This is a genomic window from Ligilactobacillus sp. LYQ135, assembly GCF_053711055.1.
Window position 1 is genome coordinate 1 of the sequence record NZ_JBSJYT010000002.1, and the last position, 57,671, is coordinate 57,671.

Consider the following 57,671-nt stretch of genomic DNA (forward strand, 5'->3'; position numbering starts at 1 on the left):
TGAAAAGAGAGATGTTTTATGGTTATGAAAGCCAATATAAAAATACTGATGAATTAATTCGAGCAATCCATCAGTACATTTATTACTATAATAATGAAAGAATTAAGGTAAAATTAAAAGGGCTAAGTCCTGTTCAGTACAGAACTCAATCCCTAACTGCTTAATTTAATAAAGTGTCCAACTTTTGGGGTTCACTTCATATTGTAGCTTCTTTATTTTTATATTATAAATATGTTTCTAAGTTCTTCTTATTAATTTCTTCTGGAACCATACTTCCACCCGTTGCCCAGGTTAAATGAGTAATGTTATCTTGAATTTGATCTAATCCATTTGCGTTCATATATTCTTGCGCGTATGGATCTTCAAATAATTTAACTGCACCTTCAAAACTAGCACATGAAGATGGTTCAATGGTAATACCTTCAGATGAATGCAATTCGCGTAAATAATCAAATAACGCCGCATCATCAACAGTAAAAATTCCATCTAACATTGGCTTCATGTAATCACCAGAAAATACAGAAGGACTTGGACATGCAAGTCCGTCAGCTTCAGTTTTACCATCAAGACCAATATCTTGAACAGAGACATCATTGTTTAATCCTGTAATCATTCCTAATGGAATACTTGGACAATGTGTTGGTTGAATTAAGAAAACATGAGCTGCTTCTCCAAATACTGCTTTCATTCCAAAGGCAGTTCCGCCTGAAGACCCCCCAACACCAGCAGGACTATATACAAAAATTGGATGATCCTTATCAATTGTGATCCCTAATTCATCAAATTGTTTTTTTACACGTAATGCTGAAGTTGCATAACCTAAGAATAAAATGGTTGATTTAACATCATCTACAAAATAACTCTTTGGGTCAGCATCTGATTCTGCACGTCCTTTTTTCAAAGCAATATTGAAGTCAGTATCATATTCTTTTACTTGAGCACCTTTTTGGCGAAGTAATTCCTTCTTCCATTCTTTTGCATCATAACTCATATGAACAATTGCTTGAAAACCTAAAGCTGCTGCTGTAATTCCAATAGAAATTCCAAGATTCCCAGTTGAACCAACTTGAACTTTATATTGTGAAAATAATTTTTTAGCTTCTGGAGTAGCTAATTTTGTATAATCATCTTCCTTAGAAGAAAGCAAACCTTCTTCTAATGCAATCTCTTCAGCATGCTTTAAAACTTCATAAATACCACCGCGTGCTTTGATTGAGCCAGCAACTGGAAGGTCTGAATCCATCTTCATATATAGTTGCCCGTGAAATTCATGATTTTTTTCAATTTCTGCTTGCATCTTATCTAATTTTTCAAGTTTAGATTCGATAACTCCATTTGTTTTAGCTGTTTCTGGAAAAATTTTAGCAATTAATGGTGCATAACGTCTTAAATCAGCCTCAGCTGCTTCAACATCTTTCAAACCAAACTCTTCATGCTCCCAAATTTGATCTTCAGAAACACGATCAGGATTAACCCAAAATGTTGGTTTTTGATCTTTAATTTGCACTAATGAGGGGTGTTGCTTAATATAGTTATCAACGTTGATTTTCATATTTTCACCTTTCCATATTGAGAGTTACAACAAAGTGATTATCTTGTAAATACATAATTTACATCTTTACATATCATACCATAAAAGCTACTTTTTGACCTATAAACTTTTTAGTTTATAAAATCATTCACTTCGCACTATACTTTATCATATAAATCATTTTAAAGAAGTGAATTTACATGAATGATACTGCTCATTTAGAAGATTTTACGAATGCCAGTTATCGCCATTGTAACTACATTAATAGTTTCAGATATTAAAGTTCCAACAAATGCAACCTTGAATTCCTTAATGTACTCTAGTAAATATCTATAGCTTTATCTTAATTTCAATGTATTGGATTAACCATAGCAAAATTTTTCGGCATTCTTCAAATGTAAAAATCAACTCAAAAATTTTATGGGTTAATAGTTTATTTTTACTATTAATTACTTTTATTCCTTTTGCAATTTCATGGTTAGCACGTCATATTATAATAAATCGAATTCCCGAGTTATTTTATGCTTCTTTAATGCTTTGCATTGATTTATCCTTTTATTTACTTTTGCATGAAAATTTACTCCCAAATCCTCAAATTTAAAATTTGCCTAAAGTTAAAGTTTTCCTACTTAAGCTTCACATTAATTAATTTATTTATTAACATTCTAGCCATTATTGTGGGTTATTCTTACCAATTAAGTACTATTTTCATTAGTTTATGTGCTGTTATAATTTGGATAATGCCAGATAAATCGATCTATGATACTATGGTTAATAAATAATTATAAGGAGTTTAGCATGCATCAGATTTTAGCTGGAATATTCGCAATTTTAGTTTTATTACAAATATTATTTTTCTTATATCACTTTATGGGAAAATTTTTCAAATTTGGTAATACATATTTTTATATTACTTTCTATGATAAATTTAAACCCAAACAAATTGCTAAATATTCAATTCTCATTGATTTAGTTTTACTTGGGGCCTGTTTTCTTATTTAAGAAAATCCCATTGAATTAGTTTTAACTTAATTCAATGGGATTTTTTATTTTATTTGGTCTATTTTTTTAATAATCCATGGTTTTTGTGCTATTTGTTGTGGCACTTTTTTTAACTTCACTGTGTTATCAATATAAATTCGTTTTATTCCATAATATTTTGCCATCCACGTATTTTCCCATAAACCACTTGGATCATGATCATCTCCACCTTCTAAATAAGCAGTTTGATTATATGCACTGTATTCTGACAAATCACGATTCATTCCTGGTACAAATGCATCCTGTTGTCCTTTTCTTTTGTCTTCTTTAATAATCATTTCAGCTGTATAAAAACGCTCAAAATTAGCTAATAATCTTGGGTAAATATCATTATATCTTTGAAATGCGACTATACTAATTAAACATGTAATAACCAGTCCAATTCCCCAATTAATTTTGGCTAATTTTATTAACTGTTTACATCCAATTAAACTAGCAGCAATTAAAAAAATTACACTTCCAAAAAATGTTCGTGGTGGTACTTGTGGTGATAAAATTAACGCTCCAATACTAGTTAACGCTGCCAGTATAAAAATACTCATACTAATTAAACTATCTTTTACACCACCTTTTTTCTTTAAATTTACTATTAAAATTAAAATAGTAATTAAACAAAGTATAAATAATATTCCATCATATGCTATAAATTGACTTATAATTTTCTTGATTTGAAAAGCTTCACCTTCTTGTGAGGCCGCCTGTCCTCCATTATGAGTTATTAATAAAGCAAAACCTATTAATAAAGTAAAAACACTTGGATATATATACTTTTTGATTTCATTTTTATCAGTAAGCCAATAATATGCATAAGCAATCAATAAAAATACTGGAGCGATGTTTTCGTTAGTTGCACCTACTAAGAAACCTAAAGTCATCATATAAATAGTAAATAAAGTTTCATTTTGAGGGACATATTGCCACCTTAATGGCCATAAAAATAACAAATATAAAACTGACATCCATAAATAATTAAAACTACCAGATAACCATAAAGCAGCTCTTCCAAAATCCGGAAGAAAGTAAAACATTGCACAGTAAGTTGCCAATAAAAACATTGGATTTAGATCACGTAGTTTTCGATAAACTAATAAATTAATTTGAATACCGATCAAAATAAAAACACATGTATTAGCAATATTAAATACACTTTTTGGAAACTGCATAAAGATTTGTACCAGTGTATGTGCGACAAATCTTCCATTCCATATCTCTGTATGTGTTTTAATTGAGCGAATTAAATCAAATACGTTATTGATATGTTCTAGTTGTGTAGTTGGCCAGGAGCCTTTATATACAAAATGGTAAATAAAATCATCACCTGTATAACCCGTAATCTGATTTAATTTATAAAAACATGTCACGACAATCATAATTACGACGCCAATAAATACCCATGATATAAAATTCACTATCCTTTTTATATATTTAATTTTATTGTTCATCATTTCCTACCCATTTTTTTACTACATCATTCCACGTTTCTTTATCAACCATAGTTCGTGGTAGTGGTTGCGTTAAGTCTTGATCTTGAGTAATAATTCCATTATCTAATGAAAATGTATACATTCCTTGTTTTGCTAAATATTTTTGTTCTTTTGCAGTTCCTTCGCCATAAGGATAAGCAAAGTATGGTGTTTTATGCCCCGTATGCTTTTGGATGATTTGTTGTGATTTTTTGTAATCCTTAACAAACTCATTGTAATTATTCGCATACTTCAATGCTGGTTTATTATTAATCAAATAATGCATTTTATTGGTATGAACTCCAATAGTAACATTTGAATTTTTTAAAACTTGATGAAGTTCATCCCATGTTGCTAACTTAGTTCCATTATCATATCTTCCAGTATTTTGAGTTACAATAAAAATTGTATATGGAATATCACCTAACTTTTTAAATAGTGGATCAACATTATCGACAATTGTTCGATCAACATCATCAAACGTAAAAACAACATATTTATGCTTCATTGGTTTACCCTTCTTCACCAACTGAATTGCTTTTTCCATTGAAATAATTTTTACATTATTCTTTTTTAAATATAGAATTTGTTTTTCTAATGTTTGCTTTGATGCTGTGTATTCATGAAGTTGCTCATTATTTGATAAATTCAATGTTAATCGTGCTGACAATGTTTTATTTGATTCTGAAACACGGTGATAACATAAAACCAAAATTCCATCCTTATTTAATTCATTTTTCGATAATTTTCCATTACTAATTTCTTTTTGAACATTTGCTTGTTTTATTTTGGCATCATGTTCAGAAATACCAATAAATACCACAATTGAAATGCATACAACCACAAAAATGAAATGCCACGAACGTTTAAAAAAATTACTAATTTTCTTCATTGTGCTTATTAACATCCTTTATTTCACTTGAAATTCGTTTTAAATATCGCATTTTAAACCACAAATAACGTCCTAATGCTATTACCATTACAATAATAATTGAAACTACTAGTAGCTTAAACATTTTTGCAAATACTTCATAGTTACAATTAGTTAGGACATAAAGATTAACTTGCCACTCAGCAAATTCTTGCTGGAGAAAATCAATAAAAAGTACAATAATAAATATTTGCAATAAATTTCCGGCAATTAAACCAAAGAAAATTAACCATTTTTTCAACTTATCAGTTAAATGCATTAACTTTCCCCCCGATCAGATGCACCCCATGCAGCATATCTTACCGCATCAAAAAGATGATAAAAAGCTGAGAAAACAACAATAATATTACTTAACCAATATGCATAAAAGAAAACTGGTAAATATAACCAGTAATTTGTGTACTGAATATAATCATTTCCTTGATTAACATATTTAGAGTATCCATAAAACATTAATGTAACTAAATAATAAACTACTAAAGCTCCTAGACTTATCCGTAAATTTTTAATAAAAAAGTACTCAAAAAAAACTTTAAATGTTGCAAAAGAAACTGCAAAAACCCATAAATAACTACAACACATATCTAAAGCTAATAAGCGTTGTCCTAATGTTAAAACTGGAATTTTGCTAAAATGATTTCTCAGTACTTCTAAACCGCCACGTCCCCAACGAATTCTTTGGCGAATAAATCCTCGAATAGTTCCTGGAACATAAATTTTACATAATGCCCGTGGCTGATAAGTACAATAATATCCATGATCATACATTCTCCAAGTTGCATCAATATCTTCCGTCATCGCTTCAGTACTCCAACCATTAATTTTATCTAATGCACTTTTTCTAAAAAGTGTAAGTACTCCTGAAACGGTTAAAATATGACCAAGAAAAAAAGACTGAGCTCGTTTTATCATGTCGATATTCATAATATACTCCAAAAATTGTAATTTACCCATTATCGTTGAAACATTTTTTACAATTGGGCGTCCTGTAACAGCCGCAATTTTTTTGTCTGCTGAAATTGCCGAAACTAAATAACTTACTGCATCTTTTTCAAACTCAGTATCTGCATCCACACACAAAATGTATTCCGCCTGGCTTTCTTTTAAAGCACGATTAAGAGCCATTGCTTTTCCCATATTTTCTGGCTGTGCTTTAACGACTATATTAGAATATTTTTTAACCAATTGGTGCATTACTTCTAAAGTGTTATCAGTACTTTTATCATCAATTAAAATAATCCGATAATTCTTATAAGTAATTTTTTCTAAAGACTCAATTGAAGATGACAACATCGTTTCTTCATTGTAACAAGACATAAAAATTTCTACTAATGGGCCATCATCTTCTTTTTTAGAACGATATTTTACAAATTGTCGTTCACTCAAATTAAAAAAAATTGAGCCAATTATCCAGACAAATGACATAATAACTGGATAGTATAGTTCAAAATTCCCAAGCATTAACTCTGATCCCTTCTACTTACTTATTTATCCAATTAAGTATCTTATAACATTAAAAGTTAGAGTGCAACGTCAATTAATAACATGAATTATAAATTTATCATTAATAATGAATACAAAATAATCTATATGTAATTTAGACGTTATATCAAAAACGAACTATTATCATATTTTTTCAATAGCCTTAATTTTTAAAACGCTTACTTCGAATATTTAAATTCCCATTATAATTGCATTAATTCCGCAAAAAAAAGAATTGTGGTGAACCACAATTCTTTTTTATTGAAATATAACTAAATTAACTTATCTTTTTATTTTAATTTGCCCTTATTTTCTAATACTTCATTCTGTAAATTTGGATCAAATTTTTGTGCACGCAACATTTTAATCTCGTACCCATACGGTGCATATTTATGCTTCTTATCAGGCCCAATAAAAGGTGTTTCTAAAATTTTAGGAATATCCTTTAATTCATCAAAATGAGCAATCTTATCAAGAGCATCAAATCCAATTGTTCCAAATCCAATATTAGCATGCCGGTCCTTATGACTTCCACGAGGATTTTTAGAATCATTTAAATGAATTACCTTTAATCGATCTAATCCAATAATATGATCAAATTCATTTAAAACTCCTTCAAAATCATCTTTAATATCATAACCAGCATCGTTAGTATGACAAGTATCAAAAGTTACGGAAAGTTTATCATTAAGTTTTACTTTATCGATGATTTCAGCAATTTGTTCAAACGTCCTACCTACCTCAGTTCCTTTTCCTGCCATTGTCTCAATTGCAATTTGAATCGTTTGATCAGCAGTCAAAACCTCGTTTAATCCCTTAGCAATATTTTCAATTGCGGCTTTAGGACCTGCTCCTACATGTGCACCCGGATGAAGAGTCATTTGATGTGAACCTAATGCTTCAGCACGTTTAATTTCATCATGTAAAAATTCCACTGCAAAATTAAATTTTTCAGGAGCTTTGGTATTTCCTAAATTAATAATATAAGGAGCATGTACTACAATATGAGATAAATCATGTTCCTTCATATATTCTTTTCCAGCTGGAATATTCATTTCACTGATTGGCTTCCGTTTAGTATTTTGCGGTGCTCCAGTATAAATCATAAACGTATTTTCCTTAAAACTGGCTGCTTCTTGAGCTGAACCAAGCAACATTTTTTTCCCACTCATACTTACATGTGATCCCATTAACATATTACTATTTCCCTTTCATTTTTCATTTAAATCATCTTTAATTTGAGTTGTACTAATTTCAGGCGTCCGTGGTAAATACACAACGTCAACACCTTCTTTTTTTAAGTAATCAAATTTCCCCTTCCAATCATCGCCAATCACAAAGGTATCGATGTCAAACTTATGCATATCTTCTTTCTTTTGATCCCAACTGCTTTCTGGAATAACTAAATCAACATATCGAATTGCCTCTAGTAACTCCTTGCGCTTATCATAATCAAAATAGGACTTTTTATGTTTTTGTTCCCAATTAAATTCATCAGTTGACAATCCTACGATTAGGTAATCTCCATATTCCTTAGCACGCCGTAACAAATTAACATGTCCATAGTGCAACAAATCGAATGTTCCATATGTAATTACTCTCTTAATTTTAATCAGCTCCTATAAAAATTATAAACCATCAATCTTGAATTACCATTATTTTGCAATCAGTTGTTTGGCTTCTTTAATTGCTGTTTTAATCATCATTCCGTTTCTTAGCTTTTCCCCTAATTGATGTGCATTTTTTTGTAATTGTAAAAATTCATCTTGCGAAATTTCGTTAAGAATCTCATCTAAATTGTTCAAGTCATCAACCGCAATTCCCACTTGATGATTAACAACAAATTTACTGATTGCGGCTTTTTTCCAAACAATTACTGGCATTCCTGAACTTAAATAAAGAGAAGTTTTGTGTGGAGCATTATAATGTTGGTAATCTGCATAAATTCCACCATCTCCATTTAAAGAAGATCCATCCCAAACTAATCCAAAATTGCCTTTTATATGTTTAGGTAATTCTTCAGCTTGATATAAGCCCTCATAAGTTACATTTTGAGGATAGTGTTCAGCTGGATCCATGCCAAATAAATAAGCATGACTTTTAGTCAAACTCAATTGTGTTAAAAACGAAGATTTTTCTAAATTGCCAGCAAAACAAATTGAATGATCATACTGTTGATTTTCAATCATTGGTTGAGGGTTATAATAATCAAACACACCTAATATCACCATTTTAGTTGTAATTCCAGCTTCTTGCATCTTTTGCTTCATGGCTTCACTATGTACAATTAAACAATCAACTGAGTTAAAAATTTCAACTTCGTTTTTAAAAAATTTTTGATCTCCCTTATATTTACGAATTGCTTCATAATCATGAATTACAAAAATTAAATTAGCATTTGTTTGTTTGCGGACTGCTTTAATAATCGATTTAGTTAAAAAAACCGAGTACATCGGATATTGAAAAACAATATTATCGATATTTTTATTTTTAAATAATTTAGGCAATTTAAAAAAACGATACATTAATTTCGGAAATCTTTTAATTGGTAAATCTAGATCTAAAATTTTCCAGCCAGCATCACCTAAAAATTTATTAATATCAGCTTTAGCTTTAGGGCCTGCATGTTTATATCCCTTATAAATATCTGACGTTAACACATAATTACTCATTAAAAATTACCATCCCATCATTCCACTTTACTTTTAAATTTTTGAAATAATTTATTTTGAAAAAGTTTATTAAATATTGGATGGTGTAACATCCAATAATAAATCTTTTTTATCATAGAAGGATTTAACTTCCCTAAGTTACCTTCAATTTCACTTTGAATATCTTGCATTACAGTTTTAGTTAATTTAACTGATTCAAATTTAATTGATTTATAAGGAATTGTTGCTCGTTTAAATCTTTCATAATAATTTCCAGTTAAATTTTTGATGATTTCCTTTGATTTTTGATATTCCGCTAAACTTAATTTCTTTTTTGAACTTTCCTGTAATTTAGCAGCATCAGTTGCAACTGATTGTTTTTTTAACCAAATAATTTGGGGAATATTTTTAAAATTTTCATACAAAACTTTATCCTCACCCCAATAAGCAATTACAAAATGACCACTTGCAATTGCTTCAACAATTGAATAGCCAAAAGATTCAAAATTAGAAGTTGATAGATAAATATAATCATTTGGTAAAGTTTGATTAATTGATATCATTTTGGTTAATTGATGATCATTAATAAATTTTTGGTAAAGTAATTCATCTTTCCCCGTTCCATTAATATATAAGTGATATCCTGTTTGCTTTTGCTTCTTTAAATATTCAAATAATTGCAAACTATACATGATATCTTTTTGCTTTTCAAAAAAGCGACTATGAATTACAAAATTAGTGGTTAATTTTGTTGTTTTTGGAAAATTCCATTTTATATGCCGTGTACTTACAGGCTGGACGTATATTCGGGTATAATCATATTTTTTTTCGAAATTTTCTTTAATTGAATTCGTTGCAACTCTAACACATGATAAATACTTTAATCCATTTAAGTTACCTAATAATTGCAACGGAGTGTGAATTTCACCAATAATTAAAGCCTTTGGATAATAAAAACGAAGCAGTTTTGCTAACGGAAATAAATCTTCACGAGTAATAAAAATTACATCCAATTTATTTTCAGGTTGTTTACTAAAAAATCCTTTGATCAACTTAAAATGAACACTACTTAACTGAGGATACTTAGTACATACTTTTTTTATATCATGTAAATAAAATGGCACATAGTTATAGTATGTAATTTCACATCCCCGTTCACTAAAAATATTTAATAAATTTAAGTTACTTTGAACGGTACCGCCAATAGCAAATAAATTATATCCAATGATTCCAACCTTCATTAAAACTGACTCTCCCATTTTGATTGCCCATATAATTTTTTTAGTTCTCGTGTTGAAGTGGCCACAGTATAACCATGGGTAATTAATTCATCCATTGCATTTTGGCTTTCTTCTATTCGATTATATTTTTCTTGACTTAACCGATGGAAAGCATCTGCCCAAACTTGAGGATCACTAATTGATAAAATCATTGAGTCACCAATTGTAGATAGTTCAGCAGATTGAGAATCTGCCATTACTGCGGTTGCACCATTAGCGATACTGTGTATCAAAGACAAAGACAATCCATCAGCAAGTGAAGGATAGGCAAAAACATTAAAAATATTTTGCACTTCTTCTGAATTTTCAAGAAATCCTGTAAAAATAACTTTATTTTCCAAATGTAAATCATATGCCCGTTGACGCACATCTTCAATTAAGGGACCATCTCCAATTAAAACTAACTTCGTATTTGGGTATATTTTTTGAAACAAGTTAAAACTTTCAACCAAAAAAATTTGGTTTTTGCTAGGAATAAACCGTCCAATATTCCCAATTACAAAATCACTTTCTTCAATATTATATCTTTTTCGATAGTAAATATTTTGTTCCTCATGAAAGCGTTGCTTACGAACTGGAATGCCGCTTTTTAAAATTTTAAAATGTGCTTTTTTTTGTATTCTTTTAAAGTAAAAGAAATTAGCAGTTTCCTTAGAAACAGCAATATAATCTGTAGCATACTTTTCAATTGTTTTCATCCCGATACGCTGTAATTCCATTTGCACAAAATTAAATACCCTCGAATATCCTGAATATGCATGTGTAATTATTCTTTGAAATCCCACTTTATGAGCTAATGTAATCGGAGCAGGATCACATGCATTACTTAAATAAAAATGAATTGTTTCGCTACTCAGATGACATTCTTCATAAGCCGTCTTTAATTTCCGATTAAATTCTCTTCTTTTTTTTAAAAAATTTCGATTATTAACATCTGAAATATAAAACGGAATTTCATAGTAGTTTCCAAACCGTTTTAATTCTCTTGCAGGTCGATAGCTTGCAATATTAATGATATTAAATTGATATCCATCTGCTAAAAGTGCTCGATAATTTGTTTTAAAATATGTAGTTAAGCCATTATCTTCGCTAAAAAAGCCAAAAACTGTAATTCTTTGCCGCATTATTGGCACCCCTTTTACTCAAAATATTTACGTTCATTTTCAATTACTCTTTGAGTTGAACTCCCATCATTACAAGTATTCCACTTCTTATTAAATTCTGTAAAGTCTGTTTGAGTTATTGGTGACTTTAAATGATTAATTAATTCTACTGTAGTATTTACTAATTTTCCTGGGATCCACTCTTCAAAATCGGACTGGATTCCCACTTCCTTTTGATATTCTTTTAAATCATAGCAAAAAAAGAGCATTTGCTTAGCATTCTTTAATAATGAGTAATCAAAAATAATTGATGAATAATCCGTTACTAATCGATCTGTAACCAATAATAAATCATTTGTCTTAAAATCATTAATCCACACTACATTCGTATTTTTGATTTCCTCTTTTAATTTCAATTCCTGTTCTTTTAAATGAGGATGCAATTTAATAATGATTCTTTGATCTTCACTTAGATAATCAAATAATTTATTAAAATTAGTAGGTAAATTTAAAATTGGTTTGCCGTTCTTGTCCTCACGATAAGTTGGCGCATATAGTATAACTTCTTTTTTCATTAATTCAGGATATTTTTGATAAATATCTTTTCGTGTATTTAAACGCCAACTTTGATCAAAAAGTTCATCCGTACGCGGATAACCAATTACATTCATTTTTGTAAGAGGTTCATGATAACTATTTGCAAATACTGTTGCCATTTTATTCGATCCCACAATATACTCATCGAATTGATTGTAAACTTTTTGAAAACGTTTTTTATCTGCTTTTGAACGCTGTTGTGTTCGTGGCTCTTCCCATCCAAATGTTTTAATTGCTCCATTTGCATGCCAGATTTGTACAATGTGAGTTTTATCATGGTCAAAATTGCAGCCAGCTAAAAATGCATAGTAATTATCACAAATTAACAACTTACTTTCCATGATTTTTTTTAAATGATTAAGTAAAAATGACAAACCATCTGCAAAAAAAGTAACCTTTACTCCCTTATCAGCTAACTTATCTGCACTTTTTTTATAGCTATTTAAACTCAATACTTCAAATGAAATATTCTTTTTTTTCAAAACATCATTTAATTTCAAAATAAATTCTTCATTGCCACTAAAACTCATTAAATAAATTACTTTTCGTGGATTTCTATTTTTATATATGGTTGAAAAAAGTTTTACTAATCCAATATAAATTTCTTTCATTATGAATTTCTCCGTTTAAGGTTCTGGTTCGTAAAAATGACCAATAGTATGAACGTTTTCTGAAATACTTACAAATGCATCTGGATCAGATTCATTTAACGCTGCATGTAATTCAGGAATTTCATAGCGGGTAATTACTGTAAACAAAATGGATTTGGCATCATGTTTATATGCTCCTTCTGCCCCATGTACGATGGTAATTCCACGACGCATGTGAGTTTGAATGCAATCAACCACACTATTAGGTTTAGTAGTAATTACCATTACAAGCATTTTTTGCTGCCGAGTATAAATAGCATCCATTACCTGTGCATTAATAAATAATCCAATTGCTGAATAAAAAGCATATGGCCATCCATAAACAAGACCTGCAGCTAAAATAATAAAAGCATTAAATATCATATTAACAGTTCCTACTGACTTACCTGTCATTTTTCGTACTGTTAAACTGATAATATCTAATCCTCCGGTTGAAATTCCACTTTTTAAGGCATATCCAGTACCATAACCATTTAAAATTGCCCCAAAAATTGCACATATCATTGGATCTTTTGTAAGAACAGTTGGATGTAGTAATTTAATCATCACACTAGAACTTACAACTGCAATAATTGTAAAAATAGTAAATCGATGTCCAATTTGTTTCCAAGCTAAAAAAATTAAAGGCACATTTAGCAAAAAAATTAGTGAAGCAGTTGATAATGGCAATCCTGTATGTTTAAGTAACGAATTTAATAACTGAGCTAAACCAGTAATTCCTGATGAATAAATATGGCCAGGATCCCAGAAAAAATTCATTGCAACTGATACTAATAATCCATAAATAAACGCTGCTGATGCCCGTGAAAGATAGACATGTTTCTTCCACATTTTTTGTAACTCATTCATCGTAACTTAACCACTTTTCCTATAATTTATTTCATTATACTATACAATTGCTTATTATTTTATCAAGGATTAACTATTTATAAAAGGCTTAAGCCTATAAAAAATTAGTATTATACCTCTTTACTCCTATTTTTAAAATAAGATGTAATAAAGGACAATAAAAAAGACTGCACCTTATATTGCAGTCTTACGTTACAGTTATTTAATTATTCTTCTTCATCAGACTCTTCAACTTCAATATGCAAATCTTCAAGTTGTTTTTCAGCAACAACTGTAGGTGCATGAGTTAATGGTTCTGTTGCTTTAGAATTCTTAGGGAAGGCAATTACTTCACGAATATTTTCTTTCTTAGCAAGAAGCATTGCAAAACGATCTAATCCAAGTGCTAAGCCCCCATGTGGTGGAAAACCATAGTCTAAAGCATCCATAAACCAACCAAATTGTTCTTTGGCCTTTTCTTCTGTGAATCCTAAAGCTTTAAGCATGTCTTCTTGAATTTCACGTTGATGAATCCGGATTGATCCTCCTCCTAATTCATATCCATTTAAGACAATATCGTAACTTTGCGCATGACATTTATGTGGATCAGTTTTCAATAATTCCAAATCTTCTTCATTTGGCATTGTAAATGGATGGTGGGCCGCAATATATTGTTGGAATTCTTCACTGTATTCAAACAGTGGCCAATCAACAACCCATACAAAAGCAAATTCATTTTCATTAATCATGTCTTGCTCTTTAGCAATTTCTTTACGTAAATATCCTAAGGAATCTGCTACTACTTTTCTTGTTGATGCCACAAATAATATTAAGTCGCCTTCTTTGGCTTTTGCAGCTTCTATAATTTGATCTTCACGTTCTTTAAAGAATTTAGCAATTGGGCCTACTAAACCATCAGCTGTAACTTTTAACCATGCTAAGCCCTTTGCACCAAATCGTTTAATATATTCTTGTTTTGCATCAATTTGTTTTCTTGAATACTTATCTGCACCACCAGGAACAGTAATTGCTTTAACTTGACCACCATTTTCCAATGTGCCATCAAAGACTTTAAATCCAGCTCCTTTAACTGCTTGGGCCATGTCCTTTAATTCCATTCCAAACCGAATATCTGGCTTGTCAGATCCAAACCGATCCATTGCTTCATCCCAAGAAATACGTTGAATTGGAGTTTTAATTTCAATTCCTAAAGTATCTTGCATAACTGCTTTTAACAATCCTTCAGTCATTTCAATAATTTCATCTTGACTCATAAAGGATGTTTCTAAATCAATTTGAGTAAATTCAGGTTGACGATCTCCTCGTAAATCTTCATCTCTAAAACAACGCGCAATTTGATAATATCGATCAAAACCAGCCCCCATTAAAAGTTGTTTAAAAAGTTGTGGAGATTGTGGCAAGGCATAAAAATGTCCGGGATATACCCTTGAAGGAACTAAGTAGTCACGTGCACCTTCTGGAGTTGACCGTGTTAAATATGGTGTTTCAATATTCATAAAGTGATTTTCATCTAAATAGCGATGAACTGTTTGGGTAATTCGATTACGAATCATTAAAGCACGTTGCATTTCTGGTCGCCGCAAATCTAAATAACGATATTTTAAGCGCATTTCATCAGTTGCATTAGTGTTGTCCACAATTTCAAATGGTGTCAATTTTGCCTTATTTAAAATACGAATATCACTTACTTCAATTTCAACTTTTCCAGTTTTCATATTGGGATTAATCGCGTTTTCATCACGGGCAACTACTTTTCCAACCACTTCAATCACATATTCGCTTCTTAATGAATTAGCGATTTCAAGTGCTTCTGCTCCGAATTCTTGACTAAACACAAGTTGAACAATGCCTTCACGATCACGTAAATCAATAAAAATTAAATTTCCCAAATTCCGTCGCTTTTGTACCCAACCTTTTAAAACGACCTCTTGTCCTAAATATTTTTCATCAACTAATCCTGCATAAGTTGTTCTTCTCACAATTATTCCTCCGCATTAAATAATGTTCTTGAAGTGAGTCATAATTTCATCTAGATCAACTGAATTTTCCTCACCACTTTGCATGTTTTTCAAATTAGCAGTATTTTCTACAATTTCACGTTCACCTATTGTAATCGTATAACGTGCGCCTAATTTGCTAGCAGTTTTAAACTGTCCCTTAGGTTTACGATCAAGATAATCACGATCAGCTGTATATCCTTGGTGACGTAAAGCTTGAACAATTTCTAACGTTTTTACATTAGTTTCAGATCCAATTCCTACAACATAAACATCTAAATAATCATCTAATGACAATTTATCATTTTCTGCATCTAAGACTAATAGTAATCGTTCAACACCTAAGCCAAAACCAACTCCGGAAGTTTGTGGACCACCTAATTGTTCCACTAATCCATTATATCTTCCACCAGCACATACCGTTGTCCATTTACCACCAAATGCCTTGGAGTCACTCATAATTTCAAAAATAGTATGATTATAGTAATCTAATCCTCGCACCATATTAGCATCAATTTCATAATCAATTCCTAAACTTTCAAGTAATGCTTGAACTGTTTCAAAATGTTTTTTAGATTCATCGGTTAAAAAGTCTAAAATTGATGGTGCATTTGCCACTATTTTTTGATCATTTTCATCTTTACTATCTAACACTCGAAGTGGATTTTTATGAAGTCGTTCTTTTGAATCTTCGGAAAGTTGATCTTCAAATGGCTCTAAGTAATCAATTAAAGCTTTACGATAATCTTGACGAGTTTTTAAATCTCCTAACGTATTAATGACTAATTTTAAACTATTAATGTTAACACTTTTCAATAGATCCATTGCCATTGCAATCACTTCTACATCTAAAGCTGGACTATCACTTCCAAATGCTTCTACTCCAATTTGATGAAATTCACGTAATCTTCCAGATTGAGGACGTTCATAGCGAAACATTGGTCCCATATAATATACTTTATATGGCTTTTGATATTCAGGCCCATATAATTTATTTTCAACAAAAGAACGCACTATACCTGCTGTTCCTTCAGGCCGTAAAGTAATATGACGATCTCCTTTATCATAAAAATCATACATTTCCTTTGTAACAATATCAGAAGTATCACCTGAAGTTCGTGAAAATACTTCAAAATTTTCAAAAATTGGCGTGCGCATTTCGTGATACCGATATTTTTTAAATAAATCTCGTGCTTTTGCTTCAATATATTGCCACTTAGCTGAGTCATCAGCTAGTATATCTGCAGTTCCCTTTGGTTTTTGATATTTCAAAAAAACTCATTCCTTCCACTATATTCGTTAAATACTAAAAAAAGCCCTGTTGAATAACTCAACAAGGGGCGCACATGTGCACGCGGTACCACCTTAATTTATCGCTTTAGAATAACGCTCATCACGGTACAATCGTACACCTCCAAAGTGTCTTCACCAGAAAGAAAATACAAATTCACACCTACCCATTTGCTCTCTGAAATCTCTTAGCTGGTTACTCGTCTTTTTCACCGGTTTTATTTAACTAGCTAAATTCTACAAAGGATCTCTTTTTTAGTCAAGTATTCATCATTAATATTCTTTCGTTCTAAATTATAAAAAATTTAATATCTGTAAATTAACTTGCAGATATTTAAAAATTTTTGCTATGATGAAAGTAATATTTATGTTGGAGAGATATTATGTCAGAAAGCGAAAACGAAAATCAATTAGCAGGTCTTTGGGTTGTTATTTTAATCATTATTAGTATTTTAGGATATCGTACTGTTATATATTTTCAACAAGTACCAATTCAAACAAGTGACGCTGCGTTGTATGAAAAGCCTGAAATCAATTCAAAAAAAGAAAGTTCTTTAGCAAAAGGTAGTCGCGTTAAAGTTTTAAAGCATAAATACAATTGGATATATGTTAAAACTGATAAAGGTAAGACTGGTTGGACAGGCACATGGATGATTAGTCCTAATTATGATTATCCTATCAAAAGTTTATCACAAGCAACAATTGTAATTGATGCTGGACATGGTGGAGATGATTCTGGTGCATTGTCACGAGATGGACAAGATGAAAAGAAATATACATTAAAATATTCTAAACAACTTGCAGAAAAGTTACGTCAAAAAGGGGCACGTGTATATATGACTCGGACAAATGATAAAACTGTAAGTTTAAGTAAGCGACCTGAGTTAGCTGAAAAGGTGCATGCCGATGCATTTATTAGTTTTCACTTTGATTCTTCTCCGCAAGACAATACCGCTAGCGGATTTACAACATATTATTATCATAAGAATAATGGCTCATTACGACTAGCAAAAGATGTTAATAGCCAATTAGATTCTGTTGGAATTGATAATCGCGGCGTTGCTTATGGTAACTTCCTTGTTTTACGCGATAATGATCGTCCTGCAATCTTATTAGAAAGTGGCTATATTAACTCCGATCGTGATTTTAGTATGATTTCTGATAAAAATTATCAAAATAAAGTAACCAGTGATGTTGCTAAAGGTTTGGAACTTTATTTTGATGGTAAAAATGAAAATGCCACCGTAGTTAGCGAATCAAATTAAAAAGATGTAATCAATTCGTCAAACAAGACGAATTGATTACATCTTTTTATTATTTAATCCAATTTAAAATTTCACTAATCTGATGAATTCGGTGCTCACAATTAACCGGAGCAACAATCATATCATCTAAATCAAATAAAATTCCCGCCATTTTCGCATTATGTGCAGCTTCAATATCTAAGACACGATCTCCTACCATCACACAATTATCAACATTAAGCTGATATTTCTTCACTAAATAATTTAATGAAGCTGGATTAGGTTTACGCGGAAATTTATTTTCAGCAGTAACTGCATCGGTAAAATATTTTTTTAAATCAAATTCTTCAAGCATTTTTAAGGAACTTTGATTCCGATGTGTCATTAAAAAATTTTTCCCATTGTTTTCAACAACTTTTGCAAGTACTTCTTTAACACCAACAAACGGATGCATTTGTTCTTCTTGCTTCTTTTCAATTTGATCATATGCTTTTCTTAATTGTGAAACATCCTTTAAATTATTCTTTTCACCATAAAATTTAAATGTTTCACCTAAAGAAGTTTGGCGCATATGGTGGTAAACTTCTTCTTCATCCAAGTCAATCTTTTGATTTTTAAAAGCTAATACAAATGACTTTACCATTCCTGGGTACGTATCAAATAAAGTCCCATCAAAATCCCAAAAAAATTCTTGATACAATTTCTTCACTCTTTTCACATTATTTTTGATCGGTATCATAGATAATTGTTATCGGTCCATCATTTACTAAATTTACTTGCATATCTGCACCAAATTGGCCAGTCTCAACTTCAAAACCATATGATTTTAGCTGCGCATTAAATTTATCATAATTTTGTTTAGCCAAATTTGGATTTTGAGCTTGAATAAAACTTGGTCGATTTCCTTTTCTGGTTGATGCATATAACGTAAATTGTGAAACTGATAAAATTTGTCCATTTACCTCTTTAATTGACAAATTAATTTTACCATCTTCATCTTCAAAAAGCCTAGCATTTGCAATTTTGCGGGCGACATAATCAATTTGCTCCTGTCCATCGCCTTCCTTAAAGCCCACTAGTAGTAAATATCCTTTATTAATTTTTCCAATGGATTTTTGACCAACTGTAACTTCTGCAGACTTTACTCTTTGTAATACAATTTTCATGCGTTTTCTCCTTTAATGAATTGGACGTTCAACTAAATATACATCAGGAACTTTTTTAATATTATCAATTAAACGTTGCAAATGTACCTTATTTCTAATTCCTACAACTAAACTAACTGTAGTCATTTGGTTATGATCAACATTTCCATTAACAGCCTTTAATGTTTTAGTGGTATTATTAACAGCTTGTAAAATATCACTTAAAAGTCCACTGCGATTATATCCCTGAATTTTTAATTCTGCATCATAAAGTTTTTGATCATTGGATAAAATATTCCATGAAACGTCGATTAACCGTTGACCTTGCTGCCGTTGTTCACTAACATTAGGACAATCAATTCGATGAATCGAAACACCCCGTCCCTTAGTTATATAGCCAACAATTTGATCACCTGGAATTGGATTACAGCAACGACTTAAATGAACCATCATATTATCAATTCCAGCAATTAAAACATTACTTTGTTTATCTTTGCTCTCATCATTTTTATTAATGTTTTCAATTGTCTTATGCTCTTCTAACAATTGCTTTTCTTGTTTTTTACGTTCTTCATCTGCTTTTTTATCTCGGATATCCTTAGTTAATAGGTTTACAACTCCTGCAGGTTGAATATTACCAAAGCCTAATGCAACATAAAGTTCTTCTTCAGATGGAAGTTGTTTCTTATCAAGTACACGTTTAATATTTTTTTCAGTTAAAACCTTGCGTGGATTATATCCACTTTCAATTAAGGCACTATCTAAAATTTCTCGACCTTTATCAATATTTTCAAGACGATCGCGTTGTTTGAAGAATTTTTTAATTTTATTTCGTGCACGACTTGTATGCACTAATTTTATCCAATCACTGCTTGGTCCTGCCGAGTTAGCTGAAGTTAAAATATCTACAATATCACCATTTTTAATTTGGTAATCTAAAGGAACGATTTTGCCATTAACTTTTGCTCCAGTAGTATGATTTCCTACTTCTGTATGAATTGCATATGCCATATCCAAAGGACCTGCTCCTTTAGGAAGTTCAGTCACATCGCCTTTAGGTGTAAATGCATAAACGCGATCACTAAATAAATCTCCTTTAACGCTTTCCATAAAATCAGTTGCATTTGAAGCTTCATCTTGCAATTCAATGATTTCTTTAAATAAATTCAGGCGATCTCCTGTATCCGTAGCTTTAACAGGATTAGTTTTCCCTTCTTTATATGCCCAATGAGCAGCAATCCCATATTCTGCTACACGATGCATTTCTTCAGTTCGAATTTGAACTTCAAATGGTTTTCCTTTAGGACCGATCACTGTAGTATGCAAAGATTGATACATATTAGCTTTAGGCATTGCAATATAGTCTTTAAACCTTCCCGGCATTGGTTTCCATTTAGTATGAATTGCTCCTAAAACTGCATAACAATCCTTAATTGACTTTACGACTACACGGACTGCTAGTAAATCGTAAATTTGACTAAATTGTTTATGTTGATCACGCATTTTACGATAGATCGAATAAATATGTTTGGGTCTTCCATATATTTCACATTCAATGTGTAAATCTTTAATGGCATCTTTAATGTCTTCAATTGCTTCATTGATACAGTTTATTCGTTCTGTACGTTTAGAGTCCATCAAATGAACAATGCGATAATATTGTTGTGGATTTAAATAACGTAAAGAAATATCTTCTAATTCCCATTTAATTGTACTGATTCCTAACCGATCTGCTAAGGGTGCATAAATTTCAAGCGTTTCATTTGCAATTCGCCGTTGTTTATCTGGACGTAAATGTCCTAAAGTGCGCATATTATGCAATCGATCTGCTAATTTAACGATAATAACTCGCAAATCTTTGGCCATTGCTAATAATAATTTACGATGATTTTCTGCAAGTTGATCTTGATGCGATTTATACCGAATTTTTCCTAATTTGGTAACTCCATCAACGATCACCTCAACATCATGCCCAAATAATTCTTCAATATCACCTAATGTTACATTTGTATCTTCAACTACATCATGTAAAAAACCGGCCGCCACAGTCGCTGGATCCATTTTTAAATCAGCCAAAATTCCCGCAACTTGAATTGGATGAATAATATAGGGTTCACCTGACTTACGATATTGTTCACCATGAACATAAGTAGCAAATTCACATGCCTTTTTTACTAATTTTACATGTTCATCATTCATATACTGACTACAAATTTCAATTACATCATCTGCAGACCAAATTGTTTCTTTTTCCATGTAATCACCTCAATTATTAATAAATTTTTGATGATATCTTTAAAAAAAGAAGATGTGACCAGAATTTTAAACTGTCATACCTTCTTTAAAAATTAATTTTTAAATATTCCATATGTGAGTAAACTAGCAGCTAAAAAGAAAAAGGCTACTACACTTAATACACTCATAAAAAACATCTTTGCTGTTAATAAAAACATTAATGGGAAAATTAATAGTACCCACCAAACATCATCTCGTTTTCCAGCAATAAATCCCTGAACAATTGCCAAAATCATATCAAATCCAAAAATTATAAATCCAATTTTTGTTACATCACTTGCATTAAATACTTGAAATAAATATGGAATTCCAAATGTAAAGATAAGAGCTACTACTACATATTTAAAAAAATTTGTTTTGTTTTTTAATTTGATCATATAAACCAACCTTCATAAAATCTTTATTAATATCTTACTCTAATTCAAAGGCAAATGAAAGTGCCGCCAACAAATACAACGGAGCTGTTTCAGCTCGGAGTATTCGTGGTCCTAATCCAACTGTTTCGAATCCATATTGTCTTAATTCATCAATCTCCGTTAAATCAATTCCACCTTCAGGACCAAAAAGTGCAATCATTTGCCCATCTAAATTTTCCTTCAAATTATCAAATTCTTGATTTAAGGCTGTTTTTTCACCTTTTTTTGCTGATTCTTCATAAGCTACTATCTTACTTTGATAATTTTGCGCCAACTCACCAATATTTTTAATTGAGGTTTGCCAACTAACTTTAGGAATATGTGTACGATGTGACTGTTCGGCCGCATTTTTAGCAATTGTTTGTAATCTTGTGATTTTTTTATTAACTTTTTTTTCATTCCAGCGTGCAACTGAATATTTACTATTAAAAAAGATAAATTGATCTGCACCTAACTGAGTTCCTTTTTTTACAATTTCTTCCGCTTTGTCTCCTTTAGAAACTCCACAAACAATTGTAACTTTAACTGGTAATTCGACAGATTGTATAAGCTCATCTTGAATCATAAAATATCCTTCTTTTTTCTTTAATTCAGAAATTTCACAAAGAAAAACTTTCTCTTTTTTAGTAACTAATTCAAATTGACTACCTTCTTTCATCCGCAAAACATTGATTGCATGATGAAAAATCCCTTCTGGTAAAAGTAACTTTTTATTTTTTTGCTGAATTTCAAATTCTTCGTTTGTAAAAAAGCGTTGCATTAAATTTCATCCTTCGATAAATGGGCAATAATTGAAAACCAATCTTTTTGTTGTAAAATCTCGTCAATTACAAAGCCATTTTCTTGTAATTTTGTTATAATTTCATTCTTTTTATCCTTAATAATTCCGGAGGTAATTAACTTCCCACCATTATTTAATCTTTCTTTTGCCTGTGGAATTAATGGGATAATTATTTCTGCAAGAATATTAGCTACAATTAAATCTACTTTTTGATCTATCCCTTCTAATAGATTATTGGTTGCTACATGAACATCTTTAGCAATTGGATTTAAAGATAAATTTTCCTTAGTTGCCTTAATTGCTTCATCATCAATATCATATGCATCAACTTTTTTTACACCTAAATACTTTGCTGCAATGCTCAAAATTCCAGAACCTGTTCCTACATCAATCATGGATTCATTGCCTCGAATTGTCTTTTCCAAGGCTAACAATGCTAAACTAGTGGTTGGGTGAGTCCCTGTTCCAAATGCTCGTCCTGGATCTAAACGAATAACCATTTCATCAGGCATTTCTTTTTGATATTTTTCCCAACTTGGAACAATTGTTAAATAGCGAGTAACTCTTACTGGATGATAATATTTTTTCCAAACATCACGCCATGAATCATCATTAACATTAACTAGCGTTAATTTTGCTTTTCCTGGATCTAACCCATATTGTTTTAATCCTTCAATTTTAATCTTTAATTCAGGAAATTTTTCGACAATATTAATTGTATCTGGGAAATAAGTGATGATTTTAACCTCATCTTGGCCTTCTTGATCGTCAATTTGAACTCCTCCAGCTTCATTTTCCATTAAAATATTCGTAACTGCATCAATTGCTTCATTAGTAGTTTCTACGATTAATTCTGTCCAATTCATTCGATATTCTCCTTAAAATTTAGGATATGGCAAAATTTCCTGTTCATCTTTGTTTTCTTCAACATAGTTTTCAAAATTTTGCATGTTCCAATCCAAATTAAATACTTCAATTTCATCTTGGTTTATAAAATCTAGTAAATCTGATTCACCATTATCCAAAGTTTCTTTTAAAACCGTTAAAAATGCATCTGCTTTTCCTTTTGTCCATCCTTTTTTCCCATTAAAAGAAAGTGTTATTAAATAATCATTTTCATTAAAAGAACATGGTTTAGTTTGATCATACAAAAGAATTTCATCAACAAAATTTATCACTGGTTCAATTGAACTAACGTTATTAGAGTCAATTATTTTTTGATCATCTGTATTTTCCACAAAAAATTCCATCTCTAAAATAAAAGCTCGTTGGGATTTAATCCAATTCCAATGTAATACTCCATCAAAGTCGAACTCTTCAGTATGTTGCGCTAAGTAATCGATTAAAGACTTCTTTTTCATTATATTTGTACCTCAATAATTGATCTATCTTTTTATTCTATCGTGCTTCTAACAATGTTGCAAAAAGTTTTATATCCCAAATTGGAGCGTTCCAAAAAAAATATAAAAAAATCACTGAAATCTTTAATTCTTTTTGATAGAATAAAAGCAAGATATCAGTAAAGGAGAGTCTTTTCATGGCAAAATATAAAATGATTTTAGATTTAGATACTGGCGTTGATGATGCTTTAGCACTTGCATATGCACTTGCTACTCCCGAATGTGATTTAATTGGAATTGTATGTTCATACGGAAATGTAATTACTAAACAAGCAGCTCAAAATAGTTTAGATTTACTTGAATTATTAGGTCATCCTGAAGTTCCTGTATTTATGGGAGCAAACCATTCAAGTACAACTGATCATTTTGATGTTATGCCAATTAGTCAAAAAATCCATGGTAAAAATGGAGTAGGCGATGTTTCACTTCCAAAAGCTCAACGAAGTATTGAACAGCAATCGGGTGTAGACTTTTATATTGAAGCTGCACATAAATATCAAGGCTCATTACTGATTGTTCCTACAGGTCCATTAACAAACCTTGCTGCTGCAATTCAAAAAGATCCTGAAATTGTTTCTTTAATTGGCCATGTTACGTTAATGGGGGGAGCTTTGACTGTTCCAGGAAATGTCAGTCCTGTAACAGAAGCTAATATTAATCAAGATCCTCATGCTGCTGATATTGTTTTTAGAAGTTCACTACCATTAACAATGATTGGTTTAGATGTTACTACTCGGACATTATTAACCAAAGATGAAACTCAACTTTGGCGTGAGTTAAATACTTTTTCTGCAAGTAAATACGCTGATATTGTTGATTACTACATTGATTCATATAAAATTACAAGTCCACATTTAAATGGATGTGCCCTTCACGATCCGTTAGCAGTTGCTGCTGCTGTTGATCCAAGTATCATTCAAACAATTTACTTAAATATGAAAGTAGATACTAATGAACCATATGCAGGACGAACTATTGGTGATGAAAAACGCATCAATGAGCCTGCTTCAACTACTCAAGTTGCAGTTAATGTTGATCGGACTCGTTTCGTTACTATGTTTATGGAAAAATTATCCGATTTACTTAAACAAAATTAAACTAGGAGTTTTTATTTTGGGATATATTGGCGTTTCATTATATGTTTTTTGGCTTTTACTGACAATGTTTAAATTTGGATCTTCACCACAAGATCGTAGTTTTTCATATAGTAAAGCTATTTTTGGAAATATTGTTTGGTATTATAATTTAAGAACAATTCTTTTCTTAATTTCAGCTTTTATAATTGCTTATTATGTTCCACTTAAAATTGCATACTTACTCATTTTCCTAACCGCCATTTTTTTAGGAATTACTTGTTTAAAAAATTTTTTTAAGTTGATTGGTAATCCCTGGGTTGATTTAGGGTTGGCAACTGTATCTACTTTAACTGCTGTTTTAAGTGGAATATTTATCTTAAAAAAATAGGAGGCTTACTAGCCTCCTATTTTTTTAATAATGTGCTGTAATGAAATCTTCTAGTTCTTCATCAAAATTATAACGAGCAACTTTTCCTTGATCGATGTGTAGTAACATTGGAATTTTATTAATTTCAAGTTCTTCCATTAATTTTTTTAAAATTGGATTAGTTGCTTTTTTCGTTGTATCAATGTAGTAAATATTAACTCCCTTTTTTCGTGCTACATAACTTAATCGTGGAGCAAAATTTAAACATTCTGGATTAGATTTTTTACCGAAATACACAAAGAAGCGATCACGATTTTTAATTAATTCATCCCAATTATGTGCCCGAATTTTTATAAAGAAGTGTATCACTTTATCATAAACTTTTTTCTCCCAAAATAATACTTTCTTTTCTTCAAACGTTAACTGGTTATTCAATTTATTTTGATAGCATTTAATAACATATGCTCCTAAAAGAAGTCCTGCTGCTGATAATGTTAAATTTATCTTTTGTTTTTTATTCATTTCATCGCCTCCATAGTATAGTGTAGTGTACATTTATATTATACATTGTTTCCTACTTTAATGCTTAAGTTTGATATATTACAAAATATTACAATAATTACAAATTAGTATCAAAAAGTAATATTACTGGCATATAAATGTTATCTTTCTTAGTTATAATTTTAAGTGATAGTTCAATCAGGAACTATATTGGTTTTTATTGAAAATATACATACTTGAATTATTTATTTTAGGAGTGAACTTTTTAAATGAAGTTAAACAAAGTTTTAGTATCAGCAGCTGCTCTTTCAGGGATTGCAGCCGCAACTACAGCCGCAAATGCAGATAGTGTTACTGTTAAAGCTGGTGATACTGTTTCAGAATTAGCTGAAAAATATAATACGACTGTTGAACAAATTAAAAATGAAAATAATTTAACTGATGTTAATTTTATTACTGTTGGTCAAACATTAACTATTAGTACTGGAAATGCTCAACAAGCACAACAACCAGTTCAATCTACTACACCAACTCAACAAGTTGATAATGCTCAACAACAAGCTGCTCAACAAGCTGCTCAACAAGCTGCTGAACAAGCCGCTCAACAACAAGCTGCTCAACAAGCCGCTCAACAAAAGGCTGCCGAAGAAGCTGCTGCTCAACAAAAAGCTGCTCAACAACAAGCTGCTGAACAAGCCGCTCAACAAAAAGCTGCCGAAGAAGCTGCTGCTCAACAACAAGCCGCTCAACAAAAAGCTGCCGAAGAAGCTGCTGCTCAACAACAAGCCGCTCAACAAAAAGCTGCCGAAGAAGCTGCTGCTCAACAACAAGCTGCTCAACAAGCCGCTCAACAAAAAGCTGCCGAAGAAGCTGCTGCTCAACAACAAGCCGCTCAACAAAAAGCTGCCGAAGAAGCTGCTGCTCAACAAGCCGCTCAACAAAAAGCTGCCAAAGAAGCTGCTGCTCAACAACAAGCTGCTGAACAAGCCGCTCAACAACAAACTACAACTTCAACAACTACAAGTGGTAACAATACTAACTCTTCTTCATCTGAAGAAGCCGCTAAAGCATGGATTGCTCAACAAGAATCTGATGGCAATTATTCTGCACGCAATGGTCAATATATTGGTAAATATCAATTAAGTGCTAGTTATTTAAATGGTGACTACTCTGAAGCTAATCAAGAAAAAGTAGCTGATCAATATGTTGCTAGTCGTTATGGTTCATGGGCTAATGCTCAACAACATTGGCAAGAATTTGGTTGGTATTAAAAATAAAATACTTTATTTAATCAAAAGCGCCTTAGTTATTTATAGAGGCGCTTTTTTATTTTTCTAAAATAAATAGAATAGGATTAATAGATATAAAAAATGAGACTGTAACACAACTTACAGTCTCATTTTTTATCTTATAATTATGCTTTATTTTACATCAATAATTTTTACTACCATGTCTCCACCAGGCGTATTAATTGTTACTTTTTCGCCTTTTTTATGCCCTACCAAACCTTGAGCAATTGGAGATTCATTTGAAATTTTCCCATTAAATGGATCTGCTTCTGCAGCACCTACAATTTGATAAGTTTCAGGTTCATCATCATCTTCTTGAAAAGTAATTGTCTTCCCCACTGATACTTCATCAGAGTCAACATTTTCATTATCAATGATTTCTGCATGATTTAACATATTATCAATTTCTTTAATTCGACTTTCTACAAAAGATTGTTCATCCTTCGCAGATTCATACTCTGAGTTTTCTGATAAATCACCAAATGACCGTGCAATTTTAATTCTTTTAATAATTTCTGCACGTTTATTTGTTTTTAAATCTTCTAATTCCTCTTCTAATTTCTTTTTTCCTTCCAATGTCATTGGAAATGTTTTTTCTTCAGCCATGAAAAATCCTCCTATTATTAAAATTAAGAATCTAACTCATTTTTTTGAATAATATCACGAATTTTAGTAACTAATAAATCAATTGCAACTTGATTTTCGCCACCTTCCGGCACGATAATATCTGCATATCGCTTGGAAGGTTCAATAAATTGATGATACATTGGTTTTACAGTTGAAAGATATTGGTCAATAACAGATTGTAATGAACGCCCACGTTCTTCAATATCACGTTGAATTCGTCTAATAATGCGAATGTCATCATCAGTATCTACAAAAATTTTAATATCCATTAAATCACGTAACCGAGGATCATTTAATACTAAAATTCCTTCAACTAAAATTACATCTTTAGGCTCTTGATGAATAACTTCTTGACTTCTTGTATGAATAGTATAATCATACACTGGAATATCAATAGATTTTCTTTGAAGTAATTGATTTAATTGATCAACTAATAAATCTGTATCAAAAGCATTTGGGTGATCATAATTAACCTTTTCACGTTCATCAAAAGGAACATCATCTTGTTTTTTATAATAAGAATCTTCTTGAATCATTGCAAGTGAATGACCATGAAGTTGCTCAAGAATCGCATTTGATACGGTTGTTTTACCACTTCCTGATCCCCCTGTTACTCCAATAATTACTGGTCGCTGAGTTTTATTATTTTCCATTAATTCCATCCTTTACTTATTTACTATAACCATTGTCTTTTTGAACTTTTTCTACATTTTTTTGATGTTGCTCATAATCTTTAGAGTAATAAATTTTCCCAGTTTTCATATTTGCAACAAAATACAAATAACCTTTGTTACGGTCTTTTGGATATAAAACAGCTTTAACTGCCGTCACTGGAGGATTATTATATGGACCAGGTCCTAATCCATTATTCTTATAAAGATTATATGGTGAATCAACATTTAAATCATCATATGAAATATTTTTTTTATGTTTTCCCAGTGCATACGTTACCGAAACATCTGTTTGAAGTTTCATATTTTTTTCAAGCCGATTTTCAAATACTCCAGCAATCATATATTGACTGTCTAGTGTTGTTCCCTCACCTTCTACAAGTGAAGCTAAAGTCAATGCTTGTTGTACTGTCATATTTTCTTCTTTAATCTTTTTAAAGTACGGTTGCAATTCTTGATTTTCTTTTGCAACCATTTTTTCTACTAGTTGTTTAAGAGTTTCATTGTCATCTACTGAATAAGTTGCTGGGTACAAATATCCTTCAAGTTGATATTTAACATCTTTTGCACCAACTGCAGATGATAATAAATCTGGATACTTTTCTTTTAGTTGATTTAAAAATTGTTGATCATTCATTAACGCAAGAAAATCTTTTTTCTTAAACTTAGTGTTTTTTTGAATTACATCGCCAATTTCATCAACAGTAACACCTTCACGTACTAAAACTTTACCTGATCCAATTGGTGTGCTTGAACCGCCTTTTTGTAATTTTGCTGAGATTTGAGCAAGTGACATCGAAGGCTTAAAATCATAATATCCAGCCTTAAAAGAACCTATACGCTTAGATTTAACATAATAATTAAACACAAGTCCACTTCTAATAACATGTTTTTTTTGTAAAATATCTCCAATTTCTTTATTAGTACTTCCAATTGGAATTTTTACCTCAATTGTTTGATTAGAATTTGGATTTAAAGGCTTCAAAGATTTTTGAACATAACGATAACCTAAAAAGCAGAAGAATAAAAATAGTACAATAATTAACCCAATTGTCCAATGAATAATTCGCTTAGCTAATGATGGGTTTTTTTTGATTGCATGTGAATGCTTATTAATTTTGCTTTCAACATGCGTATCATCATTTGATGTTTGTTTATTTTTTTTATCTTGGTCCAAGGCTACTCCTCCTCAAGATTAGTCTTAGTGTAATCACTTAGTTATATTTTAACGCACATTGACTTCTAATTCTTCTTGTAATTTATTAACCACCTTTTCAAAGGCAAGATTAATTTCATCATCATTTAATGTTCCTTCGTTATTCCGATAAACGAGTGTATATGCAAGTGACTTAAATCCAGTAGCAATATTTTTTCCTTGATATAAATCGAATAATTTAACATCCACTAAGAAGTGCCCACCATTTCGCTTAATTGAATCAACAATTTGTGCATTTGTAATTTCATTTGGCACTAATAAAGCAATATCACGATTAATTTCTGGATATTTAGATACAGGTGTATATACCTTAGTTGCTTTTGGAAGGGCAATAATTTGTTGCATGTCAAGCTCAAACACATAGGTTGGTTTAATTTTTAATTCTTTTGCTAAGTTAGGATGAACTTGTCCAATTAATCCAATTAATGTGTCATTTACATATATTTTAGCAGTTCTTCCTGGATGAAGTTCTTCATATTCTGCAGTAGCAACATAGTTAATCCCATCTTTAATTCCTAATGAATGCAATAAATATTCTACAATTCCTTTTGTTAAATAAAAATCAACTGGTTGTTTTTCATTATGCCAACTTGATTGATGGAATAATCCAGTTAAAGCGCCTGCAATATGTTCAACATCATCAGGGCGTTCTTGATCTTTTTGACGTAAGAAGACCCTACCTTGTTCATATAAAGCAACATCATTTACTTTGCGTGCCTGATTATATGCAATGTCATCTAATAAACCACTAATTAAATTCATTCTTAATGTAGTGTGATCTGAACTCATTGGAAAATCAAGTGCTGTAGTTTCGGCTTCATTTAACATAAAACGAGTTGCTTTAGTTTCAGTTGTAAGACCATATGAAATTGCTTGACTTAATCCCGCACCTTCTAGTAATTGACGTGCAGTTCGAATCATAGATTGCGCTTTTGTATAATGTCCTTCTGTCAAAGGCATTGTTGGTAAAGTCGTTGGAATATTATCATATCCATAAATTCGAGCAATTTCTTCAATTAAATCTGCTTGAATTTCAATGTCCCAACGACGTGGTGGCACACTAATAATTAAGGTACCGGTAGAGTCTTTATCTACCTCAAAACCTAAACGTTCAAAAATACTTGTCACATCTTCATCTGTTAAACTAGTTCCTAGTACTTTATTAATATAAGCACTTGTAATTGTTATTTCAGTATTTTTCTTACTATATGGATTAATTTCTAAAGTTCCACTAACAATATCACCATCACCTAATTTTGCAATTAATGCAGCTGCATTATCTAAAGCTTCTTGAACAGTTGCATAGTTAATTCCACGTTCAAATCGTTGAGAAGCATCTGAATGTAAATTTAATCGCCGTGCAGTCTTTCGAATCATAGAACCATTAAATACGGCTGCCTCTAAAACTATATTTTGTGATTCAGTTGTTACTTCAGTATCTAAACCACCCATAATCCCTGCAATTGCAACTGGCTTATCACCATTTGCAATTATAATGTCTGAATTCCTTAATTCTTGCTCATCACCGTTTAATGTAGTTAATTTTTCACCATTTTGGGCTAATTTAACTGCAAATTTACCACCATCAAACTGATCAAAATCAAAAGCATGAAGAGGTTGTCCATAATCCATTAAAATGTAGTTTGTAGCATCAACTACATTATTAACAGGACGAATTCCTGCGTTCCAAAGGCGTTTTTGTAACCATAGAGGACTAGGTTGTACATTAACATTTTTGATCATTCGTAACTTATAAGGTGCAACCAAATTTGAATCACTTTCTTGAAGCGAAATGAAATCATCAATTTTATAATCTGAATTTTCTTTTACCTCAGGATGTTCAAAATTAACATTGCGATCATAAATAGCTGCAATTTCGTGAGCAACGCCTCGCATACTCAATAAGTCACCCCGATTAGGAGTAATATCAAGATCAATAATACTTTCATCCATTCCTAAGTATTTAAATACTGGTTCACCAGGAATTGCATCTGCTGGTAAAACATAGATTCCATCTTTGTACTTTTCAGGAACAACTTTGTCTTCAAATCCAATTTCTTGTAAGCCACAGATCATTCCCATTGAAATTTCGCCACGCATCTTACTTTTTTTAATCTTAACATGACCAGCGATCCATGAATTAGGTAATGCCACAATTACTTTTTGTCCAGCAGCAATATTAGGAGCGCCACAAACAATTTGATAAGGTTCATTATCACCAACATCTACTTGACAAATGTGCAAATGATCAGAGTTTGGATGAGGAACGCATTCTAGTACATATCCCACTACAATTTTCTTTTGACCTTCTTCACGTTTAGAAACACTGTCAACTTCAACCGCAGTTCTTTCAATTTTTTCACCCAATTCAACAGGATCAATATCATCAACTTTTACATATTCATTTAACCATTTTGTTGAAACCTTCATTGAAATGACTCCTTCCTAGCCTTTTTGTGAAAATTGATTTAAGAAACGTAAATCATTTAAGTAAAATTCACGAATATCATCAACACCATATTTCAACATTGCAAACCGATCTGGACCTAATCCAAATGCAAATCCGCCATAAACTTCTGGATCAACACCTGCCATTTTCAAAACATTTGGATGTACCATTCCAGCACCTAATACTTCAATCCAACCGCTATATTTACATACCGCACAACCTTTTCCTTCACATTTAAAGCATGACACATCTACTTCAGCAGAAGGTTCTGTAAATGGAAAATAACTTGGCCGTAAGCGAATTTGACGATCTTCACCAAAAATAGTCTTAGCAACTAATTCCAATGTTCCTTTTAAATCTGCCATAGTAATATTTTTGTCTACTACTAACCCTTCAACCTGATGGAATTGGTGAGAATGAGTAGCATCATCAGTATCACGCCGATACACTTTTCCTGGTGAAATCATTTTTAATGGTCCCTTAGAAAAATCATGCTTTTCTAGAGTTCTTGCTTGCACTGGAGATGTTTGAGTTCTCATTAATGTTTTATCAGTAATATAAAATGTATCTTGCATATCTCGTGCTGGGTGATCAGGAGGTAAGTTTAACATTTCAAAATTATAGTGATCTTCTTCAACTTCAGGTCCTTCAATAATTTGAAAACCTAACCCTAAGAACAATTTTTCAATTTCATCAATGACTTGAGTCAATACATGTGCTTGGCCTGCTTTAACAGGTTCACCTGGTAAAGTTACATCAATTTTTTCTTTTTCTAATTTCTTAGCAATTTTTTCAATTTCCAATTCATTTTGACGATTGGCAATTGCTTCTGTTAACTCATCACGTACTTTATTAGCAAGTGCTCCTACTTTAGGACGCTCTTCTTTACTTAAATCACGCATTCCACGTAAAACTTCTGTAATTGACCCTTTTTTCCCTAAAAGTTTTACTCGAATATCATCAACTGCTTTGGCATCTGCAGATTTAATGACCTCAAGTCCTTTATTGCGAAGTTCTTCAAGACGCTCTTGCAAGTCCATTTTTTTCATTCCTTTCATTCATAAAACGCAAACAAAAACCTCATCCCTAAAAAAGGGACGAGGTTTTCGCGGTACCACCCTTGTTTTGTTTAAAACAACACTTCATTTAAATAACGGCTTAAAAACCGGATTGTCTTCGATAAATTTCCAACAATCACTCGGGAAGTGAATTCAATTAAAGTTAAGTAAGTTTTTCCCACTATCAAACTCTCACTGAACTTAAACTTTAACCTACTATTTTCCGTCTACGCTTTAATCTTCTAATAACTAAGTTTATCGTGAATTTTAAATTCCGTCAAGTTATTCTTTATTTACAATCTTCTAAAGAGTACCATTTATCTGCCCAATCATGAATTGAATCCATGACTGCCTTTAAATCTTCACCACGTGGAGTTAGTTGATACATATTACGGCATGTATTTGAAGGAACTTTTTCAACTAATTTTTCTTCTTCTAATTCTTTTAAACGTTCAACTAAGACACGATCACTGCACTTACTTACTTTTTCAGAGATTTCTTTAAATCTTTGAGGTCCTTCTGATATTAAAACTTCTAAAATTAGTCCATTCCATTTGCGTCCTAAAATACTGAATGTTTTTTGAAATTTTGGACACAAATTAAATTGACTTTCATAATCTGACTTTGCCATTCCAATCTCCTTTCTATTCTTCTAAAAAAAGGCTGGGACTTTTAGTCGCAACCTTTCTAAAATATTTTTCATTAATTACTAAAATAATGTTGCACCATTATTTTACAACAAAAACTTACTTTTTAAAAGTTAATTTGCAAACGTATGCACTAATTTTTCTGCTTTATTAAGCAAATGATGACTATATTCTTCTACAGCTGATAATTTATCAACAATTGTTACAATATAACCTTCAGAATACTTAGGAGGCAAAAGCGTTGCTCCCCACATATGTTTAATAATAATATCCTTTTCCTTATCTGATAACTTAGTTATTTTTTCAGCATTTCGAACTGCTACACGCGGATGAATCCACGCATGTGTTCCTAAATTAAATTTAGTATCACGCCAATCATAATAGAATAAATCATGCAACAAACCCGCTCTTGCTGTGGCTTTTGCATCCAAATCCATTTTCTTAGCAATTTTATATGACTCATAAGATACTGTAATTACGTGATCTAATCGAGTTCCAAAATGATGTTGTTGATACTGTGATAATTTTTGAACTTCTGGCTTTGCTAATAAATTTTCAACATAACTCATATATTCGCGATCATTACGCCAATCACTGTTTTTCATATAAGCCTCACTATTTCTTTAAATTAATATTTCATCGTCCATAATAGTGGGATTTACTTTAAAAATCAAGCTCAACGATCAATTATCATGAAACTTTTAGTTATTTTTTAATTGAAACATTAGTATTCCTGCAGCAACCGCAACATTCAAAGATTCTGCTTTACCGACAATTGGAATATACAAATTTAGTGATGTTTGTTTTAATAAATCAGACTGCATCCCATTGCCTTCATTTCCCATAATTAATGCAAAATCTGAATGCTTACCAACTTGATTATATGGACGTGCTTGTGGATTTAATTCTGTTCCAAAAACTGGCTTTTTAGCTTTTTTAAAAGCCTTAATCCAAGGCTCTAATGATGCAGAAACCATTTTCAAATGGAACTGACTGCCTTGCATTGAACGGACAATTTTTGGGTTATACACATCAGCCGTGCCATTTCCAAATACAATCCCTGTAAATCCAGCAGCATCAGCAGTTCTTACCATTGTTCCAATATTTCCTGGATCTTGAACGTTATCCATAAATAGCCAAGCTCCGCTTACATTTTCTGGATTAATTTCATTTTGTTGTTTAATTTTAACAACTGCAAAAACTCCTTGCGGATGCTTTGTATCGCTTAAGTGCTTAACTACATTATCTGTGATTTGAATCATATCTGCGCCTTCTGGAACAAAAATTTCTTGCAAATACTTAAAATCTGGCGAAACCATGATTGTTTCAATTGGTTCATTAGTCCGAATAGCTTCCTTAACAAGATGCCAACCATCAAGTAAGTATTTTTGCTGATTTAAGCGTCCTTTTTTAGTATTCAATTTTGACCATGCTTTTACTTGAGAATTATTGACAGATGTAATTACTTTCAATTATTAAAATCCCCTCAAATTATAATTTCCGTTTCCTATTATACATATTAAATTACAAAAATTCATCCCTAAAAATTTAATTTTTTACTCCAATCATTTTAAAGAAATCATACACTGTCTTCTCATAAGTATCCCAATCAGTTAATAAACTAATATCATGTGGCCCATTTGGAATAGTTAATAATTCTTTATAAGGAGCTTGACAAGCAGCATAATTTTTTCGTGCCATATTACACGGAACATAGTGATCAGCTTCTCCATGAATCATTAAAATTGGAATTTTAGCATGCTGGACTGCTTTTAGTGGAGAAGAACTTTCAATTTCAAAATGCCCCATTACTTTAGCTGCAAACTTAACGAATGTATACGTAATATTTACGGGCAAATACATTTCACTAATTTCTTTTTTAATAATTGCTTTCGGAGATGTATATGCACTATCAGCAATGATTCCCACAACATTTTCTGGTAATTTTAATTCTGAAGCCATTAGAACGGTTGCACCACCAAGAGAACCACCAATCAAAACAATTTTCATTTTTTTGTTAAACCGCTTATTGAGATATGTTACCCATGACAAAACATCATAGCGTTCATTAATTCCAAATGAGATTACTTTACCATCACTTTTACCAGTAGCTCGTTGATCAACTACTAAAACATTGTGTCCGATATTACGTACTAATTTAAAAATTCCACCTGAATCATGTACTCCACTTGTTCGATATCCATTAAAGGTAATATCAATCGGTGCATTTTCATCGTACATATATAATCTTCCCCGTAATGTTAATCCATCAAAAGATTTAGTTGTAACCTGTTCATAAGGCTCATTAACCAAATGATCAACTAGTTCGCTCATTTCATTATAGTAAGGCATGTATTGCTTTGTATTAGGGAAATCATGAAAATCTTCCTTCCGATGTGGATTAGAATAAAACGCAGTATTAAAACAATACATTGTGATCAAACAAATCGTTAAAAAAGCAAGTAGCATCTCAAATCATCCTTAGTTATATAAATTTTATATTATATAACAGCATACAATCGTTGACGATAAATAGCAAAAATAACTGCCAAGTTAAAAGATTAAAATTATATCCTACTTAATTTATGCAAATAAAAAAAGCCATGACAAAGGTCATAGCTTCTTTTACTATCAATATTTTGATTATGCATTAAATGCTGCTTCTAGTTGAGGGACGATTTGTTTCTTTCGTGAAACTACTCCTGGAAGATCCATTTTATTATCAACTAATTCTTTCCCAAAAGCTGTTTCAACAACACTTTGTGGTTCACCTACTACTAATAAACGTGTATTTGAATCCAAAATATTTGTAACCATTAGTAAGAATAAATCATAACCATTTTCTTCGTTTTGCTTTTCAATTGCAGCACGTAATCCTTCTTCACGATCAAAAACTTCACTTAAATCAACTGTATTCACTTGGTCAACACGGACAGTTGTGCCATTCATATCAAATGATTTGGCATCTTGAGAAATTAAAAATTCATCTGACTTACTTGAAAGATTTGTTCCTGCTTTAAGCATATCTAAGCCATATTTTTCATAATCAACACCAGCAATTTGAGCTAATTCTTTCACTGCAGCAACATCTTCAGCTGTAGTTGTTGGTGATTTTAATAATAAAGTATCAGAAATAATTGCTGACATCATCATTCCTGCAATATTAGCAGGCACTTCAATTTCATGTTGCTTAAATTCCTTAAGAATAATTGTACTACTGCATCCAAGTGGTTCTGCATGATAGTAAAGAGGAGCTGAAGTTTCAAAATTAGCAATTCTGTGATGATCAACTACATGAGTTACTTGAACCTTTTTAATATCATCTGCACTTTGTTGTGCTTCATTGTGATCAACCAACATTACGGCTTCAACTTCATTTGAAACTGTTTCAACTACACGTGGAGCAGGTTCATTAAAGTAATCTAAAACAAATTTAGTTTCTTCATTTGGTTCGCCTAAAGCAACTGCCTCAGTGTCTGCTCCTAATTTATTTTGTAAGTATGAGTATGCCTTTGCAGCTACAATGGCATCTGTGTCTGGATTTTTATGTCCAAAAATTAATTCTTTCATCGGAAAAACTCTCCTTTAAATCAATCTTCTAGTAAAAGGTTATTCCTTTTCATTTAGTTCTGTCAAGCGCGAAACATAATCTTTTTGTGCAAGATATTCATTAAATTCACTTAACATTTTTTCAATTCTTGGAATTTTTTCTTTTCCTTTACGATAAACAAATGACAACTTAAAATCAATTTCAGGTTCAAAAAAAGCAGTGTACATTTTGTCTAAACCAACATTATTAGCATTTACATAAGATGCTGGTAAAGCGGTATTAATCCCCACTTCACGTGCAAACCTATAAATTGCAGCAGATTTTGTAAAATGTGCTACTCCTTTAGGAGAATCCAACATTTCTTTTCTAAAAAAGTCGTTAATTATATCACTTAAATAGTAATCTCCTGGATATGTTACCCAAGCCTTACCTAAAGTTTCCTTTAACTTCACTCGTGAACGTTTTTTGAGTTGTTCATTTTTATGAAGAAAAACTAACTCATCATTAATAATTGTTTGGCTATCATATGGCTTCCAATTTTTAATACTTGAATCTGGCAAATACATAATTCCAATATCAATTTGATTATCTTCTAAATGTTCCCAAAGTTCTTTTCGCGATAAAACATGGAAAGAAATATTAACTTCAGGGTGAGCTTTATAGTACTTTACTGCAAAATCTGTAAATACAGCGTTTTCAATTGATGAAAGTAAACCTACATCTATTTTTCCTTGGTTAACTTCTGTTGAACGTTGAATTTGATCAGTTGCATCACTAACCATTTCATATATTTGATGAGTTGCATCTAGTAAAGTATATCCTGCATCAGATAAGTGCAACTTTTTACCTACATTGTAAAAAAGTGGTGCACCCAAACTATGCTCTAATTTCTTAATTTGTTGCGTTAACGCAGGTTGAGAAATACCCAATATCTGTGCAGCCTGCGTATAATTCATTGTTTCTGTTAATTGTAAAAAATAATCGAGGGCTTTAGAAGGTAAAAAACTACCTTTTGTATTTTTCATTATTTGAATTCCTTTCAATAAGCTTAATATTTCGTACCGGACGTATAATTTTTATACATATTTTATACATAATTCATTTATATCATAGCGCTAGTGATATGAATGTAATTCTTTTTAATAAAAAAAGAATTAAAGCAATTTGGAATTTAATTGCTTCAAATTCTCTATTTTGCCTTAAGCGTTTTTTTAAGTTCATTTTGAATTTTTTGTAAGTTGCTTTGTGGAACAACTTCATATGAAACTCCATTAATCATCTCAGTTTGTCCTTGCAATTGTAATTGATTAATGTTTTTACCACCACGGTAATGTATGAAAATCTTTTGCATATCACTGAATGTAAGATTTGTCTTCATATTGGCAGATAATACATTTAAAATACTCTTATACTTTACAATGCTTTTTACACTTGCAAGTTTTTCAATCATTGCAGTAACTACTTGTCGTTGTCGCATTTGTCTTCCATAATCGCCATTCGGGTCTTCATGACGCATTCGGATATACGCAAGAATATTACTACTGTCAATTGTAATTTCACCTTTTTCAAAATGAATACCATCGCTTGTAAAATCCAAATTATTATTAATTTTAACAGGACCAATTGCTGCTGATAACTCTTTTAGCCCCTTCATATTAAGCTCAATATAGTAGTTAATTGGAACTCCTAAATAACTTTCAACTGTATTCATCGCTCCGCTAATTCCATCATAAGAATATGCCGCATTAATTTTGTTATCAGTTCCATGACCTGCAATTGAAACCTTTGTATCACGCGGAATACTTACTAATGTTGTCTTATGATTGTTAACGGCAGCAACCATGATAGTATCAGATCTACCTTGATAGGATCTTCCATATTCTCCTGTATCTGCACCTAAAATCAAAACAGAAAATGGATGCCTACCATCCAATTTGATAGTTTGTTCTTGTTTCACCTTTTTATATGTATTTTTTAATGCGCTATTGGCATCATAATACATTTTCGCAATTGCCAACACATCAACAAGCAAAAAAATGCCTAATATAATCCCCAATTTCTTACCCCACCCCATCTTCTTTCGCTTACCATGTGAATGATGATGTCGATGGTGATGCCGATGTTGATGTAAATCATCATGATCAGCCATATTCATTCCTCCATAATATAGTCTCAAACACGATAATTATAGCAATATGTGAGATTAAGGTAAAGTCTATTTATTGCTGAACGTTCCATTTTTCTGGTGATTTACGCCATTTCTTTAATATTTCAAGTTGTTTTTCAGTAATATATTTTTCTTCTTTAGCAACTTCGAGTAGTTCTGAATAGTTCGTTAAAGTCGTAAAACTTAATTTAGCATCAATGAAATTTCGTTCAACTACTGGCAATTGATAACTAAAAATAGCACTTACCCCAATTACATTTGCGCCATCCTTTTTAGCTGCTTCGACTGCCTTTAAGACACTTCCGCCAGTCGATAGTAAATCATCAATTAATACCGTTTTGGCATTTTTCTTTATAATTCCTTCAATTTGTTTACCTCTTCCGTGATCTTTCGGTTTTGAACGCACATAAATTAAAGGTAAATTTAAAATCTCTGCAACCCATGCTGCATGGGGAATTCCTGCAGTTGCTACTCCACCAATCACTTCTACATTTGGAAAATTAGTTTTAATTTGATTAGCAATTCCTTGTGCAATTTCTTTTCGAATTTCTGGATAACTAATTGTCAATCTATTATCACAATAAATTGGACTCTTAATTCCACTTGCCCATGTAAAAGGTTCTTCTGGTGAAAGTTTCACTGCGTCAATTTTAAGTAAATTTTTAGCAACCGATTTCATTATGATTCCTCCATCCATTCAGTTTTAATTCTTTGATATGCTTTAATTGGATCATTACTTTGTGTAATTGATCTGCCAACAACCAGTCCGTTAGAATGATTTTGTGCAGCCTTTTGCGGAGTTACTACACGTTTTTGATCATTAACATTATCACCTAATAAACGAATTCCTGGTGTAATCTTTAAAAAGTCCGCTCCACATGCGTCATAAATCAATTGTGATTCATTGGCTGAGCAAACCACCCCACTCACCCCACATTTTTGAGCAAGTTTGGCATAATTTACAACACTGTTTTCAAGTGAAGCATCGACTAATTGTTCTTTTTTTAACATCTGAGGAGTAATTGAAGTTAATTGAGTAATTGCTAAAATTTTAGGAATATGATTTGGATTGCCTTCCTTTGTACCTAATACTGCTGCTTGCATCATTTCCGAACCACCAGCTGCATGAATTGTTGTTAAATCTACACCTAATTTACTAATTACTTTCATTGCTTGTTCTACAGTATGAGGAATATCATGACATTTTAGATCCAGAAAAATTGAGTATCCCCGTTCTTTTAATGCCTTAATCAGATCTTGTCCCTCACTATAAAATAATTCCATTCCAACCTTAACAAATAACTTTTGCTCTTTTGGGAATTGATTTAAAAAATCAAAAGTAATTTCTTTATTGGGAAAATCTAATGCAATGATTGGCTCATTAATTTTCATTATTAAACTCTTCTTTCACTTGTTGTTTTAAACTTTCAATACTTGAAATTTCTAGCTCATTTAATCGTTCTTCAAGTGCAGTTGCTAAATGGGGAATAATCTTTTCGTCTTTAAAATGAGCCGAACCAACTCCAACAGCACTAGCACCTGCTAAAAACATTTCGATCACATCATCAACATTTTCAACTCCACCCATTCCAATAATTGGAAGGTCAACATTATGAGCAACTTGATAGATCATTCGAATTGCAATTGGCTTAATTGCTTCACCTGAAAAACCACCAATTTTATTTCCAATAACTGGTTTACGCGTTTTTACATCAATATGCATTCCTAAAACAGTATTAATCATTGAAAGTCCATCTGCTCCACCTTTTTCTACTACTTGAGCAATTTTTACAATATCAGTTACATTAGGCGAAAGTTTTACATAAACTGGAAGATTGTCACTTACTTTCTTAACTTCACTAGTTAATCTTTGCGCAATTTGAGGGTCGGTTCCAAAACTCATTCCACCTTGACTAACATTAGGACAAGAAATATTCAACTCTAATGCGTTTAACATATGACTATTAGCTAGTTTAGCAGCTACCTCAATATAGTCGTTTTCGCTTGCCCCTCCTACACTTCCAATTATTGGTAAATCAGGATATTTTTCACGTAATCGTGGTAATTTTTCATTAACAACTACATCTACTCCGGGATTTTTTAATCCTACTGAATTTAATATGCCATTAGGTAATACTGCAATCTTAGGATCTAAATTACCATTTCTTTCACTTGGAGTAGTAGTTTTGATCACCAGTGCACCCAATTGATTTAAATCCATATTTTCTGCTTGTGGAGTATCACCAAATCCAAAAGTTCCACTTCCTGGCATTAAAGGGTTTTTCATCTTTAATCCGGGCAAATTTACTTCAATTCTCTTATTCATTTTGATTTCCTCCTGTTAAAGTGCAGTTGCAACAAACGATTCATTTTCAAGTGATTTTAATAATGCATCCGCAGTCTTTAAAGACGTTAATAAGGGAACATTATAGCGAATTGCATTTTGACGAATAATAAATCCATCTGAATTATGTGATTGGTCAGTTCCCATTGTATTGATTACAAGATTAACTTCATGATCTTTGATTTTATCTAGTAAATTAGGTGTAGTTTCTTCAATTTTGGAGACTGAAATTGCATGAACACCATTTTCTTGCAAAAATTGAGCAGTTCCCTGCGTTGCTAAAATTTGATATCCAATTTGTTCAAACCGCTTTGCAATTTTTAGTGCTTCAATTTTGTCTTGATCATCAATTGTTAGTAATACTTTTCCATTTTTACAAAGTACTACACCTGCTCCTTCAAAAGCTTTGTATAGTGCTTTTTCAAAACTTTGATCCATTCCCATAACTTCACCTGTTGATTTCATTTCTGGTCCAAGTAAACTATCAACATCGGTTAACTTATTAAATGAAAACACTGGTGCTTTAACATAAACACTGTCTTTTTCAGAAAGAAGGCCATTTTTTAGTCCTTGCTCAGTTAAACTTTTACCCATAATTGCATAAGTTGCTACTCGCGCCATTGGAATGCCAGTGATTTTGCTTAAAAATGGAACTGTTCGACTTGCTCGGGGATTAACTTCTAAGACGTAAACTTCATCATTATGAACAATAAATTGAATATTCATAATTCCAACACAGCCAAGTTCAACTGCTAGTTTAATAGTAGCTTTTTCAATTTGCTCTTTAACCTTTAAACTAAATGATTGTGGTGGATAAACCGCCATTGAGTCTCCTGAATGAATTCCAGCTTGTTCAATATGTTCCATTATTCCTGGAATTAATACATTTTTCCCATCACAAATAGCATCAACTTCGCATTCTTGTCCTACTAAATATTCATCAATTAAAATTGGATGTTTTTGATTAGCTGGTTCATGTACTTGTAAATATTGTTCTAATTGTGCATTATCATAGATAATATCCATTGCTTTTCCACCCAAAACATAACTTGGACGGATTAATACTGGAAAACCAATTTTTTGAGCAATGTCTTTTACTTCTTGCGTAGTACGAGCTGTATCCCCTTGAGGTTGCTTTAATCCTAATTTTTTAATTACTTTATCAAATACATCACGATCTTCTGCTGCGTTTAAGTTTTTAACCGAGGTACCTAACACTTTGATATTATGTGCATCTAGTTTCTCAGCTAAATTAATTGCGGTTTGACCGCCAAATTGTAAAATTACACCTTCAGGTTTTTCTAAATCAATTACATTTAAGACATCTTCTAATGTTAGTGGTTCAAAGTAAAGTTTGTCAGAAATTGAAAAATCAGTTGAAACAGTTTCTGGATTAGAATTCATCACAATTGCTTCATAACCTAATTTTTGTAAAGCTTTAACACAGTGTACGGTAGCATAATCAAACTCAACACCTTGACCAATTCTAATGGGACCAGAACCAATTACTAAAACTGATTTTCGTTTAGAACGCATACTTTCATTTTCTTCATCATATGTGCTATAAAAGTATGGTGTCTTCGATTCAAATTCTGCAGCACAAGTATCTACCATTTTAAATACTGGAGTTAAATGATTTTCTTTTCTAAATTGCCGAACCTCATCTTCAGTCACATTCCATACACTTGCAATGGTATCATCACTGAATCCATATCTTTTAGCAATTTTCAACTCGACAAAATTCATCGGATTAGCTTTTAATTTTTCTTCAATTTCAATAATGTGTTTAATAATATCAAGAAAGTACTTATCAATCTTAGTTAATTTATGAACTTCATCCAATGTATACTCACGTCTGAATGCTTCTGCTAAGTAAAAAATTCGGTCATCTTGAACATTAACAAGTTGATTTTCGATTTCTAAGTCGCTTATATTTTGATAACTAGTAGTAGTTAAACTACTTTCATCAATTTCAAGCGAACGAATCGCTTTTTGGAAAGCTTCTTCTAAATTTCTTCCTAATGCCATTACTTCACCAGTCGCTTTCATTTGACTACCAATTTTACGATTAGCATCATAAAATTTATCAAATGGCCAACGAGGAACTTTTACTACAACATAATCTAGTGCCGGCTCAAATTCTGCAAAAGTCGTCTTTGTTACTGGATTTTTTACTTCATCCAAGTTAAATCCAACTGCAATTTTAGCTGCTAACTTGGCAATCGGATAACCCGTTGCCTTAGAAGCAAGTGCTGATGACCGGGATACCCGCGGATTAACTTCAATTATATAATATTGATAACTTTGCGGATCTAATGCAAGTTGAACATTGCATCCTCCTTCAATTTTCAAAGCACGAATTAATTTAAGTGCGCAGTCACGTAACATTTGATATTCACGATCAGATAAAGTTTGAGTAGGTGCTACAACAATTGAATCTCCTGTATGAATTCCAACTGGGTCAACATTTTCCATTGAGCAAACTACCATTGCATTATCACTTTGATCACGCATTACTTCAAACTCAATTTCTTTATAACCGGCAATCGATTTTTCAATCAAACATTGATCGACTGGAGATAAGTCTAACCCATTCATTGCAACTTTTCTTAATTCAGTTTCATTTTTACACATTCCGCCACCAGTTCCTCCCATCGTGAAGGCTGGTCGCACAATTACGGGATAACCAATCTCATTTGCAAATGCAAGTGCATCAGTAACAGTATTAACCGTTTTTGAAGGTAGAACTGGTTCGTGAAGTTGTTGCATTAGTTCTTTAAATTTTTCGCGATCTTCTGCTTGATCAATTGCTTTTAAATTTGTTCCAATTAACTGAATGTTAAACTCATCTAAAATTCCTTCATCATTTAATTCAATGGCTAAGTTTAATCCAATTTGCCCTCCTAATGTTGGCAAAATTGCATCTGGATGTTCTTTGCGAATAATTCGTTCAACTGATTTAGCAGTAAGCGGCTCTAAATAGACTTTGTCTGCAATTTCATGATCAGTCATAATAGTAGCAGGATTTGAATTTACTAAAACAACTTCAAATCCTTCTTCTTTTAAAGCTAAACATGCTTGTGTTCCTGAATAATCAAATTCAGCAGCTTGACCAATAATAATTGGCCCTGATCCTAATACCATAATTTTGTGAATATCTGTTCTTTTAGCCATTTAATTCTTCCTTTCTTGAATCAATCATTTGCAAGAAATCATCATATAAACTTTCTGCATCATGGGGACCAGGAGCAGCATCTGGATGAAATTGAACTGAAAAAGCAGGATATTCACGATGACGGACTCCTTCGATTGTGCCATCATTGATTTCTACATGTGTAATCATTAAATCAGTTTTTTCTAAAGACTCTGCTTTTACCGCATATCCATGATTTTGTGATGTAAACATAATTTCTCCAGTTGCAATTTCTTTAACCGGATGATTAAATCCACGATGTCCAAATTTCATTTTAAAAGTATCTGCACCATTTGCTAAACACATTAATTGGTGTCCTAAACAAATTCCCATAATTGGAAACTTTCCCATGATTTCTTTAATCATTGAAATTACGTTAGGTAAACTTTTAGGATCTCCTGGGCCATTTGATAATAAAACGCCATCTGGATGAAGTTCAAATATTTTTTTGGCACTGACAGTGTAAGGAATAACAATCACATTACAATTACGCTTACTTAGTTCTCTTAAAATACTATGCTTTGCACCAAAATCAATTACAACAATATTTTTTTTCAGTGCCTGGATTAGGATAAGGCTGCTTAGTTGAAACCTGAGCAACTAACTGATCAGTTAAAACAGTTGCTTTAAGCTGTTCAATTGTATGATTTTTATCTTCAATCGAGTTTACGAGACAGCCTTTCATTGTACCATGTTTCCGAATAATTTTTGTTAGTTTACGGGTATCAATTCCACTTATTCCGGGAATATTATTTTGTTTTAAAAAATAATCCAAAGAATCTTGTTTCCGCCAACTACTAGAGTAGCGTGCCAATTCACGGCATACTACACCACGACACTTCGGTTGTAAAGATTCATAGTCATCTAAATTAACTCCATAATTTCCAATTAATGGATTTGTAAATACTAAAATTTGATTCGCATAAGATTGATCAGTAATTGCTTCTTGGTAGCCTGTCATTCCAGTAGAAAAAACAACTTCTCCAGTAGCAATTTGATTTGCTCCAAAGGCTTCACCTTCAAAAACATGTCCGTCTTCAAGCACTAAAAATCGTTTCAATTTAATTCTCTCCCTTGCAATAATATGCAATCTTGCCATTTACTAAAGTCATTACTGTCTTGCCATATAACTCTTGATTCGTAAATGGCGTATTTTTCCCTTTTGAGAAATAATCTTCATCTTTGAACTTAAATTGTGTATCAAGATCAAAAATTGCCATGTCTGCTACATCGCCAACTTTCAACATTCCAGCATCTTTAAAATTAAAAATCTTAGCTGGCGCAATGCTCATCCACTTAATCAGTTGCTGTAATGAAAATACACCATTTTTTACATACTTAGTATATAAAGTTGCAAATGCGGTTTCACTTCCAGTGATTCCAAATGCAGCTGTATTCATTCCACAGCATTTTTCATGATCAGCATGGGGAGCATGATCTGTAGCAATTAAATCAATGGTGCCATCAAGTAACCCTTCAACTAATGCAGTTTGATCTGCCTTTGTACGCAATGGCGGATTCATTTTATAGTATGCGTCGTCTTTTACAACCATTTCATCATTTAATAACAAATGATGGGGAGCAACTTCACAAGTCACATTCACACCTTTTTGTTTAGCTATTCTAATTAATTCCACACTTTCTTTGGTCGAAACATGGCAAACATGATAGTGGACCTTTGTTTGCTTTGCTAAAACTAAATCACGTGCTAACTGTGCAGTCTCACATACATCTAAAATCCCTGGTAATCCTAATTTCTCCGCATTTTCTCCAGCATTCATTACGCCGTTAAATTTTAACGTATTATCTTCAACATGGGCTGCAAGTGGCAAATGTGTTTTTTTAATCCCCTGCATTGCCTTAAGCATTGTACCAGCATGTTGAACGCCGTGCCCATCATTACTAAATCCACATATTCCAAGTTGTCGCATTTCTTGATAGTCAATTAAGTCATCACTAGTTAAATCCTTGGTAATTGGAGCATACTGTCTAATATGCACAACCCCATTTGCTTGATTATTTGTAATCATTTTCCGCATTAATTCTGCATTACTTGGAACAGGATCAACATTTGCCATTGCACAAACAGTTGTATATCCTCCATGGGCTGCTGCTAAACTTCCAGTATGAACATCTTCTTTATATGTCAATCCTGGATCACGGTAATGTACATGCACATCAATTAATCCTGGAACCACATATTTGCCAGTTATATCATAAATTTTTAAATTATCATGGTTAACTTCATTTAAATTGCCAATTGCTTGAATTTTTTGTTCATCAATTAGTACATCAGCTTTTACAAAACTATCATTTTGAAAGACTAATCCTCCCTTTAATAAAAGCGCCATTAATTCAGTCCTCCAATCTGATTTCCACGCATCACTGCTTCAATCATCGCCATGCGCATAAACACCCCATTTTGCATTTGTGCAAAGAACCGTGATTTAGGTGCTTCAACTAAATTAGATGATAATTCAACGTCCCGATTAATTGGACCTGGATGCATGATAATTGCATCCTCTTTCATTTTGTTATAACGTGCATTAGTTAATCCAAATTCTTCATGATATTGAAGTGCTGAAAAATTACCTTCATTCTTATCTTCATCATGTCGTTCATGTTGAACTCGTAAAAGCATAACGACATCAACTTGATCAACTACATCATCAAGTTGGCAATGCTTACCATATTGATCAAATTTTTCATCATACCAATAATTAGGACCTGCAAAATAAATTTCAGCACCTAATTGATGAAGTAAGCTCATATTGCTACGAGCAACACGTGAACTTGTAATATCTCCTACAATTGCAATTTTTAAGCCATCAAAGTGCCCAAATTCTTCATAAATTGTCATTAGATCTAACATACATTGAGATGGATGTTGGCCACTGCCATCACCGCCGTTTAGAATTGCCATGTTTAAATTTTGTTCTTTAGTTGGATTGGTTAAAGATTGGTAATATTCATTTTGAGAATGGCGAATTACACTCATTTTAATTCCAAGTGCATTTAATGTAAGCAAAGTGTCATATAAAGTTTCTCCTTTGGAAATTGAACAATGCTCAATATCAAATGGGATTACTTGAATTCCTAATTTTCGTTCTGCCATTTCAAAACTTGTATGTGTTCGGGTTGAATTTTCAAAAAATAAATTAGCAGCATAAACTGGTTCAGTTAATTCTAATTTTCTCGTTTCATTCTTAAAGCCTTCTGCATTTTTGATTAAGGCTAAAACTTGTTGATTTGATAAGTCTTCTACAGATACAAAGTGTTTTAATGCTACATTTTCCATGTGTATAATCTCCTTTATTATAAATAAAATAGTCTACCTGTTTCCAGATAGACTATAGGTATGGTATGACTTTAATTATCACAAAAATACCAACCTATTTTGCCCTCTCTGGAGTCAATTAAAAAGGTTAATATAAAATCATTTATTCATTTTCTTTTTTTAATTCGATGCCATCTTTACCATCGATTTCATCAACATAAACTGCAACTTGTTCATTAAGAGCGGTTGGAATATTTTTTCCGACAAAGTCTGCTCGAATTGGTAACTCACGATGTCCACGGTCAACTAAAACTGCTAAATTAATTTTCTTTGGTCGGCCTTGGTCCATTAAAGCATCTAATGCTGCCCGAATTGTCCTTCCTGTAAAAAGAACATCATCTACCAAAATGACATGTTTACCTGTAATATCAAATAAAAGTTGTGAATTACGCACAATTGGTTCATCTTTAATATTACGATCATCTCGATACATTGAAATATCAAGTTCTCCTACTGGAATTTTTTCACCTTCTAATTGCTCCAATCGTTGGGCAATTCTTCGTGCTAAATAAACGCCTCGTGTTTTGATCCCAACTAAAACTAAGTTATCAATTCCTTTATTGCGTTCAATGATTTCATATGTCATCCGTGTTAATGCACGTTTAACAGCCATTGCATCGTAAATTTCCTTTGCCAAATTGATTCCTCCTAACAAACAAAAGACTTAGCCAACACAAAACTAATTTCGCGTAGACTAAGTCAGTTTACTTCCGTAATTTACCTTCTTAGTCTCACGGGACTAGTTTTAAAGGTTTTATTTATATAAAGATACATTCATTTAGTTGATTTGTCAAGCTTATCTAAAAATTTTTGAAAATTTTCTGGTAATGGTGCAGAAAAAAGCATTTCTTTACTTGTTCGGGGATGAGTGAATCCTAAAACAGCTGCATGTAAAAACTGTCCGCTAGTACCAATCACTTTGCGTGGTCCATAAAGCGTATCACCTACTAACGGATGCCCAATGTATTTCATATGCACCCTAATTTGATGTGTTCTTCCAGTTTCTAAAATGCATTTTACTAAAGTATAATTGCCATAACGTTTTAGTACTTCAAAGTGGGTGATTGCTTTTCTCCCATCTGCAATTACCGCTTGTTGCTTACGATCTTTAGGGTTTCTTCCTAATGGAGCATCAATCGTTCCTTGATCCTCATTAATATTCCCATAAACTAAAGCAAGATATTCTCTTTTATTAGTTTTTGCTTTTAACTGAGCTGCTAGTGAACGATGTGCCATATCATTTTTGGCAACCATTAATAAACCAGATGTATCTTTATCAATTCGATGAACAATTCCAGGTCTAAAAGTGCCATTAATTGTTGAAAGTGGTGAATGGTATAGTAATGCATTAACTAACGTATGTTGAGCGTGCCCAGGAGCAGGATGTACTACCATTCCTTGTGGTTTATTTACTACAATCACATCTTCATCTTCATAAACAATATCTAGTGGAATATTTTCTGCTTCTAGTTTCAGTTGTTGAGGTGCTTGTGGTTCAACCGTAATTTCATCATTTTCTTTAACATTATATTTAGGTTTTTCAATTTTTCCATTTACTTTAATGTGTTTATTTTTTATTAACTCTTTAATTTGTGAACGTGATAAATCAGTATCCAATTCACTTAAAACTTTATCTAATCGTCCTTTTTGTCCTTGAATTATATATGTTTTCATTCGTCATCACCTACAAAAAGAGCAATTATTAGTAAAATTACTCCAATAGTTAATGCACAATCTGCAACGTTAAAAATTGGAAAGTTCATAAAGTCTAATGCAAACATATCCACTACATAACCTAATCTTAAACGATCAATGAAATTTCCTAAGGTACCACCAATCATCAATGCAAGTGCCCATGCAAATAATTTATCATTCGTATTTTTCTTCAGCAAGTAAACCATAACTATTAATGCTACAATCGAAATAACAATAAATGATACTTGCTGTCCTTGAAAAATGCTCCATGCTGCACCATTATTGCGTACATTAGCTAATGACAAAACATGTGGAATAAAATTAATCGTTGAACTTAATTCAATATGAGTTACAATCCACCATTTAACAACTTGATCAATTCCTAATATTCCTAAGCTAATTAATAAATATCCCCAAAATGGCATAATTACCTCCGCACTATTAATATTAATGTTACTAGTATAGCGCGTTTTACTAAATTTTAATATAGTCCACTAATTTTTCCTTCATCAGATAAACTCATGCCATTAGCAGCTGGAACTTTTGGTAAACCTGGCATTGTTAAAACATTTCCAGTTAAAGCAACTAAAAATTCTGCTCCTAATTTAGGGACAAATTCACGGATATGAACAGTAAAATCTTGTGGAGCCCCTAATAATTTAGCATTATCAGAGAAAGAATATTGAGTTTTAGCCATACAAATTGGCATTTTATCCCAACCAAGTTGTTTAAATTTTTTAATTTGTTGCTTAGCTTTAGGACTATACTCAACATTATTTCCACCATAGTATTTTGTCACAATTGTATAAATTTTGTCTTCAATCGATTCATCTGCAGAATACAATGGTTTAAAAGTTGAAGGTTGCTCACATGATGTAATCACTTCTTTAGCTAAATCAATTACTCCTTTTGAGCCATTTGCCCATCCATTTGAAATGACCGCAGTCGTTTGATCCTGTTGGCATAATTCAATTATTTTATTTAATTCGTTTTCAGTATCAGTAGCAAAACGGTTAACTGCAACTACTACTGGGATCCCATAGTTTTTCATATTACGAATATGTCGTTGCAAATTAACATATCCATTTTCAATAGCAGCAACATTTTCTTCATCTAAATCTTCTTTTTTAACGCCACCATTCATTTTCAAAGCTCTAGCAGTAGCTACGATTACCACGGTATCTGGAGTCTTTTTAAGTTTAGGACAAACAATATCTAAAAATTTTTCAGCACCTAAATCAGCACCAAAACCAGCTTCAGTTATTGTATAATCAGCTAACTGTAAACTTGTTTTAGTTGCAATTAAACTATTACAACCATGAGCAATATTAGCAAAAGGTCCTCCATGAACAAAAGTTGGTGTATGTTCAAGTGTTTGAACGAGGTTAGGTTTAATTGCATCTTTTAACAAAAGTGCAATTGCATCAGTTACTCCAAGTTGATTAACTGTAACTGGTTGTTTATCAAAATTATATCCAATTACAATTTGACCAATTCTTTTTTTCAAATCAGCTAAATCAGTTGCCAAGCAAAGTACTGCCATTAATTCTGAAGCAACTGTAATGTCGAACCCATCTTCTCGCGGAATTCCTTGTAAAGGTCCACCTAAACCAATTACAGTATGTCTTAAAGCACGATCATTGATATCTAAAACACGTTTCCAAATAACTCGGCGTTGATCAATTTTTAATTCATTGCCTTGATAAATGTGATTATCAATCAATGCTGCAAGTGTATTATTAGCAGTTGTGAGCGCATGCATATCGCCTGTAAAGTGCAGGTTAATATCCTCCATTGGAACAACTTGAGAATAGCCCCCACCAGTTGCTCCACCTTTTACTCCCATAACAGGTCCCAAGGAAGGTTCACGTAAACAAATCATTGTGTTAGTGCCTAAAGAAGTCATTGCATCTCCTAATCCAATAGTAACTGTTGACTTTCCTTCACCTGCAGGAGTTGGATTAATCGCTGTTACTAAAATTAATTTTTCCTTTGTTTTAGGATGGTTAGATAAAGGTAAATTAACCTTAGCTTTATACTTTCCGTATAACTCTAGATCTTCTTCATTAATCCCTGCTTTGTGCGCAATTTCTTGAATTGGTTCCAAAGTAGCTTGTTGTGCGATTTCAATATCATTCATTAATAGTCGCCTCCTAAACAGTAATACATAGATGTATTTATTTTATCATATATAATTATTAAAATCCTTTATTTGCAATGTCTTTTCGATAATAAGTATTTTCAACTGGATTTTTTGCTAAAACCCGATAAGCATCCCGACGCGCTTGATATAAATTATTAGCATGTCCTACTACTGATAAAATTCGACCACCATCGCCATATAACTTACCATTTTTTTCTAAGACATTCGCATATTCAATCTCAACATTTTCACTTACTTTAAATTCTGGTAGTTCCTGTCCTTTAAGTGGTGCTTGCGGATAATTTTTAGCTGCTAAAACAATATTTACATACATCTCTGAACTAATTTTTAATGGCGGAATTTCTTCATTGAAAACTGCCTTGGTTAAAACATCTGCAAAATCGTTTTTGATTCGTGGCAAAATCACCTGTGCTTCGGGATCGCCTAATCGAACATTATATTCAATCACTTTAGGCCCGTCCGCAGTTAAAATGATTCCAATATATAAGAAACCAGTATAATATGCTCCTAGCTTTCGGACTCCCTTCATTGTTGGTTCAATTACTTTTTTTACGACTTCTTCATACTGCTTTGGAGTTAATTGAGGAGTCGGACTATATGCACCCATTCCTCCTGTATTAGGTCCTTGATCTTTTTCATACGCTTTTTTATGATCTTGAGCAACTGGTAAAACTTGATAGGATTTTCGGTTTAACAAAGTAAAGAAAGAAAATTCTTGTCCCTCCAAATATTCTTCTAATACAATGCGATGATGCTCATCAATGACTAAATTATCTAGTATTTTTAACGCTTCTTGTTGATCATGTGCAATATATACTCCTTTACCTCCTGCTAATCCGTCTTTTTTTATAACTAACGGAAAATTATATACTTGAAGTCCTCTCAAAACACTTTGACGGTCATTATAACTATCATACTGAGGAGCTGGAATTTCGTATTTTTCCATAAAATCTAACGCAAATGATTTAGAAGTTTCTAATTTTGCAATATTAGTAGTTGGTCCAATTACCCTTAACCTCAATCGACGAAATAAATCAACAATCCCCTCATCAATTGCTGTTTCCGGTCCAATTAAAGTCCACTTGGCATTGCAATCACGTGCTAAAAAAGCAATTTCGCCTAATTGATCTTCATTTACCTCTGTAACTTTAACCCCAATTTTTTTCATTCCTGGATTTCCAGGTGCACAATAAACATCTTTAATCGATGGACTTTCCATTAACTTTTTACAAATTGCAAATTCACGTGCTCCTGAACCCACTACAAGTACATTATATTTTTCTTTCATTCTAATTCTCCTAATGTCTAAAATGCCGGTGCCCAGTCATTACCATCGCAATCCCATATTTATTTGCCATGTTAATGGAATCTTGATCACGAATCGATCCTCCAGGTTGAATAATTAACTTAATTCCATGTTCTGCTGCATACTGAACAGAATCATCCATTGGGAAAAATGCATCACTTGCTAATACTGAATCATCATTAATATACTTTTGAGCATGTTCAATTGCAATTTTCACGGCATCAATTCGGTTTGGTTGCCCTGCTCCAATTCCAATTGTTCTTTCTTGATTAGCAATTAAAATTGCATTTGATTTAACATTTCGAATGGCTTCCCATGCAAATTTAAGTGTTTCCCATTGCTTTTGAGTTGGCTGTTTTTGAGTAACTACTTTCCATTCAGCGAGGTCTTCTTTCAAAGTATCTTGTTCTTGAACAAGTAAGCCTCCCATTACAGAAACTGTCTCCAATCGTGGATCTTCGTTTTTGCTAGTAAAGTCAACAGTAAGTAATCGTAAATTTTTCTTTTTTGCTAAAATCTCAAATGCATCATCATCAAATCCAGGAGCAATCACAATTTCTAAAAAAAGTTGGTGTAACTTTTTAGCAGTATTTAAATCAACCTTCCGATTTAAAGCAACAATGCCTCCAAAAATAGACACATTATCCGCCAAGTACGCTTGATCCCACGCTTTTTCAATGGTTTCACCTCGCCCAATTCCACATGGATTCATATGCTTTACTCCTACTGCAGTTGGTCCTTCAAAGTTTTGAATAATTCTTAATGCTGCATTTGCATCTTTAATATTGTTGTAAGAAAGTTTTTTCCCATGTAATTGTTTTGCTTGGCTAATTGAAAAAGCTTTTGGAATAGCGTCTTGATAAAACCATGCATGTTGATGACTATTTTCACCATAGCGCATAGTTTCAACTAAATCATATGTTAAAGTCAATTTTTCTGGTGCTTCAATTTGAATTTGTTGTTCAAAATATTTTGCAATCAATGCATCATAAGCAGCTGTTTTTTGAAAAACCTTAGCTGCAAGTTTTTTTCTTAAATCAAGGGTAGTTTCGCCATGATTTTCTGCTAATTGTTTTAATACCTCATCATAATCTAAAATTTCAGTAACCACGGTAATATCTTGATAATTTTTAGCAGCTGCCCGTAACAAACTTGGACCGCCAATATCAATTTGTTCAATAATTTCTGAACTTGATCCTCCTTTTTCAAGAGTTTCTTTAAATGGATATAAATTCACACAAACAAGATCAATTGGAGTAATTTGCTGTTGTGTTAATGTTTTCATATGATCCGAATTATCACGCTGTGCTAAAATTCCTGCATGAATATTAGGATGAAGAGTTTTGACCCGTCCATCTAAGATTTCTGGAAAACCAGTAATTTCGGTTACTGATTTAACTGGAATTCCAGCATCCTTCAATGTTTTTAAAGTGCCACCTGTGGAAATAATTTCAAAACCATTTTGAATGAGTCCATTTGCAAATTCGATTAAACCAGTTTTATCTGAAACACTTAATAATGCTCTTTTCATTCTTTCTCCTCCATTTTTTGGAATATTTCTTTTAATACTTGGGGATATAATTTATGCTCAACTGTATGAATTCTATTTTCAAGTTGTGCTAAACTATCATGCGGATAAATTGGAACATGCTGTTGTTTAATAATTGGTCCAGTATCTAAACCAGCGTCAATATAATGTAAAGTTACTCCCGTTTGAGTACGTCCATTTTTTAAGTGATCTTCATAGGCGCGCTCAATTGCACGTAAACCTTGAAATTCAGGTAAATAAGATGGATGTAAATTAATTATTCTTCCCTCATACACATCTAAGATAGTTGATCCAATTACTTTCATATACCCAGCTAATGCAATTAAATCAATTTGATACTTTTTTAGAATATTTAAAATTTTTTGTTCATAAGCAACTTTATTTTGACATTCTTTTATTGTAAAAGTCTCTGTGGAAACGTGATATTTCTTTGCCCGTTTAAGCACGTATGCATCGGGGTGGTCGCAAAATAAAAGTGCCAGTTCATTTTCTTTAAATGATTTTCTTTGAAAATTTTGTGCCAATACTTCAAAATTAGAACCATTGCCGGATGCAAAAATTGCAATTTTCATTTGAATACTTCTCCATTAATGCTGATTTTAAAATCTGATGTTTTCTTTTCTAAAAAACCAATTTCAAAATACTTAGTCTGTTGTTGCTCTAGTATTTGTTTAACTTCAGTTATATTTTCCTTCGAAATAGCTAATACCATGCCAATTCCCATGTTAAAAGTTTGATAACAATCATGAGTATTTAAATTTCCACATTGCTTCAAAAATTCAAAAATTGGTTGATTAACCTCACGAGGCAACTTAATGGTTGCTTGCAAATTATCATTAAACATTCGAGGAACATTCTCAATTAATCCTCCACCTGTAATGTGTGCTAACCCATGAATTAACTTCTTATCCAGTAAAGGAAGCACTGTTTGCACATATATTTTAGTTGGCTTTAATAAAGCTGATTGAATTGAAATTCCCTTTAGTTCTGGCGGACAATCTTGAAGATTATAGCGATGATCTTTAAATAAAAGTTTACGTACTAGTGAATAACCATTAGAATGTAAACCACTTGAGGCCAGTCCAATTAAAATATCTCCTGCTTGTGGTTTATTTCGTGTTATTAAATTATTATTATCAACTGCACCAACCGCAAAACCAGCAATATCATATGTTTCTTTAGCATACATATCAGGCATTTCAGCGGTTTCTCCGCCAATTAATTGGGCCTTAGCTTCAATGCATCCATTCACAACTCCACTAATGATTTTTGTTAACTTATCAGGTTCATTTTTTCCTGTCGCAATATAATCAAGAAAAAATAATGGGCGTGCTCCTTGAGCTAAAATATCATTAACACACATCGCCACACAGTCAATGCCAATTAACTCATGCACATTGGCTTGTTGTGCAATCATTAATTTGGTTCCAACTCCATCAGTACTAGCGACTAGTTTTTTTGTTTCCCAATTGTAAATTCCTCCAAAATTGTCTAAGTTATCAAACGAATTTTGAGTCTTTGTTAAATTAACTAAATTCTTAATCTGCTTTACAAATTGATTACCTGCAGCGATATTTACACCTGCTTTTTCGTATTGCCCCATATTAAATTCCTTTCTGTTGATTCAAAGACTTTAGATAATCTCCTTTATAATCATATAAAGGTGTTGGATAATTCCCATCAAAGTATGCAACTGTTAATCCTCCATTAGGTGCATTTAAAGCATCTGGAATCGCAATTGAATTAATCAACCCTTCAATACTTAAATAACCTAATGAATCCGCCCCTATTAACTTGCATATTTCTTCAACGGAGTGATTAGCTGCAATTAACTCTGCTCGCGTTGAAATATCAATTCCATAAAAACACGGAAACTTAAAGGGAGGAGAAGCGATTCTCAAATGAACTTCCTTAGCACCAGCCTCTTTTAACAATTTAACAATTTGGGCACTTGTTGTTCCGCGAACGATTGAATCATCAACTACTACTAATCGTTTTCCCTGAATCACTCCCCTCACTGCTGATAATTTCATGCGCACACTTTGAGAACGTTTTGCCTGCGTTGGTTCAATGAATGTTCGCGCAATATATTGATTTTTAATTAATCCCATCTCATACGGAAGTCCACTCTGCTCGGCATATCCAGATGCTGCTGATAAGGATGAATTGGGAACTCCAATGACCATATCTGCATGTGCAGGTTGTTCAATTGCTAGTCTTTTCCCCATTTTTTTACGTGCTTTATGAACATTTACTCCATGAATATTTGAATCTGGACGTGCAAAGTAAATGTATTCCATCGAACAAACTGCTAGCTGA

At 32.1% G+C, this 57,671-nt stretch carries 55 protein-coding genes, 1 pseudogene and 2 other annotated features (1 of these 58 running past the window's edge); of the genes and pseudogenes, 6 read left to right on the plus strand and 50 right to left on the minus strand.

Annotated elements, in window-relative coordinates:
• Positions 1-164 (plus strand): IS3 family transposase (locus ACWCL1_RS01905; RefSeq protein WP_454545537.1); only part of this gene is annotated, 164 nt, incomplete at its 5' end.
• A 59-nt stretch (positions 165-223) separates the two neighbouring features.
• On the opposite strand, the gene ACWCL1_RS01910 is transcribed toward ACWCL1_RS01905, so the two are convergent.
• Positions 224-1,552: a D-serine ammonia-lyase gene (locus ACWCL1_RS01910; RefSeq protein ID WP_454545248.1), complete on the minus strand. Its 1,329-nt coding sequence runs from the start codon at positions 1,550-1,552 to the stop codon at positions 224-226.
• A gap of 331 nt (positions 1,553-1,883) precedes the next feature.
• Here ACWCL1_RS01910 and ACWCL1_RS01915 point away from each other — a divergent pair, with 331 nt between their 5' ends.
• Positions 1,884-2,132, plus strand: a complete 249-nt coding sequence (locus ACWCL1_RS01915; protein WP_454545249.1) for a TMEM175 family protein — start codon at positions 1,884-1,886, stop codon at positions 2,130-2,132.
• A gap of 445 nt (positions 2,133-2,577) precedes the next feature.
• Here ACWCL1_RS01915 and ACWCL1_RS01920 read toward each other — a convergent pair whose 3' ends face one another.
• From ACWCL1_RS01920 to hisS, 13 genes are all read right to left on the minus strand, one after another.
• Complete coding sequence (locus ACWCL1_RS01920; RefSeq protein WP_454545250.1) at positions 2,578-3,981, minus strand: DUF3329 domain-containing protein; 1,404 nt, start codon at positions 3,979-3,981, stop codon at positions 2,578-2,580.
• A gap of 22 nt (positions 3,982-4,003) precedes the next feature.
• Positions 4,004-4,927 (minus strand): polysaccharide deacetylase family protein, encoded by a 924-nt coding sequence (locus tag ACWCL1_RS01925; protein WP_454545251.1) that lies wholly within the window; start codon positions 4,925-4,927, stop codon positions 4,004-4,006.
• Positions 4,914-5,225, minus strand: coding sequence for a hypothetical protein (locus tag ACWCL1_RS01930; RefSeq protein ID WP_454545252.1), 312 nt, complete (start codon positions 5,223-5,225; stop codon positions 4,914-4,916). The genes ACWCL1_RS01925 and ACWCL1_RS01930 overlap by 14 nt, the downstream gene beginning before the upstream one ends.
• Entirely contained in the window at positions 5,225-6,427 is a 1,203-nt protein-coding gene (locus ACWCL1_RS01935; protein WP_454545253.1) for a glycosyltransferase family 2 protein, read from the minus strand. Before ACWCL1_RS01935 ends, ACWCL1_RS01930 begins: the two co-directional genes overlap by 1 nt.
• A 311-nt stretch (positions 6,428-6,738) precedes the next feature.
• Positions 6,739-7,644, minus strand: coding sequence for a deoxyribonuclease IV (locus ACWCL1_RS01940; protein WP_454545254.1), 906 nt, complete (start codon positions 7,642-7,644; stop codon positions 6,739-6,741).
• Positions 7,645-7,659: 15 nt separating this feature from the next.
• On the minus strand, positions 7,660-8,055 hold the full coding sequence (tagD, locus tag ACWCL1_RS01945) for a glycerol-3-phosphate cytidylyltransferase (protein WP_454545538.1): 396 nt from the start codon (positions 8,053-8,055) through the stop codon (positions 7,660-7,662).
• A gap of 48 nt (positions 8,056-8,103) precedes the next feature.
• A complete protein-coding gene (locus ACWCL1_RS01950) occupies positions 8,104-9,120 on the minus strand; it encodes a sugar transferase (protein ID WP_454545255.1) in 1,017 nt (338 codons plus the stop codon).
• Between the two features lie 17 nt (positions 9,121-9,137).
• Positions 9,138-10,340 (minus strand): glycosyltransferase, encoded by a 1,203-nt coding sequence (locus ACWCL1_RS01955; RefSeq protein WP_454545256.1) that lies wholly within the window; start codon positions 10,338-10,340, stop codon positions 9,138-9,140.
• The gene (locus ACWCL1_RS01960; RefSeq protein WP_454545257.1) at positions 10,340-11,503 is read right to left on the minus strand and encodes a glycosyltransferase; all 1,164 of its coding nucleotides are present in this window, start codon (positions 11,501-11,503) and stop codon (positions 10,340-10,342) included. The genes ACWCL1_RS01955 and ACWCL1_RS01960 overlap by 1 nt, the downstream gene beginning before the upstream one ends.
• Positions 11,504-11,517: 14 nt before the next feature.
• Complete coding sequence (locus ACWCL1_RS01965; protein WP_454545258.1) at positions 11,518-12,690, minus strand: CDP-glycerol glycerophosphotransferase family protein; 1,173 nt, start codon at positions 12,688-12,690, stop codon at positions 11,518-11,520.
• 15 nt (positions 12,691-12,705) lie between these two features.
• Complete coding sequence (locus ACWCL1_RS01970) at positions 12,706-13,578, minus strand: YitT family protein (RefSeq protein ID WP_454545259.1); 873 nt, start codon at positions 13,576-13,578, stop codon at positions 12,706-12,708.
• Between the two features lie 206 nt (positions 13,579-13,784).
• Positions 13,785-15,557 carry an aspartate--tRNA ligase gene (aspS, locus tag ACWCL1_RS01975; protein ID WP_454545260.1) on the minus strand — a complete coding sequence of 591 codons (1,773 nt, stop codon included), beginning with the start codon at positions 15,555-15,557 and terminating at the stop codon, positions 13,785-13,787.
• Between the two features lie 15 nt (positions 15,558-15,572).
• Entirely contained in the window at positions 15,573-16,847 is a 1,275-nt protein-coding gene (hisS, locus tag ACWCL1_RS01980; RefSeq protein ID WP_454545261.1) for a histidine--tRNA ligase, read from the minus strand.
• Between the two features lie 61 nt (positions 16,848-16,908).
• Positions 16,909-17,087, minus strand: a binding site (T-box leader).
• Between the two features lie 161 nt (positions 17,088-17,248).
• On the opposite strand from hisS, the gene ACWCL1_RS01985 reads away from it, so the two are divergent.
• On the plus strand, positions 17,249-18,130 hold the full coding sequence (locus ACWCL1_RS01985) for an N-acetylmuramoyl-L-alanine amidase (protein ID WP_454545262.1): 882 nt from the start codon (positions 17,249-17,251) through the stop codon (positions 18,128-18,130).
• 49 nt (positions 18,131-18,179) lie between these two features.
• On the opposite strand, the gene ACWCL1_RS01990 is transcribed toward ACWCL1_RS01985, so the two are convergent.
• The 7 genes from ACWCL1_RS01990 to ACWCL1_RS02020 form a co-directional block, all read right to left on the minus strand.
• Positions 18,180-18,809, minus strand: coding sequence for an HAD-IA family hydrolase (locus ACWCL1_RS01990; protein WP_454545263.1), 630 nt, complete (start codon positions 18,807-18,809; stop codon positions 18,180-18,182).
• A 19-nt stretch (positions 18,810-18,828) separates the two neighbouring features.
• Positions 18,829-19,275, minus strand: coding sequence for a D-aminoacyl-tRNA deacylase (gene dtd, locus ACWCL1_RS01995; RefSeq protein ID WP_454545264.1), 447 nt, complete (start codon positions 19,273-19,275; stop codon positions 18,829-18,831).
• 12 nt (positions 19,276-19,287) lie between these two features.
• Positions 19,288-21,510, minus strand: a complete 2,223-nt coding sequence (locus ACWCL1_RS02000; RefSeq protein ID WP_454545265.1) for a RelA/SpoT family protein — start codon at positions 21,508-21,510, stop codon at positions 19,288-19,290.
• A gap of 92 nt (positions 21,511-21,602) precedes the next feature.
• Positions 21,603-21,926 carry a hypothetical protein gene (locus ACWCL1_RS02005; RefSeq protein ID WP_454545266.1) on the minus strand — a complete coding sequence of 108 codons (324 nt, stop codon included), beginning with the start codon at positions 21,924-21,926 and terminating at the stop codon, positions 21,603-21,605.
• A gap of 34 nt (positions 21,927-21,960) precedes the next feature.
• Positions 21,961-22,725 carry a 16S rRNA (uracil(1498)-N(3))-methyltransferase gene (locus ACWCL1_RS02010; protein ID WP_454545267.1) on the minus strand — a complete coding sequence of 255 codons (765 nt, stop codon included), beginning with the start codon at positions 22,723-22,725 and terminating at the stop codon, positions 21,961-21,963.
• Positions 22,725-23,612 (minus strand): 50S ribosomal protein L11 methyltransferase, encoded by an 888-nt coding sequence (prmA, locus tag ACWCL1_RS02015; protein WP_454545268.1) that lies wholly within the window; start codon positions 23,610-23,612, stop codon positions 22,725-22,727. Before prmA ends, ACWCL1_RS02010 begins: the two co-directional genes overlap by 1 nt.
• 12 nt (positions 23,613-23,624) lie before the next feature.
• Positions 23,625-24,107: a DUF3013 family protein gene (locus ACWCL1_RS02020; RefSeq protein WP_454545269.1), complete on the minus strand. Its 483-nt coding sequence runs from the start codon at positions 24,105-24,107 to the stop codon at positions 23,625-23,627.
• A gap of 176 nt (positions 24,108-24,283) precedes the next feature.
• Between ACWCL1_RS02020 and ACWCL1_RS02025 the strand changes: the two genes are divergently transcribed.
• Entirely contained in the window at positions 24,284-25,243 is a 960-nt protein-coding gene (locus ACWCL1_RS02025) for a nucleoside hydrolase (protein WP_454545270.1), read from the plus strand.
• A gap of 16 nt (positions 25,244-25,259) precedes the next feature.
• Positions 25,260-25,610 (plus strand): hypothetical protein, encoded by a 351-nt coding sequence (locus ACWCL1_RS02030; protein ID WP_454545271.1) that lies wholly within the window; start codon positions 25,260-25,262, stop codon positions 25,608-25,610.
• Between the two features lie 24 nt (positions 25,611-25,634).
• Here ACWCL1_RS02030 and ACWCL1_RS02035 read toward each other — a convergent pair whose 3' ends face one another.
• Positions 25,635-26,111, minus strand: coding sequence for a thioredoxin family protein (locus ACWCL1_RS02035; RefSeq protein ID WP_454545272.1), 477 nt, complete (start codon positions 26,109-26,111; stop codon positions 25,635-25,637).
• Positions 26,112-26,359: 248 nt separating this feature from the next.
• Here ACWCL1_RS02035 and apf point away from each other — a divergent pair, with 248 nt between their 5' ends.
• A complete protein-coding gene (apf, locus tag ACWCL1_RS02040; RefSeq protein ID WP_454545273.1) occupies positions 26,360-27,361 on the plus strand; it encodes an aggregation-promoting factor in 1,002 nt (333 codons plus the stop codon).
• 150 nt (positions 27,362-27,511) lie between these two features.
• Here the strand turns inward: apf and greA are convergent, their stop codons facing one another.
• The 28 genes and pseudogenes from greA to purF all read right to left on the minus strand — a co-directional run.
• Positions 27,512-27,985, minus strand: a complete 474-nt coding sequence (gene greA / locus ACWCL1_RS02045; RefSeq protein ID WP_454545274.1) for a transcription elongation factor GreA — start codon at positions 27,983-27,985, stop codon at positions 27,512-27,514.
• A gap of 23 nt (positions 27,986-28,008) precedes the next feature.
• Positions 28,009-28,659 carry a uridine kinase gene (udk, locus tag ACWCL1_RS02050; RefSeq protein WP_454545275.1) on the minus strand — a complete coding sequence of 217 codons (651 nt, stop codon included), beginning with the start codon at positions 28,657-28,659 and terminating at the stop codon, positions 28,009-28,011.
• A gap of 16 nt (positions 28,660-28,675) precedes the next feature.
• A complete protein-coding gene (mltG, locus tag ACWCL1_RS02055) occupies positions 28,676-29,854 on the minus strand; it encodes an endolytic transglycosylase MltG (protein WP_454545276.1) in 1,179 nt (392 codons plus the stop codon).
• A gap of 48 nt (positions 29,855-29,902) precedes the next feature.
• Positions 29,903-32,323 carry a phenylalanine--tRNA ligase subunit beta gene (gene pheT, locus ACWCL1_RS02060; protein WP_454545277.1) on the minus strand — a complete coding sequence of 807 codons (2,421 nt, stop codon included), beginning with the start codon at positions 32,321-32,323 and terminating at the stop codon, positions 29,903-29,905.
• A 15-nt stretch (positions 32,324-32,338) separates the two neighbouring features.
• Complete coding sequence (gene pheS / locus ACWCL1_RS02065; protein WP_454545278.1) at positions 32,339-33,382, minus strand: phenylalanine--tRNA ligase subunit alpha; 1,044 nt, start codon at positions 33,380-33,382, stop codon at positions 32,339-32,341.
• Positions 33,383-33,432: 50 nt separating this feature from the next.
• Positions 33,433-33,639, minus strand: a binding site (T-box leader).
• Between the two features lie 50 nt (positions 33,640-33,689).
• The gene (locus tag ACWCL1_RS02070; protein ID WP_454545279.1) at positions 33,690-34,031 is read right to left on the minus strand and encodes a winged helix-turn-helix transcriptional regulator; all 342 of its coding nucleotides are present in this window, start codon (positions 34,029-34,031) and stop codon (positions 33,690-33,692) included.
• Positions 34,032-34,160: 129 nt separating this feature from the next.
• Entirely contained in the window at positions 34,161-34,652 is a 492-nt protein-coding gene (locus ACWCL1_RS02075) for an HD domain-containing protein (protein WP_454545280.1), read from the minus strand.
• 96 nt (positions 34,653-34,748) lie between these two features.
• Entirely contained in the window at positions 34,749-35,519 is a 771-nt protein-coding gene (locus tag ACWCL1_RS02080; RefSeq protein WP_454545281.1) for a TrmH family RNA methyltransferase, read from the minus strand.
• Positions 35,520-35,595: 76 nt separating this feature from the next.
• The gene (locus tag ACWCL1_RS02085) at positions 35,596-36,516 is read right to left on the minus strand and encodes an alpha/beta hydrolase (protein WP_454545282.1); all 921 of its coding nucleotides are present in this window, start codon (positions 36,514-36,516) and stop codon (positions 35,596-35,598) included.
• Between the two features lie 174 nt (positions 36,517-36,690).
• Positions 36,691-37,617 carry a manganese-dependent inorganic pyrophosphatase gene (locus tag ACWCL1_RS02090; RefSeq protein ID WP_454545283.1) on the minus strand — a complete coding sequence of 309 codons (927 nt, stop codon included), beginning with the start codon at positions 37,615-37,617 and terminating at the stop codon, positions 36,691-36,693.
• Between the two features lie 39 nt (positions 37,618-37,656).
• Entirely contained in the window at positions 37,657-38,622 is a 966-nt protein-coding gene (locus ACWCL1_RS02095) for a LysR family transcriptional regulator (RefSeq protein WP_454545284.1), read from the minus strand.
• A 164-nt stretch (positions 38,623-38,786) separates the two neighbouring features.
• Positions 38,787-39,746 carry an LCP family glycopolymer transferase gene (locus tag ACWCL1_RS02100; protein WP_454545285.1) on the minus strand — a complete coding sequence of 320 codons (960 nt, stop codon included), beginning with the start codon at positions 39,744-39,746 and terminating at the stop codon, positions 38,787-38,789.
• Between the two features lie 70 nt (positions 39,747-39,816).
• A complete protein-coding gene (gene pyrE, locus ACWCL1_RS02105; protein ID WP_454545286.1) occupies positions 39,817-40,443 on the minus strand; it encodes an orotate phosphoribosyltransferase in 627 nt (208 codons plus the stop codon).
• Complete coding sequence (gene pyrF / locus ACWCL1_RS02110; protein ID WP_454545287.1) at positions 40,443-41,156, minus strand: orotidine-5'-phosphate decarboxylase; 714 nt, start codon at positions 41,154-41,156, stop codon at positions 40,443-40,445. Before pyrF ends, pyrE begins: the two co-directional genes overlap by 1 nt.
• Complete coding sequence (locus ACWCL1_RS02115; RefSeq protein ID WP_454545288.1) at positions 41,146-42,090, minus strand: dihydroorotate dehydrogenase; 945 nt, start codon at positions 42,088-42,090, stop codon at positions 41,146-41,148. The genes pyrF and ACWCL1_RS02115 overlap by 11 nt, the downstream gene beginning before the upstream one ends.
• A 15-nt stretch (positions 42,091-42,105) precedes the next feature.
• Entirely contained in the window at positions 42,106-45,282 is a 3,177-nt protein-coding gene (gene carB, locus ACWCL1_RS02120) for a carbamoyl-phosphate synthase large subunit (protein ID WP_454545289.1), read from the minus strand.
• Positions 45,275-46,361 (minus strand): annotated as a pseudogene (locus ACWCL1_RS02125) (carbamoyl phosphate synthase small subunit). Before ACWCL1_RS02125 ends, carB begins: the two are co-directional and overlap by 8 nt.
• Position 46,362: 1 nt before the next feature.
• A complete protein-coding gene (locus ACWCL1_RS02130) occupies positions 46,363-47,652 on the minus strand; it encodes a dihydroorotase (RefSeq protein ID WP_454545290.1) in 1,290 nt (429 codons plus the stop codon).
• Positions 47,652-48,599 carry an aspartate carbamoyltransferase catalytic subunit gene (locus ACWCL1_RS02135; RefSeq protein WP_454545291.1) on the minus strand — a complete coding sequence of 316 codons (948 nt, stop codon included), beginning with the start codon at positions 48,597-48,599 and terminating at the stop codon, positions 47,652-47,654. The genes ACWCL1_RS02130 and ACWCL1_RS02135 overlap by 1 nt, the downstream gene beginning before the upstream one ends.
• 142 nt (positions 48,600-48,741) lie before the next feature.
• Positions 48,742-49,275, minus strand: a complete 534-nt coding sequence (gene pyrR / locus ACWCL1_RS02140) for a bifunctional pyr operon transcriptional regulator/uracil phosphoribosyltransferase PyrR (RefSeq protein WP_454545292.1) — start codon at positions 49,273-49,275, stop codon at positions 48,742-48,744.
• A gap of 137 nt (positions 49,276-49,412) precedes the next feature.
• Positions 49,413-50,312: an RluA family pseudouridine synthase gene (locus tag ACWCL1_RS02145; RefSeq protein ID WP_454545293.1), complete on the minus strand. Its 900-nt coding sequence runs from the start codon at positions 50,310-50,312 to the stop codon at positions 49,413-49,415.
• Positions 50,309-50,758 (minus strand): signal peptidase II, encoded by a 450-nt coding sequence (lspA, locus tag ACWCL1_RS02150; protein ID WP_454545294.1) that lies wholly within the window; start codon positions 50,756-50,758, stop codon positions 50,309-50,311. The genes ACWCL1_RS02145 and lspA overlap by 4 nt, the downstream gene beginning before the upstream one ends.
• Positions 50,759-50,814: 56 nt before the next feature.
• Positions 50,815-52,473, minus strand: coding sequence for a formate--tetrahydrofolate ligase (locus ACWCL1_RS02155; protein WP_454545295.1), 1,659 nt, complete (start codon positions 52,471-52,473; stop codon positions 50,815-50,817).
• A gap of 58 nt (positions 52,474-52,531) precedes the next feature.
• Positions 52,532-53,785 (minus strand): phosphoribosylamine--glycine ligase, encoded by a 1,254-nt coding sequence (gene purD / locus ACWCL1_RS02160; protein ID WP_454545296.1) that lies wholly within the window; start codon positions 53,783-53,785, stop codon positions 52,532-52,534.
• Between the two features lie 10 nt (positions 53,786-53,795).
• Positions 53,796-55,334, minus strand: coding sequence for a bifunctional phosphoribosylaminoimidazolecarboxamide formyltransferase/IMP cyclohydrolase (gene purH, locus ACWCL1_RS02165; protein WP_454545297.1), 1,539 nt, complete (start codon positions 55,332-55,334; stop codon positions 53,796-53,798).
• Positions 55,331-55,924, minus strand: coding sequence for a phosphoribosylglycinamide formyltransferase (purN, locus tag ACWCL1_RS02170; RefSeq protein WP_454545298.1), 594 nt, complete (start codon positions 55,922-55,924; stop codon positions 55,331-55,333). The genes purH and purN overlap by 4 nt, the downstream gene beginning before the upstream one ends.
• Complete coding sequence (gene purM / locus ACWCL1_RS02175) at positions 55,921-56,955, minus strand: phosphoribosylformylglycinamidine cyclo-ligase (protein WP_454545299.1); 1,035 nt, start codon at positions 56,953-56,955, stop codon at positions 55,921-55,923. The genes purN and purM overlap by 4 nt, the downstream gene beginning before the upstream one ends.
• A 1-nt stretch (position 56,956) precedes the next feature.
• Positions 56,957-57,671 carry the 3' end of an amidophosphoribosyltransferase gene (gene purF / locus ACWCL1_RS02180; protein ID WP_454545539.1) on the minus strand. 737 nt of this gene lie beyond the right edge of the window, so 715 of the gene's 1,452 nt are visible here — the last part of the coding sequence; its start codon lies off the right edge, out of view; its stop codon occupies positions 56,957-56,959.

Bases quoted from the DNA above. Each gene is read 5' to 3' on its own strand.
- ACWCL1_RS01910 (WP_454545248.1), bottom strand. From the start codon at position 1,552: ATGAAAATCAACGTTGATAACTATATTAAGCAACACCCCTCATTAGTG.
- ACWCL1_RS01915 (WP_454545249.1), top strand. From the start codon at position 1,884: ATGTATTGGATTAACCATAGCAAAATTTTTCGGCATTCTTCAAATGTA.
- ACWCL1_RS01925 (WP_454545251.1), bottom strand. From the start codon at position 4,927: ATGAAGAAAATTAGTAATTTTTTTAAACGTTCGTGGCATTTCATTTTT.
- ACWCL1_RS01930 (WP_454545252.1), bottom strand. From the start codon at position 5,225: ATGCATTTAACTGATAAGTTGAAAAAATGGTTAATTTTCTTTGGTTTA.
- ACWCL1_RS01935 (WP_454545253.1), bottom strand. From the start codon at position 6,427: ATGCTTGGGAATTTTGAACTATACTATCCAGTTATTATGTCATTTGTC.
- ACWCL1_RS01940 (WP_454545254.1), bottom strand. From the start codon at position 7,644: ATGTTAATGGGATCACATGTAAGTATGAGTGGGAAAAAAATGTTGCTT.
- ACWCL1_RS01950 (WP_454545255.1), bottom strand. From the start codon at position 9,120: ATGAGTAATTATGTGTTAACGTCAGATATTTATAAGGGATATAAACAT.
- ACWCL1_RS01955 (WP_454545256.1), bottom strand. From the start codon at position 10,340: ATGAAGGTTGGAATCATTGGATATAATTTATTTGCTATTGGCGGTACC.
- ACWCL1_RS01960 (WP_454545257.1), bottom strand. From the start codon at position 11,503: ATGCGGCAAAGAATTACAGTTTTTGGCTTTTTTAGCGAAGATAATGGC.
- ACWCL1_RS01965 (WP_454545258.1), bottom strand. From the start codon at position 12,690: ATGAAAGAAATTTATATTGGATTAGTAAAACTTTTTTCAACCATATAT.
- ACWCL1_RS01970 (WP_454545259.1), bottom strand. From the start codon at position 13,578: ATGAATGAGTTACAAAAAATGTGGAAGAAACATGTCTATCTTTCACGG.
- ACWCL1_RS01985 (WP_454545262.1), top strand. From the start codon at position 17,249: ATGTCAGAAAGCGAAAACGAAAATCAATTAGCAGGTCTTTGGGTTGTT.
- dtd (WP_454545264.1), bottom strand. From the start codon at position 19,275: ATGAAAATTGTATTACAAAGAGTAAAGTCTGCAGAAGTTACAGTTGGT.
- ACWCL1_RS02000 (WP_454545265.1), bottom strand. From the start codon at position 21,510: ATGGAAAAAGAAACAATTTGGTCTGCAGATGATGTAATTGAAATTTGT.
- ACWCL1_RS02005 (WP_454545266.1), bottom strand. From the start codon at position 21,926: ATGATCAAATTAAAAAACAAAACAAATTTTTTTAAATATGTAGTAGTA.
- ACWCL1_RS02010 (WP_454545267.1), bottom strand. From the start codon at position 22,725: ATGCAACGCTTTTTTACAAACGAAGAATTTGAAATTCAGCAAAAAAAT.
- prmA (WP_454545268.1), bottom strand. From the start codon at position 23,612: ATGAATTGGACAGAATTAATCGTAGAAACTACTAATGAAGCAATTGAT.
- ACWCL1_RS02020 (WP_454545269.1), bottom strand. From the start codon at position 24,107: ATGAAAAAGAAGTCTTTAATCGATTACTTAGCGCAACATACTGAAGAG.
- ACWCL1_RS02025 (WP_454545270.1), top strand. From the start codon at position 24,284: ATGGCAAAATATAAAATGATTTTAGATTTAGATACTGGCGTTGATGAT.
- ACWCL1_RS02035 (WP_454545272.1), bottom strand. From the start codon at position 26,111: ATGAATAAAAAACAAAAGATAAATTTAACATTATCAGCAGCAGGACTT.
- apf (WP_454545273.1), top strand. From the start codon at position 26,360: ATGAAGTTAAACAAAGTTTTAGTATCAGCAGCTGCTCTTTCAGGGATT.
- greA (WP_454545274.1), bottom strand. From the start codon at position 27,985: ATGGCTGAAGAAAAAACATTTCCAATGACATTGGAAGGAAAAAAGAAA.
- udk (WP_454545275.1), bottom strand. From the start codon at position 28,659: ATGGAAAATAATAAAACTCAGCGACCAGTAATTATTGGAGTAACAGGG.
- pheT (WP_454545277.1), bottom strand. From the start codon at position 32,323: ATGAAGGTTTCAACAAAATGGTTAAATGAATATGTAAAAGTTGATGAT.
- pheS (WP_454545278.1), bottom strand. From the start codon at position 33,382: ATGGACTTGCAAGAGCGTCTTGAAGAACTTCGCAATAAAGGACTTGAG.
- ACWCL1_RS02070 (WP_454545279.1), bottom strand. From the start codon at position 34,031: ATGGCAAAGTCAGATTATGAAAGTCAATTTAATTTGTGTCCAAAATTT.
- ACWCL1_RS02075 (WP_454545280.1), bottom strand. From the start codon at position 34,652: ATGAAAAACAGTGATTGGCGTAATGATCGCGAATATATGAGTTATGTT.
- ACWCL1_RS02085 (WP_454545282.1), bottom strand. From the start codon at position 36,516: ATGCTACTTGCTTTTTTAACGATTTGTTTGATCACAATGTATTGTTTT.
- ACWCL1_RS02090 (WP_454545283.1), bottom strand. From the start codon at position 37,617: ATGAAAGAATTAATTTTTGGACATAAAAATCCAGACACAGATGCCATT.
- ACWCL1_RS02095 (WP_454545284.1), bottom strand. From the start codon at position 38,622: ATGAAAAATACAAAAGGTAGTTTTTTACCTTCTAAAGCCCTCGATTAT.
- ACWCL1_RS02100 (WP_454545285.1), bottom strand. From the start codon at position 39,746: ATGGCTGATCATGATGATTTACATCAACATCGGCATCACCATCGACAT.
- pyrE (WP_454545286.1), bottom strand. From the start codon at position 40,443: ATGAAATCGGTTGCTAAAAATTTACTTAAAATTGACGCAGTGAAACTT.
- pyrF (WP_454545287.1), bottom strand. From the start codon at position 41,156: ATGAAAATTAATGAGCCAATCATTGCATTAGATTTTCCCAATAAAGAA.
- ACWCL1_RS02115 (WP_454545288.1), bottom strand. From the start codon at position 42,090: ATGAATAAGAGAATTGAAGTAAATTTGCCCGGATTAAAGATGAAAAAC.
- carB (WP_454545289.1), bottom strand. From the start codon at position 45,282: ATGGCTAAAAGAACAGATATTCACAAAATTATGGTATTAGGATCAGGG.
- ACWCL1_RS02130 (WP_454545290.1), bottom strand. From the start codon at position 47,652: ATGGCGCTTTTATTAAAGGGAGGATTAGTCTTTCAAAATGATAGTTTT.
- ACWCL1_RS02135 (WP_454545291.1), bottom strand. From the start codon at position 48,599: ATGGAAAATGTAGCATTAAAACACTTTGTATCTGTAGAAGACTTATCA.
- ACWCL1_RS02145 (WP_454545293.1), bottom strand. From the start codon at position 50,312: ATGAAAACATATATAATTCAAGGACAAAAAGGACGATTAGATAAAGTT.
- lspA (WP_454545294.1), bottom strand. From the start codon at position 50,758: ATGCCATTTTGGGGATATTTATTAATTAGCTTAGGAATATTAGGAATT.
- ACWCL1_RS02155 (WP_454545295.1), bottom strand. From the start codon at position 52,473: ATGAATGATATTGAAATCGCACAACAAGCTACTTTGGAACCAATTCAA.
- purD (WP_454545296.1), bottom strand. From the start codon at position 53,785: ATGAAAGAAAAATATAATGTACTTGTAGTGGGTTCAGGAGCACGTGAA.
- purH (WP_454545297.1), bottom strand. From the start codon at position 55,334: ATGAAAAGAGCATTATTAAGTGTTTCAGATAAAACTGGTTTAATCGAA.
- purN (WP_454545298.1), bottom strand. From the start codon at position 55,924: ATGAAAATTGCAATTTTTGCATCCGGCAATGGTTCTAATTTTGAAGTA.
- purM (WP_454545299.1), bottom strand. From the start codon at position 56,955: ATGGGGCAATACGAAAAAGCAGGTGTAAATATCGCTGCAGGTAATCAA.